The following is a 56,153-nucleotide window of genomic DNA, read 5'->3' on the forward strand; positions in this document are numbered from 1 at the left end:
CGCAGCCACCACCGGCCGCCGGGCCACACCCCCACGCCCACACCCATCACAGGACCCTGTTGACACAAACCCTCATAGGCTGCTCAGGGAGCAGGAGTAGACGCGCCCTCCGCAACTGGGTCTGGGGTTCTTTCGGTGTAGAGCGGAGGGGCCGCCGCGGCGCGCAGTCAGACGCCCAGCGCTCGCGCGAGGAGTTCCACGTACCGGTCCACATCGTTCACGACATCCGGGCTCGTGGTCACCGAGATCGCGACCCGGTCGCCGATCCCGTGTACGCCGTGAGTCAATCCCTGAGCCGGCGACAGCGCGGGAAACCCTGTGGTGAAGAGGATCTCGCCTCCATCCAGGTCGAGATCGGCGGCCCCGCGGTTCACCGACGAGACCACCGTGACGCCGGTGACCGCCGCCGGCGGGGTGTCGAGATCGAAGGATCGGATCCCCCATCGGGTCAGGATCGCCGGTGTCGACTCCGACGCCCGACGCTGCGCGGCCCGCAGCGGGTCGGCCTCGGCCGCGCGTGCGGCGGCGATCTCGGCGCCGATGAGTCGTGCGCGCTCGCCCAGATCGTCGATGTCGATGTGCAAGTCAATCCCCGCGTTGCGAAAGTGATTGCGCGCTCGACGTTCTCCGCCGCGCCCGACCGTCAGCTCCGCGCCGTATCGTCGATCCCGGTCACCCAGGTATTCCGGGAGCGCCACCGAGATCGCGGTGAGAACCGCGACCGTGACCGGCACTCCGGGTCCGCTGAGTTGGTCACGCTCGACGACCAGCACACGCAGGGTCCGTCGCGGTCCGGGAGGGACGTTCAACCGAGTCGGCGCATATCCCGCGGTTCCCGGCACGGATGCCGAGGCGAGACGCGCCGCGCGAACCCCACGCCACGCTGTCGCGACGAACTCGCCGGGAAATCGGAGCACTCCGCCGAGCACCGTACCGGCGTCGAGCAGCATCTCGTGGTTGGGCGAACGCACCTCGGACACCGGTCGTCGTGGAGTGGCGGGAGCCGTGAACCAGTCGCGCGCGATCCGCGACATCCGACGCCCGTCACCCAGGGCATGACAGACCTGGAGCACGACGACGACAACCGGACCTGTCGCTGCCGGCGCGTCGACGACCGGACCGAAGAGGTGCGCCCGCCACGCCTTCCGCGTCGGATCGAGCGGCTGGGCGATGAGCCCGGCGACCTCCGTCAGACACGACGACCACGTGCGGCTCGACACGTCCACTCGGACCCGGTCGTCGGCGGGCCGGACGGATTCCCAGTACGGGCGGTCGGCCGTGCCCGGTACATCTCGTATCCGGAGGCACAGATCCTCAATATGCGCCGCCTGCAGCCGGAGTCGTGCCGCGCAGTACTCGATCGAACTGCGCGGGACGGCAAAGCAATACACCAGGAACTCGTCGTTCGGGATGCGCTGCGACATCCAGTACGACACCGCGTCCGCCGCGGCCATCCGGTGCATGGCCGCCAGCGTAGCGGCGCGGCGTGCTATTTCTGCCCGGCGCTCCAGGCGTACGGCAGGTCGGTGCCGTTGAGCACGTGGTCGCCGACCGCCTGCAGCTTGAAGATCAGCGGGTTGTGCACCGAGATCACCCGGGCGTTGCGCCAGTGGCGATCCAGGCGCAGACGCTCGGAGGTGATCGACGCGCCGCCGACCTCGAACAGTTGAGTGGTCGCGTCCAGTACTGCGGGGATGACGGCGGCCTGGGCACGGGCGACGTCGAACTCGACGCGGTCGAGGAGTTCGGCGTCCTCCCAGCCGGCGAGCGCGAGCTCATCGAGCTCGTCGGCGATGTCGAGGACCAGCGTGCGCGCGGTGTAGGCCGCCGCCGACAACCGGCCGATCACCTGCTGCACCAACGGATCATGGCGCGACAGGTCGGCGGTCGAGTGCGTGAAGGTGCGCGTGCGGTTGCGCACCCACTCCACGACGTCGTCGGTGGCACGTGCCGCGATACCCGCGAGCACCGAGAGCTGCACGAGCTGCAGATACGACGTCGCGTAGGTGCGCCCCTCCCCGCCGTAACCCGGTCCGAGCACCCGATCGGCCGGCACCTCGACGTCGGCGAATTCGGTGGTGCCACTGGCGGTCAGGCGCTGGCCGAAGCCGTCCCAGTCGTCGTGCTGGGTGACGCCGTCGGCGTCGGCGTCGACGAGTACCGAGACCCGCTCACCGTCTTGGTCGGCGGCGACGAGGATGTGGTCGGAGTAGAGGCTGCCGGTGCTGTAGTACTTGGTGCCGTCGAGCCGGAACCCGCTGCCGCCGGCGCTCGCCGGATCCGGGGTCAGGCGCGTCTGATACCGGTCGATGGCGCCGACGCCGGGCTCGGTGATCGCGTTGCCGACCAGCGTCCCCTCGCCGACCTTGCGCAACCACTGCTGCGCAGCCTCGTCCGGGAGGGCGGCGAGCTGGTCCTCGACGAACGACCAGTGCACCCGCAGGGCCTGCGGGAGATTGGACTCCGCGGCGGCCAGATCGATGAGCAACCGGAACAGCTGACGGATCGACGCGCCATAACCGCCGAATTCCACCGGCACGCGCAACGCGCCGAACTTCGCCTCCCGTAGCCACGCGACCTCGTCGTATGCAAGCCTGCGGTCGTCCTCGCGCTGCACGGCGCCTTCGGCGATCCGGGCGAAGATCGGTGCGAACACCTCGTCGAGACGCTCGTCCGTCGTTCCGGTGGCGGGCCGGTTGATTTGCTCGGTGGACGGCACAGTGGACGTCATCGGGGGTCCTTTCGATCGCAGACTGGTCGGCGACAGTCTGGTCGGCTCGGCACCGGCCGACCACGGTTGCAACCGCGCTGACCGCAACGCTGACGTTCTGGGCGCGTGCACCGCACACTGGCGCTGCGACGCTCGTCGGCCACCTCCGATGAGACCCCGGTCACGCCATGTGTCAATGTTTGGTATGCCAACAACGCTCGTTGATATCGATCCGACCACCCCCGTCGTCGTCGGCGTGGGCCAGGCATCGGAACGCCTGACCGATCCCGGATACGAGGCGCTCGGCGAGGCCGACCTCGCCGCCCGGGCGGTGACCGCCGCATTCGCCGACTCCGGAGGCGACGTCGCCGGGTCGATCGACACGATCGCCGCGATCCGCTCGTTCGAGATCTCGAGCCCGTTGTCGTCGTCACCGCTGGGCCGACCGGACAACATGCCGCGCGCGGTCGGCAACCGGATCGGGGTGGACCCACGCCGCGCCGTGCAGGCCGTGACCGGCGGCCAGACCCCGCAGACGATGCTCACCGAACTCGCGGCGGCCATCGCCGCCGGCGACTCCGAGGGGGCCGTGGTGTTCGGCGCCGAGGTGATGTCGACGGTCCGCCACCTCATGTCACAGCCGGAGGATCAGCGCCCGAACTTCGCCGAGGAGGTCGGCGGGCAATTCGAGGACCGCGGTTTCGGGCTCAAGGGCATCATCTCGGTCGCCGAGATGCGGCACGGCCTCGCGTCGGTGTTGCCGCAGTACGCCCTGCTGGAGAACGCCCGCCGGCACGCCTCCGGCCTGGGCCGCGATGCCTACATCGCCACGATGGGTGAGTTGTTCGCACCGTTCACCGAGGTCGCCGCCGCCAACCCGCACTCGGCCGCCCCGACGGCGCGCACCGCCGACGAACTCGTCACCGTCACCCCCGAGAACCGGATCGTGTCCGATCCGTTCACCCGGTACATCGTGGCGCGCGATCAGGTCAACCAGGCCGCAGCCGTGGTCGTGATGTCGGTGCGGGCCGCGCAGGCCGCCGGCGTCGACCCTGCGAAATGGGTGTTCCTGCACGGTCATTCGTCGACGGTGGAACGCCCGGTCCTGGCTCGCCCCAAATTGTCCTCCGCTCCTGCGGCTCCCGCGGCGGTGCGGCATGCGCTGCAGGTCGCCGGGATCGGGCTCGACGACATCTCCGTCGTCGACATCTACAGCTGCTTCCCGATCGCGGTGTTCAACGTCCTCGACGGGATCGGCATGTCGCCCGACGATCCGCGCGGACTGACCCTGACGGGTGGCCTGCCGTTCTTCGGCGGGCCGGGCAACAACTACTCACTCCACGCGATCGCCGAAGTCGTCACCCGCGTCCGGCGATCGCCGGGTGACTACGGTCTCGTCGTCGCCAACGGTGGTGTGCTGAGCAAGCATGCCGCGGGTGTCTATTCGACGACGCCGGCACCGTGGCGCCCGGACACCAGCGGTCCGGTCCAGGCCGAGCTCGACGCGGTACCGACCGTTCCCACGATCGCCGACGCCGACGGCGCCGCGGTCGTCGAGACCTACACGGTCATCCCGCAGAAGAACGGCCGCCGCACCGGTGTGGTGATCGGCCGGCTGGTCGATCCGACCGTTCCGGAGGGACTCGGCGCCCGCTTCGTGGCCAATCTCGATTCCGACGACGACGAACTCTTCGACCTCCTCCTCACCGCCGAGGACCCCGTCGGCACGCCGATCGTCGTGCGGTCCTTCGACAAGGGCAATCGGGTGGCCCTGACCGCCGCGGCCATGAACTCCCGGCATCCGGTCGTCGCGCCGGCGTTCCGCGACTCCTACGAGCACGTCGAGATCCGTCGCGACGGCCGGCTGCTCGAGGTGACCATCAACCGGCTCGATGCGCGCAACGCGTTGAACCCCGCGGCGAACGCCGAACTCGACTCGATCTTCGAGGCCTACTTCGCCGATCCCGACCTGTGGGTGGCGATCCTGACGGGCAAGGGCGACAAGGCATTCTCGGCGGGCAACGATCTCGCGGCGACCGCGGGCCCCGCCGCCCTGTCGGTGCCGAAGAACGGGTTCGCCGGACTCACCTCGCGGCGCAGCCTGCCCAAACCGGTGATCGCGGCGGTCAACGGCTTCGCGCTCGGCGGCGGCTGCGAGATCGCGATGGCCTGTCACATCGTCGTGGCCGACGAGGACGCATCGTTCGGACTGCCCGAGGTGAAGGTGGGTTTGGCGGCCGCCGCGGGTGGTCTGGTCCGCCTGCCGCGGATGATCCCGCCCGCGCTCGCACGCGACATGATCCTGACCGGGCGTCGGATCTCGGCCGCCGAAGCCGCGGCCGCCGGACTGGTGAGCCGGATCGCCCCCGCCGGAAAGGTTCTCGAGACCGCACGCGGCGTGGCCGAGGAGATCCTGGCCGCCTCTCCGACGTCGGTACGGGCGTCGATCGCCACCATGGAACAGTCCGACGCCATCACCGACACGGTCGACGCCGTCCACGCCAGCACCTCGGTGCTCGACTCGCTCGTGATCAGCGGCGACACCCTCGAAGGGATCATGGCGTTCGTGATGAAGCGGACGCCGAACTGGAAAGGCCACTAGAGACTCATCGAAGACGAAAGCGCACGGAAAACGCGCGGATGGTCGTCGGATGCTGAACACTTGACGGCGGCCACTCCGCGCGCTCCCGCGTGTGGGTGGCCGCTGTTTCGACGTAACAGTCGTGTCCAGAAAGGCGGCACACCATGTCCGGTAGCAGTGAGGCGCGCGGAACCAAGTCCTCCAAACGCACACCCCCACCACCGTCGTACCGGGTCGATCCCCCCGACTGGACACTGCCGCGGGGCACCATCGTGCTCCTCACGATCGCCGGCCTCGTCGTCGCCATCGGCGGCATCAAATCGGTGGCGTCGCTGGTCGGTCCGGTCTTTCTCGCGCTGATGCTCACCGTCGCCGTCCAACCGGTCCCGAACTGGTTGCGCAAGAAGGGCTTCCCGCGGTGGGCCGCCTTCGTGACGACGGTGCTCCTCGTCTACGGAATCCTCATCGGGCTGTTCGCGGCGCTGGTGTTCTCCGTCGCACGCCTGGCATCGATCCTGCCGCAGTACGACGACAAGTTCGACGACCTCGTCACCAGCTTCCAGAACTTCCTCACCAGCCACGGCGTCAGCCACGACAAGGTGCAGGACATGATCTCCCATGTCGACACCAGCAAGGTCGTCGGTGCCGTGACCGACGTGCTGAGCAGCACGTTCAGCGTGGCCTCGGCGCTCGTGCTCGTCCTCGCCCTGCTGCTGTTCATGGCCGCGGACTCGGTCGGCTTCGACGACCGGATGAACATCCTGGACCGGATGCGCCCCGACATCGCATCGGCCTTCCGTTCGTTCTCGCAGGGGACACGTAGCTATCTGTGGGTGTCGACGGTCTTCGGCCTGATCGTCGCCGTGCTCGACAGCGTGGCCCTCGCATTGCTGTCCATCCCGCTCCCCATCCTCTGGGGCCTGCTGTCGTTCATCACCAACTACATCCCGAACGTAGGCTTCATCATCGGTCTGGTCCCACCCGCGCTGCTCGGGCTGCTCGTCGGGGGGCCCACGAAGATGATCGTCGTCATCGTCGTCTACAGCGCGATCAACGTCATCATCCAGTCGGTCATCCAACCGAAATTCGTCGGCGACGCGGTCGGATTGTCGACCACCCTGACCTTCCTGTCCCTGCTCTTCTGGGCCTGGGCGATCGGGCCGCTGGGCGCGATCCTCGCGGTGCCGCTGACCCTGCTCGCCAAGGCCTTGCTCATCGACATCGACCCCGCCACCCGCTGGGCAGACGTGCTGCTGTCGTCGGGCGGGCAGCCGAAGAGCCCGGACCCGACCGAGGCGGGGACATCCGACGACGACACGAGAGAACCCGCGAAGACCACGGGCACGAAGGGTGAAGATCCGCCACCCGGATCGGCCCCGGGCGTCACACTGGAACCGGAAACGTGAGGCGGGCTACGCACCGCGCCGATCATTGGGTAGATTCCCTTTCGACCCCAATCTGACCACAACCGTTTACAGATAGGTTGCGCACCGCTCATGGACATGAACTGGTCTCCGGACGACGCTGCGTTTCGCGACGAGGTCCGCGCGTTCCTCGACGAGAAACTGACCCCCGACCTACGCGCGGCGGGCACGCTGCGCACCAGCGTCTACTCCGACCACGAGGCCTCGATGGAGTGGCAGGCGATCCTGCACGAGCGTGGCTGGGCCGCTCCCGCGTGGCCGGTGCAGTACGGCGGATGCGACTGGTCGCAATCCCAGCACTACATCTTCAGCCGTGAGTCGATCCTCGCCGGCGCGCCGTCGCTGTCGCCGATGGGCATCCGCATGGTGTCGCACGCGATCATGGCGTTCGGCACCGACGAGCAGAAGAACTTCTTCCTGCCGGGCATCCTCGACGGCAGCGTCTTCTTCTGCCAGGGCTACTCCGAGCCGGAGTCCGGCTCCGACCTCGCGTCGCTGTCGATGGCCGCGGTCGACGACGGCGACGATCTCGTCGTCACCGGTTCCAAGATCTGGACCACCCACGCCTCCGAGGCGAACTGGATCTTCTGCCTCGTGCGGACCTCGCGCCAGGAACGCAAGCAGCAGGGCATCACGTTCGTGCTCATCGACATGAACTCGCCGGGCATCGAGGTGCAGAACCTCGTGTTCGCGTCCGGCGAGCAGGTGCAGGCGCAGGTCTTCTTCGACGGCGTGCGCGTGCCCAAGAAGAACGTCCTCGGCAAGATCGACGAGGGGTGGACCGTCGCGAAGTACCTGCTCGTCTTCGAGCGTGGCGGCGGCGCGGCCGCCCCGGCGCTGCAGGTCATGGCCGAGCAGCTCGGCCGGGACGCGGCGTCGGTGACGGCGCCGAACGGCGGCCCGCTGTCGGAGGATCCGGCCTTCGCGGCCAAGCTCACCGACCTGCAGGTGCGCGCGAAGATCCTCGAGGTCCTCGAGTACCGCGCGCTCGCCGCGATGAGTTCGGGCAAGGACCCCGGCTCCATCGCGTCGATGCTGAAGATCCTCGGCACCGAACTGAGCCAGGAGATCACGACCCTCAGCCTGGAGGCCGCGGGACCGCACGGACGGGTCTTCCAGCCGCACGCCACCAAGCCGGGCGGACCCATCTTCCAGTACACCCCGCCCACCGACGGCTACGTCAGCGGCGAACCGTGGCAGGCCGTCGCGCCGCTGCACTACTTCAACGACCGCGCGGGCTCGATCTACGCCGGCAGCAACGAAATTCAACGAAACATCCTCGCCAAAGCGGCTCTGGGTCTCTGACGGGTCACAGGAGATAACCAATGGACTTCACACTCACACCCGAACAGCAATTGCTGTCCGACGGTCTCGACAAGTTCCTCGACGCGCGGTACGACCTCCAGGTCAGCCGCGACGCCGCGAAGGTCGGCGAGGGCTGGCAGCCGAAGATCTGGAAGGCCTTCGTCGAGGACCTCGGGGTCGTCGGCGCCTGTCTGCCGGAGGACATCGGCGGATTCGGCGGCGGCCCCGAAGAACTGATGGTCGTCACCGAAGCGCTCGGGCACGCCCTCGTGGTCGAGCCGTTCGTCGACACGGTCGTGCTCGGTGCGGGCCTGCTGCACGCGACCGGTAACCCGGTCGCCCTCGAGGCCGCCGCTCGCATCGCCGAGGGCGAGGCGCTCAGCGCACTCGCCGCGCTCGAAGACGGCTCGGGCGGGGTCCTCTCCCGCATCGAGACCTCCGCCGACCGGGACGGCGACGAGTGGGTGCTCAACGGCACCAAGGCCGTCGTCACCACGGCGCCGCTCGCCGACTACCTGATCGTCAGTGCCCGCACCGCAGGCGAACCCCACGATCCCGCCGGCGTCTCGCTGTTCCTGATCGATCTCGCCGACGGCGGGCCGACGGGGCTCGAGCTGCACAAGCTGCGCACCATCGACGACCGCCAGGCCGCCGACATCACGTTCACCGACGTGCGCCTGCCCGGCGACGCGCTCATCGCCGACGAGAACGCCATCGAGATCCTGGAGAAGGCGTGGGACACCGCGACCGCCGCGGTCGTCTCCGAGGCCGTCGGCCTGATGCGCAAGGTGTTCACCGACACCGTCGAGTACTCCAAGCAGCGCGAGCAGTTCGGGGTTCCGATCGGCAGCTTCCAGGTGCTGCAGCACCGCATGGTCGACATGCATCTCGAGCTCGAACAGTCGGTCGCCGCACAGTATTTCGCGATCCTGTCCCTCGAGGGCTCCCCGGCGGAACGGGCGGCGGCGGTCTCGGCCGCCAAGGCCACGGTCAGTCGCGCCGCCCGGTTCATCGGACAGAACGCGGTGCAGTTGCACGGCGGGATGGGGATGACCGAAGAGCTGGCCATCGGCCACTACTTCAAGCGTCTCACCGCCATCGAGTACGAATTCGGCACCGCGGACGCCCATCTCGCCCGTTTCGCGACCGCCACCGCGCAGATCGACGCCTGACCGCATCGCCGAATCGCCACCTCCCGGTTCCGGAGGTGGCGATTCGGCGTTCGGGCCTGACTCAGCTGTCGGTCCAGACCGGCTTCCGCTTCTGCAGGAACGCCGACATACCCTCCTGCGCATCGCAGGTCATCGCATTGGTCGCCATCGTCTCACCCATCTCGTCATACGCCGCCGACTCGTCGAGCTCGACCTGCCGGTAGAACGCCTGCTTGCCGATCGAGACGGTCCGCGCGCTCGACCCGGCGATGTGCAGAGCCAGCTCCCGCACCGAGTTCGCGAGCTCGTCGTCGTCGACGACACCGCTGAGCAGCCCCCAGTCCGCGGCGGTCTCGGCGCCGATGGGTTCGCCGGTGAGCAGCATGTGCATGGCGCGTTTGCGTCCGATCGCGCGGGACAGCGCGACCATCGGAGTCGAGCAGAACAGCCCGATCCGCACACCCGGCGTGCTGAACCGCGCGCTGCGTCCCGCGACCGCCAAGTCGCACGTCGCGACCAGTTGACACCCCGCCGCGAAGGCCATGCCGGCGACTTCGGCGATGACGGGCTGTCGCACCTCGTGGACCGTCCGCATCAGTTCCGTGCACGTCGCGAAGACGGCCCGCTCGTCGTCGAGGGTCCGGTCGACGAGTTCACCGAGGTCGTGCCCGGCGGAGAACGCGGGTCCGAGCGCCCGGATCACGATGACCCGCACGCGCGGATCGTCGTCGAAGTCCCGAAGCGCGGCGGTGATGGCGCGCATCGTGCTCGTGGACAACGGGTTACGACGCCGCGCGTCCCCCAGTGTGATCACCCCGAGTGGTTCGGCGATCTCCGTCGACACCGCCTCGTGCAGGATTTGTTCGGTCATGCCCCGACACTATGCAGTGCCGCGGGAATACGACGTCGGATCGATCGTTGTGTCTCGTCGTGACCAGTACCGAGCTCTTCGAACCGATCACCCTCCGCGATGTCGCGATCCCCAACCGGATCTGGCTCGCCCCGATGTGCCAGTACAGCTGCTTCGCCGGCGACGGGGTGCCCACCGACTGGCACCTGACGCATCTCGGTTCCCGAGCTGCCGGCGGCTTCGGACTGATCCTCACCGAGGCGGCGGCCGTGGTGCCCGAAGGCCGGATCAGCGCACACGACGCCGGTCTGTGGAACGACGACCAGGCCGCGGCCTGGGGACGCATCGTCGACTTCGTCCACTCGCAGGGCTCGGTCATCGGCACCCAGCTCGCCCACGCCGGCCGCAAGGCCTCCACCTACGCACCGTTCGACGACCGCTCCGGCGCCATTCCGCTCGACGACGGCGGCTGGACGACATTCGGCCCGTCCGACGTCGCCTTCGAGGGACTGCCCGCCCCCACCGCCATGACGACCGAGCAGATCGCCGAGGTCGTGGACGCGTTCGCACAGGCCGCCCGTCGCGCCGACGACGCCGGGTTCGACGTCGTCGAGATCCACGCGGCGCACGGCTACCTGCTGCATCAGTTCCTCTCCCCGTTCTCGAACCGGCGCACCGACGCCTACGGTGGCGACTTCGAGGGACGTACGAGGCTGACCCTCGAGGTCGTGGACGCGGTCCGCGCGGTGTGGCCGTCGTCGAAGCCGCTGTTCGTCCGGGTGTCCGGCACCGAATGGACCGAGGGTGGGTGGGACGTGGACGACTCCGCCCGTCTCGCCGCCCTCCTCGCCGGCCGCGGTGTCGACCTCGTGGACGTCTCCTCGGGTGGCAACGTCCTCGCCGACATCCCCGTCGGACCCGGCTACCAGGTCGACCTCGCCCGGTCGATCCACCGCCAGTCGGGTGTGCCCACCGCCGCCGTCGGCCTCATCACCGAACCCGATCAGGCCGAGAAGGTCGCCGGCGACGACGACATCACCGCCGTCTTCTTCGGACGCGTCGCGCTGCGGGAGCCGTCGTGGCCGCTGCGCGCCGCACACGAGCTGGGCATCGACAAGCGCGAGGCGCCGTATCCGCCGCAGTACCAACGCGGTTCGTGGCACTGAGCCCGGTCCCCGCTCCCTGAGGAGGCCCGGAGCTTGCGGAGGGCCGTCACGAAGGGTCTGCCTCACACCGGCCGCGGCGTCACCAGCGCGAGGGACGCCGCGGTCGCCGGCTCGATGATCGATGCGAGCGGGGCGCCGGATTCGACGGCACCGGCGGTCAGCTCCCGGAAGCCACCCCACAGGAAGATCGCGCGCTGACGGTCCATCGGCACCACCCCCGCCGCGGCCATCGTCGGGGTCGAGGTGAGGCCGACGAAGAGTTCGATCCACGCTTCCAGGGCCTCGTCCTTGACCGCCTGGGCGGCGCTGCCGAGCGCGGGCAACTCGCGGATCCAGCTCAGCGTGAGACCCGGATACCGCTCACTCGCTGCAACATATGACGACACCGCTTGTCGCACCTGCTCTTCGATGGAGGCTTCCGCATCCACGCGCCGCGCGATCTCGGCGATCATGAACTCGTTGGTCACCGTCAGCAGCGCGAAAAAGCATGACTGCTTGTCGGCGAACTCTTGGTAGAACGACCGCCTCGAGGTCCGCGCGACCCGCACGATGTCGGCGACCGTGGTGTCGCGGTAACCCGCTTCGACGATGCACTCGAGCATCGCCGCGAGCAGCCGGTCCCGGCTCGATGCGCCCGCCGGCGAGGTCAACCAGGGCGCCGGGAGCGAAGCGAGCGGGCCCGACGTCGCAGGCGCCGGGAGCGAAGCGAGCGGGCCCGATCCAGTCACGCCTTCGAGCATAGGCCCTTGTCTCGACCGGTACGTGAGCGTACCGTCGGGTGGTACGTGCACGTACCACCGCTGCGGCGAGAGGACCTCACTCGTGAACACCCCGACCCTGAGCGGTGAGGCGGTTCTGCCGCCCACCACGTCGATCCCGTCCACCATCCAGGGGCTCGGCGCGGTCGTGTCGCGGCGACACTTCTTTCGATATCTCCACGACCGGCACGGCTCGGCCTTCACCGTGAACCTGCCCGTCTTCGGCCCTTCCGTCGTCATCTCCGATGCCGCGATGGCGCGCGAGCTGTTCACCGCCGGCGACCAGGTCGAGAACGTCCAGCCCAACCTCGGCCGCATACTCGGCACCGGATCGATGTTCGCGCTGGAGGGCGCCCGACACCGCGCCCGGCGCAAACTGCTCACCCCGCCGTTGCACGGCAAGCCGATTCGGTCGTACGAACAGATGGTGGTCGACGAGGTTCGCGCCGAATCAGCGTCCTGGCCCACCGGGGTCGAGTTCGCCTCCATCGAACCGATGATGCGCATCACCCTGAACGTCATCCTCCGCGCGGTTTTCGGCGCCGAGGGCAGCGAGCTGGACCGACTCCGCGACATGATCCCACCGATGGTGACCGTCGGTTCGCGCGCCGCGACGGTACCCCCACTCCCACGCCTTCTCCGGCCGATCGACCCCAATCACCGGTACGCGCGACGCAATGCCGAATACCGAGATTACGTCGGCGGGCTGATCACTAAGGCGCGCAACGATTCTCGCCTGGATGAGCGCACCGACATCCTTGCGATCATGCTGCGCAGCACCTACGACGACGGCAGTCCGATGACCGACGACGAGATCGCCGAGGAACTGGCCACGATGCTCGCCGCCGGACACGAGACCACGGCGACGACCCTTGCGTGGGCGCTCGAGCGGCTGCGCCGGCACCCCGAGGTGGTGCGCGAACTGGTGGCCGAGGTGGATGCCGGTGGCTCCGACTACCGCCACGCCACCATCCTGGAGGTCCAGCGCAGCCGACCCGTCATCGACTTCGCCGGCCGGCATGTCGTCGCCGACCATCTCGACCTCGGCGAGTGGCGGATCCCGAAGGGATACAACGTCCTCGTCTCGATCGCACTCCTCCACGACGACAGCAGCGAGTTCGCCCGGCCCGAGGTCTTCGACCCGACCCGTTTCCTGGGCACCAAGCCTCCGTCGGCCTGGCTGCCGTTCGGCGGCGGCACAAGGCGGTGCATCGGGGCGGCATTCGCGACCATGGAGATGGACGTGACCCTGCGGACACTGCTGGCGGACTTCGAACTGATGCCGACCAGCGCCAAGTCCGAACGCTGGTTCTCGCGCGGGGTGGCGTATGCCCCGTCCCGCGGTGGTCGTATCGCTGTCGTTCCGCGCTGACCCCAGCTCGACGCCCGGGCGCCGACGTGACGGGCCCCACATTCATGCTGTGACCTTCGTCATCGAACGCGGCCGAACATCGGCGACGGCGAGCCCCCGCCGAACTGCGGTATGCGCTGCGAATTCGCCGTAAAGCTAACAGCGTTATCCCGGCGTTATCCGAATCGCCCAGGTCACGGGCTCGACGTGACCAAGCCGTTACCCAACCCGTATGGTCGCCCACGGTCCGAGATCAACCGCCCTGCCAACCCCGGGGTGGTGAGGAGGAACGAAGACCATGCGAATGACCAAGACCCACATGACCAAGCTCGTCGCCCGCGCCGCCATCGTCGGCGCACTGACTGCCGCACCCTTCGGGATGCTGGCGTCCACCGCGCACGCAGCAGGCGGCAACTGGGACGCGGTCGCTCAGTGCGAGAGCGGCGGCAACTGGGCCATCAACACCGGCAACGGCTACTACGGTGGCCTCCAGTTCTCGATGAGCACCTGGCAGGCCAACGGCGGAACCGGTAATCCGGCCGACGCCTCGCGCGAGGAGCAGATCCGCATCGCGGAGAACGTGCTCGCCACCCAGGGCCCCGGCGCCTGGCCGGTGTGCGGCGCCAACCTCTGACGCAGGCACCGGCGCAGCACGTGCCGTGAGGCCGTGCAGTCGTCGACACGACGAGGCCGGCGAGTCCTTTCCAGGACTCGCCGGCCTTATTGCGTCTGCCGCTGTCTACGGCGTGGGCGCGGCGTCGTCGCCGCTGTCCCCGATCGTCGTGTCCAACGCACTCACCGCGATGCCGTACGGCAGGAACCGCACGTTGCGTCGCGGATCGGTGTTGGTCTTGTTGGCGCGTAGGGCCTCGAGTTCGGTGGCGTAGACCTGCTCGACGCGGGCACCGCCGTCGTCGTCGACGACGAACACCGCCCAGACACCCGAGCCGGCCTCACCGGTGGTCTCCTCACGGGGCTTGGTGCGAGTGCGGCCGCGGGCGGCCTCGTCGAAGAACATCGAGAAGGCTGCCGGTCCGGCCTGCCCCTCGAAGAGCTTGCCGAACACGTCGCGCAGTCCGTCACCGGCCTCGCGCGCAAATCGGTCGAAGTCCTCCGGGCCGAAATTGAACGGTCTGCCGGGGCCGCTGTTGTCGGTCATGATGTTCCTTCCTCCGGCCACCCTGAAGAGCCGCCGGTCAACGCTGTCCAGTGTCCTCAGGAATCAGCGGCTCCGCCACTCCGGTCCTCAGGAATCAGTGGCTCCGCCACTCCGGTCCTCAGGAATCAGTGGCTCCGCCACTCCGGTCCTCAGGAATCAGCGGTTCCGCCACCCGCAGTCTCCGTCTCGTCGAGCCGCTGATGGAGGCGTGCCCGGACATCGTCGGCCGAATAGGACTTCCGCTGCCGCTGGTCACGCGCGACCATCACCCCGCCGGTGGCCACCCCGACCGCGCCCGCCAATCCCAGCCATTTCCACAGGTTCCTCATGCGGGCAGGATAGGTCGCGCGGGCGTCGTGCGTGCTCCGGACGCATTAGCCTGCTCTCGTGCCCACCAGCAGAATTCTCCTCGGCCGAGACCGCGCCGACGCCGGCATCTCGTTGACCGACGCACTCGACGCCACCCGCACCGGCGACATCTGGCTCTTCCGCGGCCATTCCGGACCGGACCGGGCCATCCGCACCCTGACCAACGCTCCCGTGAACCATGTCGCGATGGCGGTCTGCATCGACGATCTGCCACCGCTGCTGTGGCACGCAGAGCTCGGCGATCGGCTGACCGACGTGTGGACCGGATCGAATCATCGCGGCGTGCAGCTACACGACGCTCGAGAAGCCGCGGAGCAGTGGATGATCCGCTACAAGCAGGCGTGCTGGTTCCGACAGCTCACGCCGGAGGTCTCCCCGGATCAGGAGAACGCTCTCCTCAAGGTGATCGCCGAACTCGACGGGACGCCGTTCCCGACCACCGCGCGCCTGGCCGGCCGGTGGTTTCGCGGCCGGGTGCCCAACTCGACCGACCTCGTCCGGGGCATCCCCTACCTCGACCGCAAGGTCCGTCAACGACGCGACGAACGGCAGCAGCGGAAAAGCCAGAACACCGAGGGCGTCGGATTAGAAGCCGCCTACTGCGCCGAGGTGGTGGCCATCACCTATCGGGAGATGGGCATCCTCGACGCGTCCAAGGACTCCAACTGGTTCGACCCCGGGCGATTCTGGAGCGGCGACAATCTCCCCCTCCACGCGCCGCACGAACTCACCCCCGAGATCGGAGTCCGGCTGGACTGACGACGGCGCGGACCGGGCCGACCCTCATCTCCCTCCGAAGGCCCGGAGCGTCGCCTCGACGAGTGCGTCGGCGTAGATGTCGGTCAGCGGGCCGCTGCGGTGCAACCACCGCTGGAACAACGGGGCGTAGAGCATCTCCAGAAACAGGTCGAGGTCGGTGTCGGGGGGCAGCTGGCCCGCCCGCTCGGCCGTGCGAAGCCGAGCCTTCTTGGCGTCGTCCAGCGGTCGCGACTGCTTCTCCCGGTACTCCGCCGCAAGGTCGGCGTCATTCGCGATCTCCGTGTTCACCGCCCGGATCAGGCGATCGAAGGACGGATCGGCGAACTCTGCCACCGTCTCCCGCATGACCTGTTTCAGGTCCGCCTCGAGATCTCCGGTGTCCGGCAGTTCGACCGACTGCCCGTCGGCCCCCTCGCTCAGTGCGAGCACCGCTGCGAAGACGACCGCGCTCTTCGACGGCCACCGTCGATAGATCGTCTGTTTGCCGACACCGGCCCGGGCCGCGATCGCCTCCACCGTGACCTTGTCGTACGACTGCTCCACGACCAGGGCTCGGGTCGCTTCGAGGATCGCCTGGCGAGACCGCTCTCTGCGGCGTGAGTGATCGGGACCTGCAGCTGTCGTCATGGGTCGAGCCTAGTTCATGAAACGAGACGTTGCGTTTGACATGCGAGGCGGACTTGGCCATAGTCATTCTGCGACGGACCGTTCCGTTTACTTAGGAGGAAATTCGATGATCGACGCACGGGTCTGGTTCATCACCGGCGCATCCCGCGGACTCGGACGCGCGTTCACCGAAGCGGCACTTGCCGCCGGCGACGAGGTCGTGGCCGTCGCCCGCAACATCGAACCGCTGGCGTCGCTGGCCACGCGACATCCCGATCAACTCCATCCCCTGTCGCTCGACGTCACGGACCGGCAGGCCGTGTTCGACGGCGTCGATGCAGCGGTCACCGCGTTCGGCCGACTCGACATCGTCGTCAACAACGCCGGCGGAATGCTCTACGGGATGGTCGAGGAAGCCACCGAGGCCCAGATCAGGGCGCACCTCGACCTGAACTTCTTCGGTGCCGTCTGGGTCGCGAAAGCCGTGCTGCCCCACCTGCGCGCCGGCGGCGGCGGACGCCTGCTGCAGGTGACGTCGATGGGCAGCGGCGGAGGAATGGCCACCGTCGGCTTCTACGGAGCGGGCAAGGCCGCGCTCGACTCGGTCAGTGAGGCGCTGGCGATGGAGGCCGAGCAATTCGGCGTCAAGGTCACCATCCTGCAGATGGGCGGTTACGACACCGGGTTGTTCACTGCCGGTACGACGAACACCGAACCGATGCCGGAGTATCGGGACCTGCGAGCCGAGATGGAATCGTCGTGGGGTGACGACGCCGGACCTCCGCCGACCACGGCCGCGCCGGTCATCCTGGAACTCGTGGCGCTCCCCGACCCGCCTCGGCGCCTGATCGTCGGCAGCCAGTCGTTCGACCACGTGCTCGAGATGGACCGCGCACGTGACCGGGACTACCACAAGTGGGAGCACCTCAGCCGGCAGGCGCCCGGCTGAGGTGGCCCGCGCGTCGTACTAGATCGTCATCGCCTCGCGCACAGCACTTTCGGCGGTCGTGCCGCCCTCACCCGACGACGTCACGCGGCCGCTCTCCAGCACGTAGTACCGCTGCGCCGCCTCGAGGGCGAACCCGATGTGCTGTTCGACGAGGAGCACGCCCAGCCCACCGCGCTGGGTGAGCGTGGTGATGGTCTGCTCGATCTCGGCGACGACCGACGGCTGGATGCCCTCGGTCGGCTCGTCGAGGATGAGCATCCGCGGCTCGGTGATGAGCGCGCGCGCGATCGCCAGCTGCTGACGCTGGCCGCCGGACAACAGGCCGGCGCGTCGACCCAGCAGCTCCTTGAGTGCCGGGAACATGTCCAGCATCTCGGCGACCAGCTCCTTGCCGCGTTTGCGGCCGTCGGCCACCACCTGCAGGTTCTCGGCAGTGGTGAGATGGCCGAAACTCTGCTGCCCCTGGGGCACGTAGGCGATGCCGTGCCCGACCCGTACGCTCGGACGCGCCCGGGTGATGTCGACGCCGTCGAACGTGATGGTGCCCTTGGTGGTCTTCACCAACCCGACGGCCGCGCGCAGCAGGGTCGTCTTCCCGGCCCCGTTGTGTCCCATCACCGCGACGACGCCGTCGGCCGGTACCTCGATGTCGACCCCGTGGATCACCTCGGTCCGACCGTAGCCCGCATGGACTCCGGAGATCTTCAGCATGGTTCAGCCCTTCTCCGTGATCGGTTGCGTTGCAGCCGCGTTCGCCGAAGTCGCAGTCGTGTCGGAGTCGACCTCGGCGGCGATCTCCTCGAGTTCTTCACCGCCGGCCGCGGTCCCGAGGTACACCTCCTGGACCTTCGGGTTCGCCTGGACCTCGGCGACCGTGCCCTCGGCGAGCACCCGACCCCGTGCGAGCACGGTGACCGATGTCGCGAAGGACCTCATGAAGTCCATGTCGTGCTCGACGACCACGACGGTGCGCTCACCGCCGATGCGGCGCAACAGGTTCCCGGTCTCCTCACGCTCTTCGTGGCTCATCCCGGCGACCGGCTCGTCCAGCAGCAGCACCGAGGCGTTCTGCACCAACAGCATCCCGATCTCGAGCCATTGCTTCTGACCATGGGCCAGTACGCCCGCGGGTGTGTCGGCCAGGTCCTGCAGGCCGATGGTTTCGAGCGCCTCGGCGATCGAGTCGGGGATCTGCGTCGGTCGACGCCGCAGCATCGTCCACACCGAACGCCCGGCGCCCGCGGCGATGTCGAGGTTCTGCAGCACACTCAGTTCCTCGAAGACGCTCGCGGTCTGGAAGGTCCGGCCCACCCCGAGCCGCGCGATCTGGTGCACCTTCTTGCCGACCAGTTCGACACCGGACTTCTGGATCGAACCGGTGGACTTCACCAGGCCGGTGATGGCGTCGATGATGGTGGTCTTGCCGGCACCGTTCGGACCGATCAGGAACCGCAGATCACCCTGCAGCAGTGTGAGATCCACGTCGGAGACGGCCTTGAAACCGTCGAACTCCACGCTGAGACCGCGCACCTGGAGGTAGTCGCTGTCCATCCCGGCGTTGCCGCCGGCGACCGGCGGGTGCCCGACGACCGTCGATTCTGCTTCGGTCATGACGACGCTCCTACCTTGCTGCTGGTGTGTTCGTCGATGTCGGCGGTCGGGGACGAATCCGGCGCCCTCTTCCGGCGCCACTTGACCAGTGCTCCCAGGCCGGCCAGCCCGGCCGGGAAGAACCCGACGACCACGATGAACAGGATTCCCTGCGCATAAGTCCAGCCGGACGGGAAGCTCTCCGACAGACTGGTCTGCGCCCAGGCCACCGCGATGGCGCCGAGGACCGGGCCGAGAAGCGTTGTGCGCCCGCCGATGGCGACGCCGATCAGGAAGGCGATCGACGGCACGATCCCGACGTCGGCGGGCGAGATGATGCCGACGATGGGAACGAACATGGCCCCCGCGATGCTCGCGAACAACGCCGCGATCGCGTAGGCGACGACCTTGGTGTTGGCCGGGTCGTAGCCGAGGAACCGAACCCGCTCCTCCTGGTCGCGGACGGCGACCAGCAGTTCGCCGTACCGGCTGTACATCAGCTGACGGGTGATCGCCACGACGGCGAGCAGGATGGCCGCGGTGATGAAGAACAGCAGCTGCCGGTTCACCGGGTCGTTCAGGGCGAGCCCGAAGAAGCTGCGAAAACGGTTGAGGCCGTTGCTGCCACCGGTGGTCTGCTGACCGATGAGCAGGATCGCGAAGGCGGCGGCCAGCGCCTGGGACAGGATGGCGAAGTAGGCACCCTTGACGCGCCGTTTGAACACGCCGAGACCCAGCAGGATCGCCAGCAACGTCGGTACCAGCAGAATGCCCAGGATCGTCACCACCGGCGAGGCGAAAGGCTTCCAGTACCCCGGCAGTTCGCTGATCCCGGCGATCTGCATGAAGTCGGGCACGTCGTCGCCGCGCAGTTCCGCGTCGGAGATCTTGAGGTGCATGGCCATGATGTACGCACCCAGCCCGAAGTACACACCCTGGCCGAGGGTGAGCATGCCACCACGACCCCAGGCCAGGCCGATGCCCACCGCGACGATGCCGAAGCAGAGGAACTTGCCGAGCAGGTTGAGACGGAAGTCCGAGAGGACGGCGGGCGCGACCGCGAACAACAGGATGGCGGCGACGCCGAAGCCCGCCCAGACCTTCCAGGAACTGCTGAAATAGTCCTTCACACAAGACTCCTCGACTGGACCGTGAACAGCCCCTGCGGCCGGATCTGCAGGAAGATCACGATGATGACGAACACGGCGACCTTCGCCACCGACGCCGTCGTGTTGTATTCGATGAACGAGTTCAGGACGCCGAGCGCGATGGCCGCGATGACCGCGCCCTTGATCTGGCCCAGCCCGCCGATCACGACGACCAGGAATGCGTCGATCAGATAGGTCATCCCGGTGTTCGAGCTGGTGGATCCGATCAACGTCAGTGCGACCCCGGCGATGCCGGCGAGTCCCGAACCGATGAAGAACGTCGTGATGTCGGTTCGGCGGCTGGAGATCCCGCTCGTCTCGGCGAGATCCCGGTGCTGGACGACGGCGCGGATGCGCCGACCCATCGGCGTGTACTTCATGGTCACCGCGATCGCGGTGACCGCGACGATGGCCAGCAGCATGATGAACAGGCGTGTCTTCGGGACGACCGCGCCGAGGATGTCGACGCCGCCGGACAACCACGACGGTGCGACGACGTCGACCGCCGGCGCGCCGAAGATGTCGCGGGCGAGCTGCTGGAGGATCAATCCGACACCGAACGTCACCAGGAGTGTGTCCAGTGGGCGGTCGTACATCCGCTTGATCAGGGTGACCTCGAGGAGAACGCCCATCAGGCCGCCGACGAGGAACCCGATGACCAGCGAGACCAGCAGGGACACGCCGGCATTGGAGATCAGGTATTCCTGCACCGTGTACGCGGTGTAGGACCCGGCCATGATGAACGACCCGTGGGCCATGTTGATCACGCCCATCTGACCGAAGGTCAGGGACAGGCCGAGAGCTGCGAGAAGCAGGATCGAACCGAGACTGAGCCCGGTGAAGAGCTGTCCGATAACGGTTTCCACGTGTCTATCCGTTCGTCGTCGGCGAGTGCCGCGTTCGCCGGGAGGGACCGTGCGCGACCCGTCCCGCGTCGCCGGAGGACGCGGGACGGGTCGTCGACGGTGTCAGTTGCTCAGGCCCTCGGCCCACGGGTACGACTTCAGGTAGGGGTCCGGCTCGATCGGCTGACCCGAATCCCACACCGTGTAGATCAGTCCGTCGCCACGGATCTCACCGATGCGCGCGGTCTTGGTGATGTGGTTGTTCTCACCGTCGATCGTGACGAGCCCCTCCGGAGCATCGAAAGTGACTCCGCCGGCCGCCTTCTGAACGTCGGCGACGGCGAACGACTGGGCCTTCTCGACGGTGTTCTTCCACAGGTAGACCGAGACGTAGGCGGCCTCCATCGGGTCGGAGGTCGGCTTGTTGGCACCGTAGGCGGCCTTGTAGTCACGGACGAACGAGGCGTTCACCGGGTTGTCGACGGTCTGGTAGTAGTCCCACGCGACCAGCTGGCCCTCGATGTTGTCCACACCGATACCGCCGACCTCTTCCTCCGCGATGGACACCGAGACGACCGGCATGGCCTGCGGGGTCAGTCCGACGTTCTTGTACTCGCGGAAGAACGCGACGTTGGAATCGCCGTTGAGAGTGTTGAACACGGCGTCGGCGTCGGCGGTACGGACCTTGTTGACGATCGTCGAGAAGTCCGTCGAACCGAGCGGGGTGTAGTCCTCGCCCTTGATCTCGATGCCGTTGGCCTCCGCGTACGCCTTGATGACACGGTTGGCCGTCTGCGGGAAGACATAGTCGCTACCGACGAGGTAGAGCGACTTCACGCCCTCCTCCTTCAGGTACTCCAGGGCCGGCACGATCTGCTGGTTCGTCGTGGCGCCGGTGTAGAAGATGTTCGGCGACGACTCCAGGCCCTCGTACTGCACCGGGTAGTACAACAGCGAGTTGTTGTCCTCGAAGACCGGCAGCATGGCCTTGCGGCTCGACGACGTCCAACCGCCGAACACCGCTGCGACGCAGTCACTCGAGATCAGCTTCTCGGCCTTCTCCGCGAAGATCGTCGGCTCGGAGGCCCCGTCCTCGCCGATGAGCTGAATCTGTTTGCCCAGCACTCCGCCGTTGTCGTTGATCTGATCGACGGCGAGCTTGATCGAGTCACGCACGGTGACCTCGGAGATCGCCATGGTGCCCGACAGCGAGTTCAGCGAGCCGACCTTGATGGTGCTCCCGGAGGTGTCGACACACGATTCGGCGCTCGATGCCGATTCCTCGCTGGCCGAACTGCCACAGGCGCTCAGGACCAGCGCCACCGCGGACAGCGCCGCGGGGACCAGGATGCCGTACCGCCGACGGCGTGACCGGGTCGGGGCGGACGGCGGGATGTCCGCCGGCGGGGGGCCGGGCGGCAACGGAACAGACGGCATCGGCGAAGCCTTTCTCATTACGTCTCAGGTCCACTCAGATGGGGGCACGACGAACACGCGGCCTGTCACCGCGTGACCCCCGATGAGATACGCGTCGCAAGCCTTGCGATCTGGCGTATGGGAGGTAAACGTAAATTGACTTTGTTACACCGGCGTGACGTGAGATGAAATCGATGTTTCCGCTTCCGGACCCGCCGTCACGATCTGATGCCGGCGAATTCCGTTGCCTTCATTGAAGTTTCGGAGCGACCCGGTTTGACACGAGCGCCCACAGCGGCTAACGGGCGAACGAGGCCTTGATTTCGGCACGGGTACGCTCGGGGTCAGATCCGAGTTCATAGCGCGGAAGCGTGTGCGGCACCGTCGTCCCGTGCGCCACGCGACGACGAGCGGCCGCGAACTCCGGCGCCTCCCCCATCGTCAGGTGGGCGGAGTTGATCAGACCCCACACCGCACTCCGGCGCGCACGCCGTTCGACCGGATTGGGCGGGCGGTACATGATTAGCTGCTGGGCCCAGCGGGGCATCGTGTCACGGATCGCCCAGTCCACGGCGCCCTGGGCCGGGTTGCGTACGTTCAACCCGGTGGCCATCGCATTGCCATGTGTCAGTGCGAGTTTCGGCAGGTACTCGGCCAAGCAGGTGAGGGTGTCGGCTTTGGTCGTGGGCAGGTCGGTCCCACCCAGCGCGTGACCGACGCGCACGAATTCCCGGTAATAGCCGTCGAGTTCGGCGCCCCGCAGCGGCTGCGGGTGGTAGATCTCGTGCGCGGTGGCGATACCCCAGACGACGGTGGCATAGTTCCAGCGAAGCCAGGCCGGATCGTCGGCGTCGTAGGCCGCACCGTCGGGCCGGACACCTTTGATGGTGTGGTGCATCGCGCGTACCGTCCGCGCCAGTCGCTCGGCGGACTCGGTCGAGCCGTACGCGGTCCCCATGAAGAAGGCCAGCGAGTGCCCGAGTCTGGTCATCGCGCCGTCGGGATCGATGGACAGGGTCGGGGTTCCGTCCTCGCGGCGCCGGACCAGCCGCGAGTGCTGCACACCCATCCAGAAGATGCTCGGGTCGAGACGCTCCAGGTACGACGCACACTGCAGACCGAAGATGAGCGCGGGCGTGTGCGAATGGACGTACCAGGTCGCGCTGCCCGGGCCGAACCAACCCGGATCGCCGGCCGGCTTCTCGAAGTCCATCCCGCGGAAGAACTTCGCTCGGACGTGGGCGTCGAACTTGCCGTTCAGCCAGGACCCGACGAACTCGTGCGGGAGGGGAACCGGAATCCAGTCGGTCGACGGCAGTCGGAGAGGAGCCATGGACACAGTCATCTACAGACCTTCCGCTCGGGTCGACCATTGGTCACGGTCGTACCCAGAGTAACTATTTGGGTACAGGCGTGACCAGATCTGTGCGGGGTACGCTGGCGGCCGACTATGGTGAGCAGATGTCCTCACCGACCCGCTGGGCGGGCGTACCGCTCGCGGACCGGCGCGCGGAGCGTAGAGCGGCCCTGATCGCGGCCGCCTTCGACATCTTCGGAGGCGTCGGCGCGGAAGCCGAGCTGTCGGTCCGCTCGGTGTGCCGGTATTGCGGCTACAACACCCGGTACTTCTACGAGAGCTTCTCCGACACCGACGATCTGCTCGGCGCGGTCTACGACACCGCGACGGCGGAACTCGGCGTGGTGGTCGAGGCCGCGATGCGCGAGGCGGGCCCCTCGGTCCGGTCACGCACCCGCGCGGGTATCCGTGCGGTCCTCGGCCACGCGTCGTCGGATCCGCGGCGCGGCCGCGTGTTGTTCACCGCCGGGGTGACCAATCCCGTTCTCGCCGAACGGCGGGCCACCACCCAGGGCATGCTCCGCGACCTCGCGTTCGCCGAGGCCGACGCCCGCGACACCGACCGGCTCACGAGCCGGGTGCGGGCCGCGATCTTCACCGGCGCGATGTCCGAACTGGTGCAACAGTTCTTGGCCGGCAGCCTGGGTGACGACCTCGACCGCGTCGTCGACGAGGCGATGGCGACCCTCCTGCCTACCCGAGACGTTTCATGAGACCGCGATCGAGGGCCCGGATCATGACCAGGCAGCCGAGGCCGGACAGGATCAGGCCGGTCGCGAAGATCGCCGGGAACCCGAACAGGTCGCCGACGATCCCGGCGGCGAACCCGGCCGCGCCCTGCACGCCGACCACCGCGCACGCGAACAAGGTGTAGTCGCTGCCCTCGTAGCCCTTCTGGCACGCATCCATCATCAGGGTGAACACCGCGACGGTCGCCGCGCCACCCAGGATGTGCTCGGCGAGGCTGGCCGTGACCACCAGCCAGAAGCCGCCGACGCCGATCGACGCGACCAGATACACTCCAAGACTGAGTGTCTGGGTGACACCGCCGACGAGCAGTGCGTGCCGCCGACCGTAGGTGTACGCGAGCCACCCGCCGAGCGCGGCTCCGCCGAGCGCTCCGGCCGACGACAACGCACCTTCGACGAGCGCGATCTGGCCCAGTGTGAGTCCGATGTCGGACATGAACGGGCCCACCAGCGCCGACGCCATCGAGTTACCGAACTTGAACGCGCCGACGACGAGGATGAACGTGATCACGCCCGGACGTCGGAGCCGCGACGACCAGCCCGTCAGCAACAACCCGGGCGACACCCGCTTCGACGGTGTCGGCTGCGCATCGCCGGTCGGTCGGCTCGGCTCACGGGCGAGAAACCACACGCCGACGGTGACCGCGAACAGGAGCACCGCCATCACGACGAACAAGGTGCGCCAGCCGGCGAACGAGAACAGCCAGAGGAGCCCGCCGCCGCCGGCGATCATGCCGATTCGGTACGCGCCCACCTGGATTCCGTTGCCCAGACCGCGCTGACGCGGCTCGAGCATCGACACCGCCAGCCCGTCGGTCGCGATGTCCTGCGTCGCCGACAGCAGGTTGATGACCGCGATGCCGATCAGGAGCCAGACCAGGGACCCGGACAGATCGAGCGTCGCCAAGACGAGTGCGACGACCGCCGACGACAACTGCAGGGACACCAGCCATCTGCGCCGGGTGCCGTAGGCGTCGACATAGGGCGCCCACAGGAATTTCAGACCCCAGGGCGCGAACAACAGTCCGTACACGCTGATCTGGGTCAGTGAGTAACCCTCCTCGCGGAGGATGACCGGCACCGCCTGGCTGAAGAAGCCGTAGGGCAGGCCCTGCGCGAAGTAGAGAACGGTGAGCAGCGACAGCGTGCCGACCGCGAGCCGGCCCGAGCGCACAGTCGACATGGGTGACATCATGCCGCACCGATGCGAGTGCGGCGGTGGGCGGCCGGTCAGCGTGCCCGGTGACGCGTCAGGGCGAGCCGGTGGCGCGCGATGCGATGCCGTCGAGAATGAGCTGCAGCCCGAATTCACGGTCGTCGGACTCCCCGCCCGCGCTCTGCATCGCCGCGAACAGGTACGGGTACTGCGCGGGATCGGCGAGACCGGTCAGCACCTGCTCGAAGTCCGACTCCACATCAGTACCCGTCGCACGCCGCATCTCGATCTCCAACCGGGTTGCCGACAGCACATACTGGGCGAGCAGGCCGAGGATCTCGAGTTTGTCGTCACCGGGCAGGTCGAAGTCCTTCAGGATCTCGAAACCCGCCTCCATCCAACGCATTCGACGCGGCCCCGGGACCGCGACCGTCAGCGGCAGTTCGAGGAACCAGGGGCGTTCGACCATGCCGTCGATCTGCGCCCGCGTCCACGCCGCCAGATCCTCGCGCCACTCCCCTCGGCGCGGCGGCAACGGGAGCTGACCCGCCACCGCGTCCACCATGAGGCTCAGCAGCTGAGCCTTGCCGGACACGTGGCGATACAGGGCCATGGCCGAACAGCCGAGCGCCTCACCCACGCGCGCCATGGAAACCGCGTCGAGGCCGTCGGTGTCGGCGATCGCGATCGCGGCGTCGACGATGCGGTCGAGATCGAGGGCCGGTTTGGGACCACGGCTGCCCGCCCTGCCACCTGTCCACAGCCGTTGCAGCGTCCCGTCCCCACCCTCTGCCATTCGCGGTCCTCTCGGTCGGCGACCCTTGCCGTCGCGCACAACTGCGTCTACTGTACGCAGTTACTGCCATAAACAGTTTTAGCCATAAACAGATTGGAGTCCGACATGACCGTCCCGGACCGTTCGTCACCCATGCCGGTCGAGGCCGTCGGCCTCACGAAATCGCTGGGCCGCGGGGACTCCCGGGTGCCCGTCCTGCGCGGGTTCGACCTCGACGTCGGCGCCGGGGAGGTCGTCGCCCTGCTCGGCCCCAACGGCGCGGGTAAGACGACCACGGTGCGCATCCTGTCCACCCTCACCCGCCCCGACGGAGGGACCGCCCGCGTCGGCGGCTTCGACGTCGTCGCCGATCGCCGCCGGGTCCGCGAGATCATCAGTCTGACCGGGCAATACGCGGCCGTCGACGACAAGCTCACCGGTCGCGAGAACCTGAGGATGATGGGTCGGCTCGCGCACCATCCCCGCCGCACCGTCGATCACCGCGTCGACGAACTCCTGCTCGCCTTCGATCTCACCGACGCCGCCGACCGACTGGTCGCGACGTACTCCGGCGGTATGCGCCGGCGTCTCGATCTCGCCGCGGGACTCCTCGACCGGCCGGTGGTCCTCTTCCTCGACGAGCCGACGACCGGCCTCGACCCGCGCAGCCGTCAGATGCTCTGGCAGGTGATCGACGACGTGGTCGCGCAGGGGACGGCAGTCCTATTGACCACGCAGTATCTGGAGGAGGCGGACCGCCTCGCCGACCGCGTGGCCCTCATCAGTGGCGGCCGGATCGGGACCGCCGGTACACCGGCCGACCTGAAACGCCGCGTCGGCGAGGCCGCGCTCGAGTTCGTCGTGCCGACCGCGGCCGACGCCACCGCCCTCGCCTCCGACCTGGCGGCTTTCGGGCCGTCGGTCCAGTCGACCATCGTCCGCGTGCCCACCGACCGGTCGGTGGCCCACACACGCGCGGTCCTCGATCTCGCCGATCGGACCGTCGCCACCGTCGATTCCTGGGAATTGCGCTCTCCCACACTGGACGACGTGTTTCTCGCGGCAACCGGACAACCCGCCGAACCGGCCACCGGGAACGAGGTCGCGGCATGAGTCTCACCACTGCCCTCGCCGAGCGCTCGTCGTCGAAGCGACTACGGCACCTGCAGATCGACGCGACCACGATGTTCGCGCGATCGCTGCGCATGATGAGCCGCGATCCGGACGAGTTGATCCTCGCGCTCGTCCTGCCGATCGCCATCATGCTGATGTTCGTCTACGTCTTCGGCGGCGCGATGTCGGTGGGTACCGACTACATCACCTACGCGACTCCTGGAGTCATCCTGCTGTGCGCGGGCTACGGCGCGTCCAATACCGCACTGGCGGTGGCGAATGACATGAACGGCGGCGTCATCGACCGCTTTCGGTCGATGCCCATCGTGGGCGCGACCATGGTGTTCGGCCATGTCGCGGCCAGCCTGGTGAAGAACTCCGTCTCCACCGCGGTCGTCCTGATCGTCGCGGTCGCCATCGGTTTCCGGCCGTCGGCGTCGCTGTTCGAATGGCTCGGGGCCGCCGGGATGGTCCTCGCCTACATCCTGGCCATCACCTGCCTCGCCGCGTTCATCGGCGTGGCGGTGCGAACGCCCGCCGCGGCAGGCGGTTTCGGCTTCGTCATGCTCTTCCTGCCGTATGTCTCGAGTGCGTTCGTGCCACCCGAGACGATGCCGGCCTGGCTGCGCGGCTTCGCCGAGGCACAACCGGTCACACCGGTCATCGAGTCCATTCGAGCCCTGCTGGTCGGCATGGGCACCGGCGGGTCACCGGTGCACGATCTGACGTCGACAGCGGTGACGGGCCTGGCCTGGTGCGCGGCGATCGCGCTGGTGTCACTCGCGGCGGCCGGCTGGGTGTTCGCACGCAAAGGGCGGTGACGCGAGGACGGCCGACTAGCCTGTCGCGCCACCGGTGAACGGTGTTGCCGCCTTCTGCGGCGAGGCGCCGGGCCGGGGGCGGTACCCGCTCACGATGGACATCCGGTTGAACGCGTTGATGGTCACCGCCGCCCAGATCAGCACCGCGGTCTGGTCGGTGTCGAGGATGTCCGTCGCCCGGTCGTAGGCGAGGTCGGCCGCGTCGTGCGCCGGCAGTTCGGTGACGAGCTCGGCGATCTCCAGAGCCGCTTGCTCGACGTCGTCGTAGAGGTCCGGCGCATCCCGCCACCCGGCCATGACGTCGATCTGCTGCGTCGTCAGACCCGCAGAGCGGCCCAGTTGCGCATGGAGATCCATGCAGAAGGCGCAACCGTTGAGCTGCGAACACCGCAGGTTCACCAATTCCACGAGGGACCGACTCAGCCCGATCGATTCGGCGGCCGCGGCGACCTCGGCCGATACCGCGATCAGCTTTCGGTAGACCTGCGGCGTGGTCTTGTCGATTCGCACCCGTTGCGCAGGCATGGCCCCACAGTAGACATCAGCCCGTCACAGTGGGAAACAGGCATCAGCCCGCCATCGCGGGAAACGCCAGCGCCACGAGCATGAGGGCGAACAGGAACCACGCCGCGCCCTGCCACATCGGCCAGGTGCCGCCCCGGCGATAGGTGCGGTAGGCGTTGACCAGCGCACCGATCCCGCCGAGAAGGAACACACCGGGGACGAGCGACGCGAGGACGATATTGGCGCGGTCGACGGCGAGGAAGACCGCGCAGGCCACCGCGCCGAGCGCGACCACGGCCACGACATACAGGGCCGCGGACCGGTAGCTTCCGGTGTCCTGCCAGCGCTTCTCGACGTCGGCGCGTCCACGGTCGGCAGCATTGTGCGGATCAGTCATGGTCCAGCGATACCCTGCCGGGCCGTCCGGCAATCACGTCGCCGCGCACCCCGTCACACGAATCCCCCACCCCTGGTGGGTAGGACTACTCATCCATGCCGGGGCGCGACCGGTCATCGTCGACACATGAACTCTCCCAGCAGCACATTCGGCGGCGATCCGAGTACTGCCACCCTGGCGCGGATCTCGACCGAGTTCGACGCGATAGCACGCCAGATGTCCACCGTGTCAGCCGAATTCGCCGAGCTGCGACGTATCGTCGCCGAGCCCGACGAGCCTGCTCGCGACGTCGCCCCCGCACCGCAATCCGCCGTGCAGCCACCCGCCGCCGGCCTCACCCCACCGACGGTGGCGGCAGCTCCTGCGCAGGCCGCGGGACCTCGGCCCACACCCCCGTCCCGGCCCTGGTTGCCGACGGCGCCGCCACCGGTCGGCCACCAACGACCCCCGATCGCTCCGCCGGGCCCGCAAGGTCCTCCGCCGATGCCCCGCCCGGCGAGTGCGCGACCGTATCCGCCGGTCGCGTCGCCTCCGCGGCCGGCCGGGCCGTCGATGTCCGAACGGATCGGCGCGGCCGCCGAACGCGGATTGATCGGCAAGATCCTCGCCACCGCCGGCGTGGGCGTGACCCTCATCGGTGTCGCACTGCTCCTCGTCCTGGCCGCACAGGCCGGATTGCTCCGCCCGGAATTCCGCGTCGCGGGTGGCGCGGTCCTCGCCGCGGCGCTCGTCGCCGGCGGGATCTGGTCGCGCGGCCGGCCCGACGGCCGGATCGGTGCCATCGCGCTGACGGCCACCGGGATCGCGGCGGGTTACCTCGACGTCCTGGCCGCGACCAAGATCTACGACTGGTTGCCCATCGTCGTGGGCCTCGGAGTCGCGGGACTCGTCGCCGCGGCTGGGCTCGCGCTTGCCCATCGGTGGCGCAGCGAACACCTGGGGCTGCTCGTCGTCGTGCCGTTGATCGCTCTGGCACCGGTGCTCACCGGCGGACTGGACACCACCCTCATCGCGTTCATGGTGGTCCTCGCCGCGGCATCGGCGTGGGTCCAGCTCGGTCGCGACTGGATCTGGCTGCATGCCGTGCGGCTCGCCGCGCCCACGATTCCGTTGACCCTGGTCGGTGTCCTCGCGCTGGCCGGCTGGACGTCGGCCGGTGCCGCCGACACCGTCTTCGCGGCCGCGGTCGTCGTGGTCGTCGTGCTGGGGGTCGCCGGCGCCCTGATCGCGATGCCCACCACGCAGTTCCGGGAGACGCTGGCCGGTCTGGCGAGTGCGACGACCATCCCCGCGTTGTTCGCCGGAGCGGTGATGAACATGCCGGGCGCGGTGATCCTGCAGACCTGCATCGCCGGCGCGCTGATCGGAACCGTGTTGATCGGATCGGGGCTTCCCGACTCGCGTACCGGCTCCACCCCGCGCGTGCCCGACGTCGTTGCGCAGATCTGGTCCGCGACCGCCCTTCTGCTGCTGTTCGTCGCCGTTCTGGTGGCCTTCGACGGCACGGTGGCGATCACCGTCCTGCTCGGCCTGGCAACGGTGACCGCGCTTGTCGCCCGGACATGGTCGACGACCTCGCGGGTACTTCTCGCCGGTGGCTCGGTCCTGTGGGCCATCGGTTTCGCGGCGCTACTCGACGCGGCGCCGCCGTATGTGCTCGCCGATGCGGACCTGATGCGACGGGACGCGTCTCTGGGGATCGTCGTGGCGAGTGTGTTCGCGGCCGCCGGCGCCCTGGTCCTGGCCGCCGGGTGGGCCCGCCTCACCGACGAGAAGGTCTCGCGCGCAGCCCATATCGCCGCCGGAGTGGTCGTCGTCTACGCACTCACCGCGATCAGTGTGACCGCAGGCGTCCTGGTCGCCGGGTCGGACGGCTTTCTCGCCGGTCACGTGCTGGCGACCACCTGCTGGATGGTCCTCGCGGGGACGGCCCTGGCCTATGCCCGGCGTCGCACCGGTGCCGCACGTACCGCCGCGGTCACCGGGGGTCTCGTCCTCGTCGCGGCCGCGATGGCGAAACTGTTCCTCTTCGACCTGGCCACCCTCGACGGGATCTTCCGCGTGATCGTGTTCATCGTGACCGGACTCATCCTGCTCGGCCTGGGCGCCTGGTACGCCCGCGCCCTCCAGGACGACCCGGCCGAGCCGGATTCGGCGACAGCCGTATGACCCTGCCGAACAGTATGACGTCGTGCCCGGAATGCGGGCACGACGTCATACGGGTCGGCGCCGGGACTAAGCGGTCGTCGTACGGACGGGCGCGGCCACGTCGACCTCGGTCGTCGCGTCGTGGGCGGGGGGTCGACGATCCGGAGCGGTCCGTACATGGGTGAAGTACAGCGTCAGACCGACGAAGGTGAGTCCGCCGACGAGATTGCCGATCACCGTGGGGATCTCGTTCCAGACGAGGTAGTCGGCGATCGAGAAGTCACCGCCGAGCATGAGACCCGAGGGGAAGAGGAACATGTTGACGATCGAGTGCTCGAAGCCCATGTAGAAGAACAGCATGATCGGCATCCACATCCCGATCACCTTGCCGGGCAGGGATGTCGACATCATCGCGGCGACGACACCGGTGGACACCATCCAGTTGCACAGCACGCCGCGGATGAACAGCGTCAGCATGCCGGCCGCCCCGTGCTCGGCGTAACCGACGGTACGGCTGTGGCCGATCTCGCCGAGCCGCTGTCCCACCTCGTCGGGTGCGACGCTGAATCCATAGGTCAGGATGACCGCCATCATCACCGCGACCAGGATGGCGCCGAGGAAGTTCCCGAGGAACACCAGACCCCAGTTGCGCAGCATCGACCGGACCGTGACTCCTCGTCGCTTGTCGAGCAGTGCGAGTGGCACCAGCGTGAACACACCGGTGAGCAGGTCGAATCCCATCAGGTAGAGCAGGATGAAGCCGACCGGGAACAACAGCGCCCCCAGCAGCGGCTGGCCGGTCTGCACGGTGACGGTCACCGCGAAGGCCGCGGCCAGAGCCAGGATCGCGCCGGCCATGAACGCCCTGATCAGGGTGTCGCGGGTGGACATGAACGCCTTGGACTCGCCGGCGTCGACCATCTTCACCGCGAATTCGGACGGTTTCACATAGGACATGTGGTTCTCCTCGAACTCCTCAGTTGATGCGCCCATGGAACCGAGGCCACATGTCCGTTCGGTGTCATCGACGAGTCTCCCTGTTACACCGCCCTCACTCGGTCCAGGTCGCGGTGTGAAGTTCTGGTGTCGCCGCGGTCGGCGGTGGGCGTGTCGATCGTGTGAACACTGCCGAAAGTCGCTGACTCGACTTGGCATCGTGCCCGCCGATGGGCAATGTGGGTGTGGTCCAACACTATCGATGGAGATGACGATGACCACCCCGATCATGCCGAAAACCGATGCCGCAGAGCTGATCAACGCCGCGCGGATTCGCCAGGGACTGACGTGGGCGACAATTGCCGAGAAGATCGACGCCCCGTTGGTCTGGACCGTCGCTGCGCTGCTGGGCAAACATCCGGTCCCGGCCACGAAGGCCACCGCCGTGGTGGAACTGCTCGGCCTCGGCGAGGGCGTCGCCGAGAGTCTGCGGCAACAGCCGACGCGTACACCCGACGAGGCGGCGACGAGCGACCCCACCATCTACCGCTTCTACGAGGCGCTCGACGTCTACGGGCCCGCGCTGAAGGCACTCATCCACGAGGAGTTCGGCGACGGCATCATGAGCGCCATCAACTTCAACATCGACATCCGACGCCGGCCCGACCCGAACGGCGACCGCGTGGTCGTGACCTTCGACGGGAAGTTCCTCGACTACAACTGGTGAGCCACCTGGTGAACCTCGCGGGTCACCGAACGCAGGGCCAGCATCGTCGACGCGTAGACGGCCGGGTCGGTGGGGTCGAAACCGAGCACAGTCCGGATCCGTTCGAGCCGCTGATAGAGGCTCTGCCTGCCGATGTGGAGCGCCGCAGCCGACCGCGTCGCGCTGCAGCCGTGCGCCAGGTGCACCGCCAGGGTCCGGACGAGGTCCGACGAGGAGCGTCCATCGGCCGCGACGAGTGGTTCCACCAGGGACCGCAGCTCCGTCCGAAGAGCGGGATCCAGCGCACCGATCGCCTCGTCGACGAGGAGTTCGCGCGAGGTGAACACCCGACGTCCCGCCTCGAGACCCGCGGCGGTGGACGCCGCGAGCCCAAGTTGTCGCCCGCATCGACGCAGTGAGGCGGAGAGGGCGGACGCCACATCGGCGCCGGGCCCGACATCGTCGATGACACAGGGGTTTCCGACGACGACCGTGGTGCGTCCGATTCGGTTGCCCTGCCGTGTCAACGAGGACGCCACCCGGTCGACCGGGTCGGTGGCGCCCTCTCCTCCCCCGGCCGGCACCGCGGCCAGTGCGTAGACCGTGGCGTCGACGATGCTGCGTGCCACCGAATCCAGCTCGGCGCCGGCGACCGCGGCATCGGCCATCCGCGGGTCGGGGGCCTCCGCCGCAAGGGGCACCACCACGGTGGGCGCCCCCACGGACACCCCCGCGGCGGCCAGGCGTGCCCGCAGATCCGCGGGTCGCATCGGTCTGGCGTCGACCAGGTCTTCGACGAGCCGCGCGGCCAGGGCCGAACCCCGGACCCCGGTCCGGGTCAGGCCGACCGCCACCGGACCGGCGGCCGCACGCAACAGACTCTGCGCGAACGGGACCGGGCCGTCGTCGGTGCGCTCGCCCACGATCAGCCGGGCGATCGGACGTCCCTTGCTGTGGACCGTGGCGTCCGATACGGCCCGGTCGACGACCCGCCACGCCGCCGAGTCGTCGTCGACGCCGTGCGCGGACAGCAGCGCCCCGGATGTGGACACGAGAACGACAGGCGCATGCAGGGTTTCGGCCACATGGCCGAGCATGGGCGCGACCCCGGCACCGGCCGCCAGGTCGTCGTGGAGTGACTCCACGAGAGTCGAGCGGACTCGTAACTCGTCGACCTCGCGGGCGGCGATCGCGGTGTTGACCGCTCGGCACACGTCGATGAAGGGGACCACCGCCCGGAGTTCGATGATCGGCAGCCGGACCGCCGATCCCGCCCGCACCATCTCCTCGGGTACCGCCTCGAACGTCCGACCCACTTCGATCGCGACCGCCGCGACCCCGCGCTGCGACAGGTCCTGCACATAGTGCTTGCGGGTGCCGGCATCGAGTCCGCGCAGACCGAGCCCCGTCGTGAGCAGCAACTCGCCGCCGGTGAGCAGCGGCCCGATCTCGTAGATCTCGCTCGAATGCACCCACCGCACGGGTGCGTCGAGACGTTCGTGGCCGCTCAGAACCCGCGGCTCGGCGACCGCCAGGTGGTCGTCGAGGATCTCCCGAAGCGTCGGGAAGGCGGTATCCGTCGGGGGTCGATCGAGCGTCATGGACGAAGACAATATGCACCGGCGGCCTCGGCCGCAGTACGACGATCTGTCAGTTGTCACCGTCGGAGCCACCCGGCACTCTCGAAGCATGACGATCTCGCTGCCCGGCCATGCCGGTCTCGACGTGTCCGGGATGCTCGACGTCGCCTACCGGGAGGCACGGACGAGCCTCGACGAGGGCGGCATCCCGATCGGCGCGGCCCTCTTCGCGGCCGACGGCACGCTGCTCGGCGCGGGCCACAATCGGCGCGTGCAGGCCGACGATCCGTCGGCGCACGGCGAGACCGAAGCATTCCGCGCCGCGGGGCGGCAACGGGATTACGGGCCGACGATCATGGTGACGACCCTGTCGCCGTGCTGGTACTGCTCCGGCCTCATCCGCCAATTCGGCATCGGCACGGTCGTCATCGGCGAAAACACCTCGTTCTACGGCGGAGAGGACTGGTTGCGTGAGCACGGTGTCGAGGTCATCGTGCTCGACGACGAGCGGTGCGCGGAGATGATGTCGTCGTACATCGCGGCCAATCCTGCGGTGTGGAACGAGGACATCGGGGTCGCCCCGGCCGACGAGAACGTGGAGATGTCATGACCGACAGCCCGGTACTCACCGTCGACCTTCGGGAGTGGCAGTCCGGAGGTGCTGCCGCGCAACGGGTCTGCGCCGCTGTCGATGAATCCCTGCAGCAGGCCGGGTTCCTGCTCGTCACGGGGCACGGACTCGATCCCGAGTTGCCGAGCTCCCTTCGCGCGGCGGCCCGTCGGTTCTTCGCGCTCCCGGCCGACGTCAAGAGCCGGTACTCCGCCGGTGTCGGCGGCCGCGGTTGGATCGGTCCCGGCAAGGAGGCCAACGGTTTCGCCGAGGGCACCGAGACCCCGCCGGACTTGAAGGAGTCGTTCACCTCCGGTGCGCAGACGCCGGTGGGCATACCCGAGATCGACGGGTACTGGTTCGCCCCCGACGTGTGGCCGGCAGAGACGCCCGAACTCCGAGAACTGTTCACGGCGTGGACGTCTCAGATGCGGCGGCTGTCCGACGACCTGCTGGCGCTGATGGCCGCCGCACTCGGCCTCGTCGGCCCGGACAATCCGTTCCGCGACCTCGCGTCGACGCCGACGTGGTCGTCCAACATCAACCACTACCCGCCGCTGCACGACGTCGGAACCCCCGAACCCGGCCAGTTCCGCATCGGACCGCACACCGACTTCGGCACCGTCACCATCCTCGACCGCGAACCCGGCGCCGGCGGATTGCAGGTCTACAGCGAGCAATCGGGGTGGGCCGACGCACCGTGGAACCCCGACGCCCTGACCGTCAACATCGGGGACATCCTCGAGTACTGGTCGGCCGGGCGCTGGCCCGCGGGCCGGCACCGCGTCCTGCCACCGCAACCCGACGCACCCGCCGAAGACCTCGTCTCGCTGATCTTCTTCTACGAACTCGATCACGACGCCCTCGTCTCACCCGTCGCCCCACCCGTGGGCCGCCGCGCCGGACTCGAACCGGTGGTGTCCGGGGACTTCATCCGACAGCGCCTCGACGCCATCACCGTCGGCTGAGACCCGCCCCTCCACTCCCGAGGCGGAAAAGCGCGAACCCCCTCCGCTCCCTGAGGAGCGCCCGGAGCTTGCGGAGGTCGCGTCACGAAGGGTCCGGCGACCGAGGGTTGCGTAACCCTTCGTGACGCTCGCAGGCTCGCTCCTCCAGGGAGCAGAGTGCTTTCGTGGTTCACGACGGGCGCCAGGCCGCAGATACTGAGGTGCTAGGTGCGCGACCCCCGCTCCCTGAGGTGCGAGGAGCGATAGCGACGAGCCTCGAAGGGTCTGGTGGGAATGTTCCTGTAGCCATTAGCCTTCGAGGCTCGCTTTACTCGCACCCTGGGGAGCGGCCGGCCGGCCCGGAAAAGCTCGTCCCCGTGAGCAGGGTCGAAGGGCAATGTGCCCTTCGATCCTGCTGAGGGGGACGCGAATTCACGCGTAGCGCCAGACCGCTGGAGCGGCCCGGCGTCGTCAACGCGGTTCCGGTCCGGTGACCAGCGGGAGCGACGGGTCGTTGGCCCACGCGGTCATCGATCCGTCGTAGACCGCGACGTCGTCGCGACCGACGAGGGCGAGCGCGTGCGCGATCCCGGTGGCCGCGATGCCGCCTCCGCAGTACGTCACGACCTTGGTGTCGTCGGCCAGCAACCCGGCCGCTTCGAATTCCCGGCGTAGCTCCTCGACCGGGCGGAGGTCGCCGGTCTCGGCGTCGTGGATCGAGAACACCGGGAGATTCACCGATCCCGGGATGTGGCCCTGACGGGCGTACGTCGTGGTCTCACCGCGATAGGTCGGCTCGTCGAGGACATTGACCAGCAGCGTCGACGGATCATCAAGCGCGGCAGCGACCTCCGTGGTCGAGCGCAACAGTTCGAAACGACGCGTCCCGCGGAAAGTACGCGGGGTGACGGTCGACTCGGCATCGGTCACCGGGGCGCCGGCCGCCTTCCAGGCCGGCAAGCCGCCGTCGAGCACGGTCACGGCGTCGAAACCCTCGAGTCGCAGGTGCCACCAGAAGCGCGTTGCCCAGAATCCCTCGAGCTGGTCGTAGACCACGACGGTCGCCCCGTCTCCGATCCCCAACGCCGATGCGGCCGTGGCGAACTGCTCGGATGACGGGACCGTCCACGGTTCGGGGCTGCCGGCGTCGGCGAAGTCGGTCAACAGATCGGCGAACACCGCACCCGGGATGTGTTCCGCGCGAAAGGACTCCGCTCCCGATTCGGGGACATAGGGCCCCTCTTTCGGAATCGGGAGATGGGTGGTCGCGTCGACGATGACCACGGTGGGGTCGTCGAGCCGCTCCCGCAACCAGGCGACGTCGACCAGCGGGGGCAGGACAGATGTACTCATCGGAACCTCTCGAGAAACGGGCAAAACACCCCCGACGTCACCGAGACTAGGTGCCCGTCGGCTTCTCGGCACCGTGCCAAATCTCACCGAGCACGACGGTTGACGTACGTACGCGACCGGTGCGTCGTGTCGCGGCGGCGCGCAGACCCGTCGCCGTCAGGCGCGCTCGCGCATCACGCCCACGTGGCGGACCGTCCCGGAGATGCCCGGGATCTGTTGCACCGGCGACCAGGTGCGCATCCCATCGGTGCTGTCGGAGTAGAGGTATCGGCCGTTCGGGTAGGCGTCGAGGTACATCCGCCAGGCGCCGTTCGGTAGCTGGACGACGGCGGGACCCTCGACGAGACGACCCCAGTTGCCCGGCGGCACGAACCGGTAGGGCCCGAACAGCGAGCCCGAGACCGCATGCTCGATGAACTTTCGCGTCTCGTTCTTGGTGAACGCATGATAAGTCGGCCCGACCTTGATGACCGTGGTGTCGACGTGGTCGGCGCCGATGCTCAACATCGGCACGGGCGGACTCCACATCCGCAGCCCGGGATCGAGCGCCGTCATCACGTAGGGGACGAAACCACCACCGGTTGACATCGACAGGATCACGTTGACCCGGCCACCCTCCACGAACCATTCGGGCGCCCAAGCCTTGGTCGTGAACGGCGACAACGACGGACCGTCACTCGAACCCGCCGACCCGGACGAGCCGGGCGAACCTGACCCGCTCGAGCCGAATCCCTTGCCGACACCGGTCCCCGGCAGGAACGCACAGCACAGCGGCACCGGCCAGTTGTACAGGAAGTTCCAGTTGACGCGGTCGCGGCTGCGCGCGAACCCGATGCTGGCCCCGTCGGCGGTCGTCTACGTCACGTAATACCAGCCGTCGGTGTGCCGGAAGATGCTCGCATCCCGGACATAGCCCGTCGGCGGCCGGTACGCGGACCTGCGCACCAGGGTGTACTCGAGGCCGTCGGAGGACTCGTACACGTCCATGTCGCGCGCACTCGCATTGCTGAACGCGACCATCGTGTACCGCCAACCCGAGGGCGCGGCGGCACTGCTCGCCGGCGTCGGGACGAGCAGCCCGGCCACCGCGAGCAGGACCACGATCGCCGCGGCGAGGACGGTTCGTCTGGAAGGAGTCACCGATGCAGAATCGACGACGAACGGCGCACGATGTGCAACTTTCACCCGGAAGGTCGTCGGTTCCGGCCGCACGGATCGCCAGGGCGAATCCGTGCGGCCGGTGACGACCACCGGGTTCGACGAATCGCCGTACCCCTAGCTGCCGTTGGCGTAGAGCGCCAGGAGCGGACCGATGAAGGCGAACAACATGGTGAGACCGAGTTCAGACGAGGACACTGGAGACCTTTCGACATGTGCCAACTGGAAGGCCGACGAGCTCGACTGCGCACATCGGCCAGGCAACACCATGTCATGCGACATGTCGTTTGTCAGGCGAATGACCATCAAAAGCTGTTCTTGCACAGGGGATTTGATGTGCCCGAGCGGCCACTCGTCTCAGTCAGCTGTCCCAGTCGTCCGTCTGCCCGACGCCCGCAACCGGCTGTCGAGTTCGGCCATCAGGCGGGCCGCCCGTGATGCCCCGGCATCCGGTTCCGGGTACCGACACAGCACATCGATGAGCTCGGGTGGTGTCCGTTGGCACACGGCCTCGACCATCTCGTTCCCCACCGCCGGGTCTCCACCGCTCTCTAGTTCGGCGATGTACGCCCGGTTCGCCGCGGCCCGCAGGATGTGACCGACCTGGTGCGCTTTCGCGATCGGATGCAGATATGCCGCCGCCGCCGAGTCGCCTGCGGCTTGGGCGGCCAGTCGGGCAGTCTCCGACGGGGCGTCCTTCGCGGCACGATGCGCCGCAAAGGCGGCCGTCCGCTGGCGCGTCGATCTGCGTGCGCCGGCGGCGAATTCCCGGGCCGCCTCGATGGCCGCGCGGGGACGCGGGTCGTCGGGCCGCGTTCGCTCGAAGACCGGCAGCACTTCCTCGGCCCACTCGGTGGCACAGCGCACGACGACCCGCAGGTCGTCGTCGGTCAACTCGAAGTCCGCCATCGGCCGAACGCTAGCAGTGTCCTCACACGGTCGCCGACAACCCGCCGCCATCCGGATCGCGGAGCATCGAATGGACGACGAGGCCCGTGTCGACCGGAGTCGTTGCGGTGACGACGAACCCGGCACGTTCGTAGATCATCACATTGCGATCGTCGGAGGTCTCGAGCGCGACGCACGCACCCCGAGGAGGAGTCCTGTCGTCGACCGCGGCGAGTCCGGCGCGGACCAGCGCGCTTCCCAGCCCCTTGCCCTGGCGGTCCGGGTGGACTCCGAGTGTCGCCAGGTTCCATGCGCCTGCCGGGTGCGCAGGGGTCTCGGCCCGGGCGACCGCGGCCAGCCGATCGCCGTGCAGGGCGGCCGCTTCGGCCTGAAACTGTCCATCCGGCTCCGGCACATCCGGGGGCGGCAGGGCGATCACGCCGCACCGGTCCGTGGTGACCAGCACGACACCGTGGTCGAAGGCGTATCCCAGATACATCCGTTGTAGTCGGTACAACCGTTCCCGATAGCCGTCCTCGGGAATGGACCATCGAGTCCAGGGATAGGCGTCGAAAGCGGCGGCGAGAGTGCCGGCGGCATCGTCGAGATCCGCGATGATCGCATGGTCGATGGAAATGTCACTGTCCTCGAGGGTTGAGTCGGATGCGGGTGGTCGGCGGGTCACATTACCGCGGAACCACATTCGGTCGACACTGATCTCTCGTGGCGCGGGAAATCCGCAGTGGACAGGTCAGAGACACCTGAGAGTCCGCGTCGAGCTTGTCAGCAAATCCGCAGGATTTCCGTAGCCCTGTTCACATGAGGCGCAGGCATCGTGGTGCCGTGAACACGCCCCAGACCCCCATTCCCGACGACGACCACGACCCGATCACCGAACCCTTTGCGCCGCCGCGCGGACCGGTGCCGCCGCCCGGGCCCTGGGCGATGAACCCGCGGGCCACCCCGCCGCCATTCGTCTCACCCCCGCCGCCTCCTCCGGTCGCGCGGCAGCGGGCCGGCGTGACGAAGCCGATCATCGTCACCGCGCTCCTCGCGGGACTGCTCGGCGGCGCCGTCGGCATGGGAGGCAGTTCGCTGCTCGGGCACGACGCCGCGTCGGTACCGATCCTCAACTCGCAACCGGCCGCCGCAGCCAACGCCGCCGACGCGCAACCCGGTTCGGTGACGTATGCCGCGAGCGTGGCGTCGAAGTCGACGGCCGACATCAAGGTCCAGACCGCGAACGGCACGGCGGTGGGCAGCGGTATCGTCCTCTCCCCCGACGGTTACGTCCTGACGAACCACCACGTCGTCGCCGGGGCCGGCTCCGGCAGCACGATCGTCGTCACCACCGGCGACGGGCATCAGCACAACGCCACCGTCACCGGCAACGCCCCGTCGTACGATCTCGCGGTCATCAAGCTCGAGGGTGCGTCGGGCCTGACCCCGGCGGCACTCGGTGACTCGGACGCATTGAAGGTCGGCCAGCAGGTGGTCGCCGTCGGCAGCCCGGACAGCCTGACCAACACGGTGACCTCCGGCATCGTCAGCGCGCTGTCGCGGACGGTGACCGCCGGCGACGCCAGTGGCTCGTCGCTCACCGTGTACAACGGTCTGCAGACCGACACCCCCATCAACCCGGGCAATTCCGGTGGGCCACTGGTGAATCTGCAGGGGCAGGTGATCGCGGTCAATTCGGCGGTGGACACCGGCCAGGCCGCGTCCGGTGGGCCGCAGTCCTTCGGGTTGGGTTTCGCGATCCCGATCAACACCGCCAAGCGCATCGCCAATCAACTGTTGCAGGACGGTCAGGCCACCAAACCCGTGATGGGAGTGTCGGGTTCACTGTCGGCGGGCGACCGGACCGAGGGCGCGACCGTCTCGTCGGTGCAGCGTGGCGGGCCCGCGGCAGATGCGGGTATCCGGCAGGGCGACGTCGTCACCAAGGTCGGGGACACCACCGTCTCCGACTACGCCGACCTCATGGCGCAGATCCTCACCCACGAGCCGGGTGAGACCGTGCCGGTGACCATCGGTTCCGGTTCGGGTGCCCGGACGGTCCAGGTGAAGCTGGGCAGTGCCGTCGACGAGCAGGAGACGACGGTGCCGGAGTCCGGCAGCGGATCAGGCGGCTCCCCGTTGCCGTTCGGCGGCAACCCCTTCGGCCAGAACCCGTGACCCGAGCTGCGTCGGATCAGCCCGGCGAGAGTCGTTCGGCGAGCATCACGAGGATGTCGCTCGGCCCGCGCACGTAGGTCAGTTTGTACACGTCCCCATAGGTGGCGACGCCGCGCACGGGATGACACCCGTGCCGTGCCGCCACCTCGAGGGCCTCGTCGATGTCGTCGACCGAGAACGCGACGCGGTGCATCCCGATGTCGTTGGGCTGCGTGGGTGGCGTCTCGATGGCCTCGGGGTGGATGTACTCGAAGAGTTCGAGCCGCCCGTGACCGTCGGGGGTCTGCAGCATCGCCATCTTCACGTGGTTGCCGTCGAGCCCGACCGCCGTGTCGGCCCACTCCCCGCGGACCGTGTCCCGGCCGATGACGTCGAGACCGAGGTCGGTGAAGAAGGCGATCGCGGCGTCGAGGTCACGCACGGCGATGGCGACGTTCTCGAGTGTGATGGGCATGGAGGTCACGCTAGCAACGATGGGCGACGGCCATGAGCGTGTCGCGAGACCGTGCACGGCCGGCCGGCCGGGGATGGTCGGGCACTCGGCGCGGAGGGTTCACCAAGAGGTATCGCTGAGGGATACCCATTGCTGAACCGTCAGCCGCGGTACTTCGTCAGCAGCTCCTGCGAAAGGTGGCACGCGCTCTCCGGAAACCGCGCGAGCCGATCCTGGTGCTCGTCGGCGCTACGGACGTAGTTCGTCAGCGGGAGCACCTCGACGGCGATGCGATCCGCATCGGCCCGCGCACCGATGAAGAGTCGCGCCTGGTCGAGGTGCTCGGGCCGGTCGGAATACACACCGGTGCGGTACTTCTCGCCGACGTCGGGCCCCTGTCGGTTCACGCTGTACGGGTCGATGATCTCGAAGAGATACGAGACCAACTGCTCGACGCTCACGACAGCCGGATCGAACCGAGTCCGCACGCATTCGGCGTAGCCGTCGTACTCACCGTCGAGGGTGTGGCTCGTGCCGTTGGCCCGGCCGGCCTCGGTGAAGGTCACCCCCGGCAGCGTCGCGACGAATGCCTGCACACCCCACAGGCAACCGCCCGCGAGGTAGAGCTCCTCGTTCGGCGGCACGGACGTCATCGCTTGTCTAGACGTTGAACCGGAACTCGACGACGTCACCGTCTTTCATGACGTAGTCCTTGCCCTCCATGCGCACCTTGCCGGCGGACTTGGCCGCGGCCATCGAGCCGGCGGCGTCGAGGTCGTCGAAGGAGACGATCTCGGCCTTGATGAAGCCCTTCTCGAAGTCGGTGTGGATGACACCGGCCGCCTTGGGCGCGGTGTCGCCCTGGTGGATGGTCCAGGCACGGGATTCCTTGGGGCCGGCCGTGAGGTAGGTCTGCAGGCCCAAGGTGTGAAAACCGGCGCGCGCCAACGAGGTCAGGCCCGGCTCGTCCTGCCCGATCGAGTCGAGCAGCTCCTGGGCGTCCTCCTCGTCGAGTTCGAGGAGTTCGCTCTCGACCTTGGCGTCGAGGAACACCGCGTCGGCGGGTGCGACGGCGGCGCGCAGCTCCGCCTTACGGGCGTCGTCGGTGAGCACACCCTCGTCGGAGTTGAAGACATAGAGGAACGGCTTCGCGGTCATCAGGTGCAGCTCGCGCACCGACGCCAGGTCGAACGAATCCTTCTGCGAGAACAGTGTTTTGCCGGTGTCGAGGATCTCCTGCGCCTTTTTGGCGGCAGCGAGGGTCTCGGCCAGGTCCTTGTTCTTGCGCGCGTCTTTCTCCAGACGCGGGATGGCCTTCTCGAGCGTCTGCATGTCGGCCAGGATCAGCTCGGTCTCGATGACCTCGATGTCGGCGAAGGGATCGACGCGACCGTCGACGTGGACGACGTCACCGTCGTCGAAGACCCGGACCACCTGGCAGATGGCGTCGGCTTCGCGGATGTTGGCGAGGAACTGGTTGCCCATGCCCTCACCTTCCGACGCACCCTTCACGATGCCGGCGATGTCGACGAAGGACACGGTGGCGGGCAGGATCCGCTCGCTGCCGAAGATCTCTGCGAGGCGGCCCAGGCGGCTGTCCGGCAGTTCGACCACGCCGACGTTCGGCTCGATCGTCGCGAACGGGTAGTTCGCCGCGAGGACGTCGTTACGGGTCAGGGCATTGAACAGGGTCGACTTACCGACGTTGGGCAGACCGACGATTCCCAGGGTGAGACTCACGGGCGCCCAGTCTATCGGCAGGCTGCGCGACGCCCGGCGGGGCGTCGGTCCAAGGAGTCAGTCTCTGTCGAGCAAACCCTTCACCGGATTCGGGGGATCCTTCGGCGGGTCATCGTTCGGAACACCGACCTGGGTCGTGACCGGTGTGTTCGCGGGTGGTAACGACTCGCCGGCCCGCTCGGCGATCTGCTCGTTCAGGTAGCGGAGCACCACGGCGAGCGAGGCCACCGCGGGAACCGCGAGGAACGCGCCGGTGATGCCGAACAACGTGCCGCCCAGGGTCACCGACAGCAGCACGATCACCGCGTGCAGATCCATCGACTTCGACTGCAGCCACGGCTGGAGCACGTTCCCCTCGAGTTGCTGCACCGCGAGGATGATGCCCAGCACGATCAGGGCCGTGGTCAGACCGTTGGACACGAGTGCGATCAACACCGCGAGGGCGCCGGCGACGAAGGCACCCACGATCGGGATGAATCCGCCGAGGAAGGTGATGACCACCAACACAGACGCCAACGGGACGCCCAGGATGAACAGACCGAGACCGATCAGCGCGGCGTCGACGAAACTCACGATCGCCTGTGTGCGGATGAAACCGCCGAGGCTGTTCCACATGCGGGTCAGCACCTCACCGAGGTGGTTGCCCGAGGGCTTTCCGACGGTGCGGTCGAGCCACGGCACGAACTTCGGACCGTCCTTGAGGAAAAAGAACACGAGCACGAGCGATGTGAACATCGTGATCAGGACGGACGTCGCCGTTCCGACGCCGCTGAACACACCCGCCGCGATGGTCGACGCGCTCGACTGCAGGCGATCGGTGATCGTGTTGACCATGTTGTCGAGTTGCTGGTCGTCGACGTTCAGCGGCGGACCCTGCACCCAGTCCTGCAAGCGCTCCACACCATCGGTGGCACGGCTCGCGAGCTCGGGCGCCTGGTCGACGACCGACGGGACGATCAGCCCGATCACACCGGCCAGCGCACCGAGCCCGATGAGCATCATCAGGAACGACGCCGCGGCGGCCGGCACGCCCTTGTTGCGCATCCACCGCACCGGCGGCCACAGGATCGTGCACGCGATGATGGCCAGGAGGACCGGCAAGAGGATCACCCAGAACTTGCCGAGCAACCAGAACAGCACCCACAGCGCGGCGGCCACCAACACGATCTGCGCGCCGACCGTCGCGCACGACCGCAGGCCGGTCATCATCACCTGGAGCCGGGTCGGATACGTCTTCTCACCGCCGCCGAGCACCGCATCGCCGCCGAGGACGGCGTCGGCACCGACCTTGGTGGTGTCTGGTCTTGCGTCGGCGGACGAGTCGTCCGCGCGCTGATCGTCCGAGCTGTCGGTCACCCGAGGATCCTCACACATCGGCATGACAATGCGACATCGACGCGGCGACGGTCGTACGAACATGTGGTCCGTCCGACGACATGATCAGCGGCGGCGGAATTTCCGTCCGAGGTAGCGAACCAGCGAGTTGATGGCCTCGAGTTCGGCGTCGACCTGGTTGAAGACGACCGGGGTGTCGTCGCGCCCGGCTGGCCCGGCGTCCGATCGCGGCGGGGGCTCGGCCGACGACGGAGCGCATTCGGCGGCCGGGGCGACCCGCTCGACCCGCGCCGTGATGCCGAGCTCGGTTTCCTCGGCGCAGGCACGCCTGATCGTCTCCGGGCCGTAGAGGCCCATCATCATCTCCAGCCCCCACGCGGGGAGTCCGGACAGGGACTGGTCGTCGTGCCGACTTCTGCGGCGGCCATCGAACCGGGTGGTCATGGCGCCATGCTGCCACAGACATGTAACCCAGATCACACTTTTCGTCCGCTCAGTGGGATGCCGTCGCGATGTCCGATTCCCGCCAGACCGGGACGTCGACGGATGACACAGTGGACGGGTGAGCACAGGCACCGCAACAGAACCCGACACCGGGGGTTTCGCGCCGGACTTCGACCGGTGTTATCGCGCAGTGCAGGCCCGCGACGCCCGCTTCGACGGTCAGTTCTTCGTCACGGTCCGCACCACCGGCATCTACTGCCGTCCGTCGTGTCCGGCACAGACCCCCCGACCCGCCAACGTGGCGTTCGTCCTCACCGCGGCGGCCGCCCAGCAGCAGGGTTTCCGTGCTTGCCGACGCTGCGCACCCGACGCCGTTCCGGGGTCCCCGCTGTGGAACATCAACGCCGACATGTCGGCTCGCGCGATGCGGCTCATCGCCGACGGCGTCGTCGAGCGCGAAGGGGTCGACGGACTCGCGGCGCGTCTGAGGTATTCACCCCGGCACCTCACCCGCGTGCTGACCCGGCATCTCGGAGCCGGGCCGCTCGCGCTCGCCCGAGCACATCGCGCCACCAACGCCCGCGTGCTCATCCAGTGCACGACGATGCCGATGACCGACGTCGCGTTCGCCGCCGGATTCGCCAGCGTGCGCCAGTTCAACGACACCGTCCGCGCCGTTTTCGGGCTCACCCCCACCGAGCTTCGACGCCTGCACAGCCGTAGGAAGGATGCGATAGGCACCGATTCCGCCCCGGGAAGCGTCACCCTGCGCCTGCCGTTCCGCGCGCCGTATCGGTGGCCGTGGATGCGCTGGTTCCTGGACGCGCACGCCGTGGCCGGGGTCGAATCCGTCGTCGACGCCCCGGACAGTCCGCACGGCTGGCGTTACCGCCGGGTCCTCGCCTTACCCCACCGAACGGCGACGGCGGAGGTGGAGCCGCACGACGACCACGCCGTCGTCGCCCTCCACGGACTGGACATGCGTGACGTGGGGGTCGCGGTCAACCGGATCCGGCGTCTGCTCGACCTCGACGCCGACATCACCGCGGCCGAGGACGCACTGGCCGCCGACGCCACGATGCAGCGGCTGCTGCGCCAGGCGCCGGGCCTCCGTGCGCCCGGCAGCCTCGACCCGGCCGAGACGATCATCCGGACCATGCTCGGTCAGCAGGTGAGTCTCGCCGCCGCGCGCAACCAGGTGAACCGGCTCGTCGAGGCCCTCGGCGAACCGGTCGGCGACGCCTTCGCCACCCCGTCCGAGACGGCGACGACAGTCGACGGTCCGGCGTCGAAGTCCTTCCCGACGCCGGGTGTCATCGCCGCCCGTGGACACGAGGTCCTCCGCGGCCCGCGGCGGCGGATCGATGCCGTGATCGGCGTCGCGGCGGCACTCACCGAAGGTCGGGTGGAACCGCATGTGGGGGTCGATGCGTCTGATCTTCGTGCCCAGCTTCTCGAGTTGCCCGGCATCGGCCCCTGGACCGCCGACATCGTCACGATGCGAGTCACCGGCGATCCCGACGTCCTGCTCACGAACGACCTCGTGGTCGTCCGGGCGGCCGCCGACCTCGGGATCGATCTGCGGGACACGCGGCACTGGGCACCGTGGCGCTCGTACGCGACCATGCACCTGTGGCGACACCGACTCGACGCCGCCGGACAGGCCGTGTGACGAGCAGTGAGCAGACTCCGACGACCGGCATCTCGTAGCGATCTCTCTTCCGATCACATCCCCAGCGATCCGCAAGGAGCGACAATGTCCGCACCGACCACCACCACCGCCACCTCCGGGTCCGACACCCCCGAACCGGGGAGTGACCGAACCATCGGCCGCACAACGACAGTCGGCAGTTATGCCACCGTCGCCACTCCCAACGGGGCGTTCACCGTCGTCGCCGATCCCGACCACCGGGTCCTGGCGTCGGGGTGGACCGACGACCCCGCTTACCTGACGGCGCTCGTGCACCGCGCGCTACGACCGGAATCGATCCAGCCATCGGCCGCGCTCGGCGCCATCACCGACGCCGTGTCGGCGTACTACGACGGCGATCTCGCCGCGCCGTCGCGGATTCCGGTCGTCCAACGTTCCGGCGGGACCTTCCTCGGTCCGGCCTGGGACGCCCTGCGCCTGGTCGAGGCCGGGAACCCCGTCACCTACACCCGCTTCGCCGAACTGGCCGGCCAGCCGGCGGCGGTCCGGGCCGCGGCAGCCGCCTGCGCGCGAAACGCAGCTGCCCTGTTCGTGCCCTGCCACCGGGTGAAGCGCAGCGACGGAAGCCTCGGCGGTTTCCGCTACGGCCTGCCCACCAAGCAGTGGCTGCTCGACTTCGAGGCCGGCGCGCGGAGCGGCCCGGACGAGCGGAGCGGTTCCGACGACCGATAGTGCCCGTCGCCCGCGGTCCGGCCGAACTTGTCGGGGGTGTCCGACACCATCGACGACATGACTGCTGCCGCCCTCTCGCTCGTCGTCGGCCTCGCCCTGGGGATCGCCCTGGGCTGGTGGGCGCACGCCGCTCGCAGTGCCGCGACCGTGGCGGCGGCTCGCGCCGAGGTGGAGATGCTGCGCGCCGCCCGCGACGACGTCGCGTCCTCGTTGTCGTGGGCCACCGAGGACGCGGCACGCCGGCAGTCGTCGGCGATCGGCAGCTCGGTTGCGCACATCGTCGAGCCGTTGCGCGCCAACCTCGCCCAGCTCGCCGACGAACTGCGCCGGGTCGAGAACAACCGGATCGGCGCGTACGCCGGACTGACCGAGCAGGTGCGCGGGATCCACTCGGCGTCGATCGCGCTCAACGACCAGACCCGCCAGCTGGCCAACGCGTTGCACAGCCCGCACGCCCGCGGCCGATGGGGTGAGGTCCAGCTCGAGCGCGTGGTCGAGCTCGCCGGCATGACCAAGCATTGCGACTTCAGCACCCAGGTGTCGGTCACCGACCCCTCCGATCCGAACGGTTCGGGAAACGGCCGGGGTGCCACGACGCTGCGGCCGGACCTCGTCGTCCACCTCGCCGGCGGCCGCGACATCGTCGTGGACGCCAAGGTGCCCCTCGACGCCTACCTGCGGGCGGCCGAGGCCACCGACACGTCCGTTCGCGACAAACTCATCCGCGAACATGCTCGCGCCCTGCGCGCGCACATCGCACGACTGTCCGCGAAGTCCTACTGGTCCGCCTTCGACAACACACCGGAGATGGTGGTGCTGTTCGTGCCCGGCGACGTCGTCCTGGAAGCCGCCGCCCGCACCGACCCCGACCTGCTCGAGTTCGGCTTCGCACGCAACGTCGTCATCGCCACCCCGACCACCCTCATCGCATTGCTACGGACCGTCGCACTGGGATGGCGTCACGATGCGATGGCTCGCGACGCCGCGGTCATCCACGACCTCGGTCTGCAGCTCCATCAGCGGCTCGCCGGGGTGCTCACTCACCTCGGCACCCTCGGCACATCGCTGCAGCGCACGGTCGACGCCTACAACTCGACGATCGGTTCGGTGGACAGTCGCCTCGGCGTCACCGCACGCCGGTTGGCCGAGCTCGACGCCCTGGGCGACGTCCCGGACGCCCCACGACCACCGGTGATCCACGACACCTGCCGCCCGGCGGGGCCGACCGCCCGGCCTGGGACGGCGCCGGAGGCGGCATCGACGCCCCGGTCCGGGGGTGAAACGATTTCTGTCGAGGACCCGGTACCGTGACCATGTGCCTTCCCCGCAACGTCTCCAAACCGCGGTACCACTGGACCGGCAGTCGGTACTGCCCGCGGTCCGCGGTGTGCCGTGGTGGGGCGCCGTTCTCCTGGCCACCGGGATCACGGGCCTCGGTGCGGCCATCGACGCCGGCAGCAACGATTCGCTGGGCTCGATCTACAAGTTCTGCTACCTCGTCGGATGTGTGATCGCCGCGCTGGCGGTGCGTCGTCGTGCCCTGTTCACCGCCGCCGCGCAGCCCCCGCTCATCGCCTTCTTCGTCAGCATCGTCACGCTGTACGGACTCAATTCCGAGCAGGCGTCGTCGGGACTGAAGAGCCTCGTCTTCAATGTCCTGCTCCCCATTGCGGCGGACTTCCCCTGGATGTTGACGACGTTCCTCGTGACCCTGGGGATCGTGCTCGCCCGGTGGTTCCTGACCCGCGAGGCCGCCGAGCCGGCGAAACGCCGGGCCGCGGGTCGCGACAAGGCGGGCCGGACGCCCCCGAGCAGGTCCGCGGCCGGGAGCGGCGATGCCGACCGGCCCTCGGGCCGCGCGGCAACGCATCGTCGCGCCAAGGGAGCCGGCTCGTCCGGAGCCGCCACCGAGGCCCCGTCGGCGTCTCCCGAGAAGAACCGATCGGCAGCGCAGTCTTCGCCGTCGACCAAGGCCGCGCCGGGATCGCGGGCGAAACCGCGTTCGACCGGCGCTCCGGACCGGCCGTCCGCGACGTCCCGCTCGGCGACGAAGGGTTCTCGTACCGCAACGGGCGCGCCGCGACCGACGGTCGCCGACCTCGCGGCCCCCGACCTCACGCCGTCGGACGCCACGCCCGCGCCGCGACGCCCGGACATCCCGACGTACGAGTCGGCAACCGACATCCCCCCGGCCGGAGTCGCCGACACGCGGTCCTGAGCCTCAGCTCGCGACGTTGCGTTCCAGCCAACGCCCCAGCCGACGCGCTGCGGCGTCGACGAGCGCGGGCCACTCGATCGCACCCTCGTCCGCGTTGTCGGTGACCGCCTTGATCAGGCGGCAGGGCACGCCGAACTCGGCACTCACGTGGGCGACCGCGCATCCCTCCATGTCGACGAGGTGGGCATGCCGGGCGAGTTCGCGCCGACGAACCGGATCCGCGACGAAGGTGTCCCCGGACGCCAGCACCGTTCCGTCGCCGCCGGGTAGCTCCCAGCGGTCGGTCATCTCATAACCCATCGCCCGTAGTTCGGCGCTGCTGATGTCGTGCTCGAGCACGGCCGACGGGAGGAACAGACCCAACTCGGCGTCGCCGCTCACACCGTCGCGCAGGGCCCCCGCGGTACCGATGTTGATGACCTCGGAGACCGGCGCCCCGCCGGCGAGTTCCCGGCTCAGCGCCATCGTCGCGCGCACCTTGCCGATGCCCGTCACGAGCACCCGCATCCCGGGCGGCACATGTCTGGCCTCGGCCCGCGTCGCCGAGACGACGAGGACACCGGGTCGGGGCAGCGCGTTGTGAGTCACGCCGACGATTATGGCGTGTGTCAGCCGCGGGCGAGCGCGGCGGACGCCCGCGCCGCGCGGCCCAGCGACGAGCCGTATCCGGGTCCGTGGCCGGCCGCGTGCACGGCGAGCGGATGCAATTGGTGGACGTCGACGCGGTCCTGCCAGCCGGGGACGAGCGGGTGCTCGTCTCGATAGCCGTCGAGGACCGCATCGAGGTGCGGGCACCCGAACAGTGCGAGCATCGCCAGATCGGTCTCCCGGTGACCGCCGTGCGCGGCCGGGTCGATCATCACGACGCCCCGCGGAGTCCACATCACATTCCCGTTCCAGAGGTCGCCGTGGATGCGTGCCGGCCCCTCGTCGTCGTCGAACACGCCGTCCGCGATCAGGGCACATGCGTCGCGGACCGCGTCCTCGTCCTCGGTCGTGAGGTTCCCGGCCGCGCGTGCCGGGGCCAGATACGGTTCCACCCGTTCCCGGACATAGAACTCACCCCACGACCGGTATTCGACCGGGCTCAACTCTCGGCGACCGATGAACAGCTGACCGGAGAACGGTGTTTCGTCCGCATCGGCAGGCGGGGAACCGAACTGCGGGGCGCCGGCGTCGTGCATCCGAGCGAGCGCGGCCCCGAACTCCCGTGCCGCTCCGGGCGATGGCCGACCGCGTTCGAGGCGTTCGAGCTCGATGGCGTCTTCGCTCACCGAGATCACTTGTACGACAGGCGCTCCCGACGCCGACAGCCAGCGCAACCCGGCGGCTTCGGCCGCGAAGAAGTCGGGATGACCGCCCCGCGGGCCGCTCTCGCGCAGCGTCTTGGTGAAGGCGGGACTCACCGGGAGGAATGCTCGTCGGTCGCCGTCGCCTCGAGACTCTTCGCACTCACTCGCGCGAGCCGGTCGAAACGATCGTTGGCGACTCGCATCGCGATCTCGTACGGCAGTGCGAACTTTCGCGCCCACCAGTACCCGAACCGGATGTCGAACGAGGTGTAGACCATGAAGCGGTTCTTGCGAATCCCGGTCAGGATCGCCGCCGCCGCCACGTCGGGCGACACCGCGACCTTGTGGAATCCGTTGATGGCGGCCTTGACCCGCGGGTTCTCGCGGTCGATGCCGACGATCTCCACGGAGTCGACCAGCGGCGTGTCCACCCCGCCGGGACATACCAGGGACACCCCGATCCCGTGACGCCGCAGATCGAATCGAAGAACCTCCGACACGCCCCGCAGCCCGAACTTGCTGGCGCTGTATGCGGCGTGCCAGGGCAGCGCCAGCAGTCCGGCGGCCGACGACACGTTCACGATGTGCCCGCCGCGCCCCCGTCGGATCATCTGCGGCACAAAGCTTTCGATGATGTGGATCGGCCCCATCAGGTTGACGTCGACCAGCTTCCGCCAGTGCCGGTGTTCGAGATTCTCCACCGTTCCCCACGCCGAGATCCCGGCGATGTTCATCACCACGTCCATGACGCCGACCTCGGCGTCGACCTGGCGGGCGAACCCGGCCACCCAGTCGAAGTCCGAGACGTCCCCGGCCACGTGGTAGAGGACCGTTCCGTCGGCCGCGGTGATGGCCGCGACGACCTCGTCGAGCTGATCCGCGTGCAGGTCGGTGAGCACCAGTTCGGCGCCCCGGGCAGCGGCGGCCTGGGCGGTGGCCCTGCCGATTCCGCTCGCCGCACCGGTGATGAGGACCTTGCGGCCACGCAGCGACGGCACCGGGGTGTCCATGAACAGCAGCTCTCTGAGACCCATGACGCGAGGTTAGCCGTCCGCCGCGGCGGACCTCAGCCGATCGACGGATCGCCCGCCGGGTCCGGCCGCGCAGGCGACGTCAACCGATCGGCAGCTTCCCGTCGAAGAGTCCGTACACGATGGTGAGCATCGCCTTGAGTACCTGTGCGGACACGTCCTGGCCCTGGGTCATCAGCAGCCGCGCCACGGCTTCGGGGTCCTCGGTGGCGAGGAGCTGCTCGACGAAGGGGATGACCGAGGACAGTCCGCTGGCGTCGTCCGTCGGCACCGACGGCGCCGGGCCCGCTCCGGTCGCGGCGTTCCCGTTGACGTAGTTCAGGATTCCGTCGGTGATCGCCATGGCGTACTTGACCTGACCGTCCCGGCCGGCAAGCGCCTGGGCCTCACCGGGGTTGGCGAGGTTGCCCATCTCGATGAACACCGCCGGGACCTTGGTCAGGTTCACCGCGGCGATGTCGGGACGGGTCTGGATCCCGTCGCGGACGCCGGCGTAGTTCGCCGAGGGGAACCCGGCCTTGACGAAGGCGTCGCGCATCGTGGTCGAGGCCTTGCGTCCCTCGCCGGACTGCACGCGGTCGACGGTGGCATCCGGGACCGGCAGCGACGGCACGATCATGTGGAAGCCCTTCTTGGACTCGTCGGCTCCCCGCGCCGTCGAGTCGGCATGCAGGCTGACCGCGACCGCGGCTCCGGAGCGACTGGCCGCGGCGGCGCGTTCGTCCACACAACCGCCCCACCCGGTGTCGTCCGGCCTGCTCAGGACCACACGAGCCCCCTGGCTCTCGAGGCCGGCCTTCACGAGTTGCCCGATCTGCCAGTTGACCGTGTGCTCCTTGGCGCCGTTCACACCGGACGCGCCGCTGGTCTGGCAGTCCTTCTTGCCACCGCGCCCGTCCGGCACCTGTGCCCTGAGGTCGTGACCGGCGGCCGAGGCCTGGTGACCGGGGTCGAGGAAGATCGTCTTCCCCGCCAGTGCCGTCCCGCGGGCGGGGGCCGCTTCGGCGGGTGCCGCGACCACGTTCGAGGCGACCGCCATCGACGTGGCGGCCACCATGGCGAAGCCGATCGTGGCAAGGCGTTGGGCTGTCGTCTTTCGGAACATTGCGCTGTCGAGGCCGCGACGCGCCGAGGCGCTGGTCACTTGCCTCACTCCCTCCCGTTGAGTACCACTGGTCACACTGGTCACAGACATAACAGTGAAACAAACGAATGCGGGATTCCGAAATGGTCGTCCTGGGAGAACGGCATTTCGTTAGGGAGCTGTGACCTCTCCGATCGGCGTGTCGAGCGTGTCGCGGGTCAGTCCGTCAGGTGCCGCAGGATTCCGAGGATGCCGTTCTCGTCCGCAGCGTCCTCCGGTCGGGCGACGGCGGCCTCCAGCTCGGCGCGCACGGCCGCCTCGTCGAGACCGCGCCCGATCGCCACGAGTTCGGTGGCCGGACGCCGCCCTTCCCAGGATTCGCGCATCACGCGCACGAAGCCGCCGACTCCGTGCACGACGAACCGCTGCCGATGCCTCGGTACGTCGAAATGGACGATTCCCTTGATCCGGAAACACCCATTGGGCGGACGTTCGAGAAATCGCGCCAGGCGCCGCGGATCCATCGGCCGGTCACTGGAGAACGACACCGACTCGTATTCAGCGTGCAGATGCTCGTGGTCAGCGTGACCCGCGTCGTCGAGCAGCAACTCGTCGAAAGCCATCTGGCCGGACCGAGCCTGCGCGACGTCGCGCTGAACGACATCGAACAGGAGCGCCGGATCGATCGCGGCATTCCGGGTCGCCACCCGCGGTGCGGTCGCATTGAGTTGTGCGACAAGCTCTTCGACGACGCGCCGGGACTCATCCGGGATCAGGTCGACCTTGTTGACGAGCACGAGGTCGGCGATCGCGACGTGCGAGTCCAGCTCCGGATGCGTACCGCGCACCTCCTCGACGTGCGCGGCGTCGACCACATAGACCAGTCCGCCGTAGCGGAGTCGGGCGTCCGCCACCGACGTCACCATCCGGATGAGCGCTTTGGGTTCGGCGATCCCGCTCGCCTCGATCACGATGGCGTCGATCCCAGCGCTCGGACGAACCAGCGAGGTGAGCGCGTTCGCGAGGCCGTCGGCGTCGACGGTGCAGCACATGCACCCGTTCCCGAGGCTCACCGTGCCGTCCGCCTGCGCCGAGACGAGCAGCGCGTCGATGTTCACCTTGCCGAAGTCGTTGACCAGCACGCCCAGACGGGTGCCGGTGCGCCCGGCAGACCGCAACAGATGATTGAGCAGTGTCGTCTTTCCCGAACCCAGATACCCGGCCACCACGACGACCGGAACCGGACCGCGGCGATCGGGGGTCTTCGCAGCGCTCATCACCGGCGGTCGGGTTCCAGACAGTCCGCACAGATCACGGCGAGGTCGCGGCCGTCCCGATCGGGGTGATTGGCGACATTGCTCGTCGGACGACGGCATTCGACGCAGCGGCCGAGCACCTCCGCGTGGTCGGAGAACTCCATGCCCATGCGGTCGTCGAAGACGTAGAGCGAACCCTGCCAGAGCCCGTCGTCGCCGTACCGCTCGCCGTAACGCACGATGCCACCGTCGAGTTGGTAGACCTCGGCGAACCCGCGGTTCCGCATCACCGTGCTGAGGACCTCGCAGCGCACGCCGCCCGTGCAGTACGTGACGATCGGCCGGTCCTTGAGATGATCGAACGCGCCGCTCTCGATCAACGGCACGAAGTCCCGGGTGGTCCGCACCTTGGTCGTGACCGCGCCGGCGAATCGCCCGACCTCTGCCTCGATCTCGTTGCGCCCGTCGAAGAAGACCACGTCGTCGCCGCGGGCGTCCACGAGCTCGTGCACCTGCTCCGGACTCAGCCGGGTTCCGGTGCCGACGACCCCGTTCTCGTCGACCTCGATCTCGTCCGGAACCCCGAAGGTCACGATCTCGGGCCGGACGCGCACGCTCAACCGCGGGAAGTCCCGGCCCGTGCCGTCGGACCATTTGATGTCCGCCCCCGCGAACCCGGGGTACGCGCGGGTCGTCCTGACGTAGCGTTTGACCGCGGCGATGTCGCCACCGACGGTGCTGTTGATCCCGTGGCGTGACACGATGATCCTGCCCCGGACCCCGAGCGACTCGCACACCGCCAGCTGCCACAACCGGATGGCCTCGGGATCGGGCAGCGGAACGAAGACGTAGAACAGGACGATCTTGGGGGTCGGCACAGTGCAAGGGTACGGAAATCGGCGACCCCGCCCCGAATCCACATCACGGTCCCGCGACCGCCGATTCCTGCGCGTGATCTGCGCAACCGCGGCAATCGGGACTCTGACCGTTTCGGTCGCACTCGCCGGATGCTCCCTGCCGTCGGACTCCGGCCCGTCCCGAATCGTCATTCCGCCCACCGACGAGTTGTCGACGGTGACCGAAATCGAGTCCTCGTCGACGACATCGACCACCGGCGAGGACTCGGCGCGGAATCTGCCCGACTGGACAATCGGGCGAGTCGTCGCAATGGCACCACGCGTCGACAACTCGCGTTTCCACCAGGGCTCGGTGACGGAGGATTCGCCGCTGCAGGACTCGTCCGGTTTCCATTTCTCGACGCCGGATCGGGCGGTGAATTGCTCGACCGGTACCAACGGTTCGTCGGCCCTCGCCTGTCGGATCGATGAGGATGCGGACGACGATTCCTCGGCGGAACGCCCGTCGTCCGACTCGGGCGCCTGCGACTGGGCCCGCGATTACGCCGTCCTGGGACCGGATGGACC

At 68.4% G+C, this 56,153-nt stretch carries 55 protein-coding genes and 1 pseudogene (1 of these 56 running past the window's edge); 22 read left to right on the plus strand and 34 right to left on the minus strand.

Annotation, left to right across the window (positions count from 1 at the left end):
• Positions 1–167: 167 nt before the first annotated feature.
• Both ACFUEJ_RS13190 and ACFUEJ_RS13195 read right to left on the minus strand, forming a co-directional pair.
• On the minus strand, positions 168–1,463 hold the full coding sequence (locus ACFUEJ_RS13190; protein WP_388029831.1) for a WS/DGAT domain-containing protein: 1,296 nt from the start codon (positions 1,461–1,463) through the stop codon (positions 168–170).
• A 26-nt stretch (positions 1,464–1,489) separates the two neighbouring features.
• Positions 1,490–2,731: an acyl-CoA dehydrogenase family protein gene (locus ACFUEJ_RS13195; RefSeq protein ID WP_388029834.1), complete on the minus strand. Its 1,242-nt coding sequence runs from the start codon at positions 2,729–2,731 to the stop codon at positions 1,490–1,492.
• A gap of 175 nt (positions 2,732–2,906) precedes the next feature.
• On the opposite strand from ACFUEJ_RS13195, the gene ACFUEJ_RS13200 reads away from it, so the two are divergent.
• The 4 genes from ACFUEJ_RS13200 (at position 2,907) to ACFUEJ_RS13215 (ending at position 9,192) form a co-directional block, all read left to right on the plus strand.
• Positions 2,907–5,312 carry an acetyl-CoA acetyltransferase gene (locus tag ACFUEJ_RS13200; RefSeq protein ID WP_388029836.1) on the plus strand — a complete coding sequence of 802 codons (2,406 nt, stop codon included), beginning with the start codon at positions 2,907–2,909 and terminating at the stop codon, positions 5,310–5,312.
• A gap of 143 nt (positions 5,313–5,455) precedes the next feature.
• Positions 5,456–6,697, plus strand: a complete 1,242-nt coding sequence (locus tag ACFUEJ_RS13205; RefSeq protein ID WP_259937080.1) for an AI-2E family transporter — start codon at positions 5,456–5,458, stop codon at positions 6,695–6,697.
• 90 nt (positions 6,698–6,787) lie between these two features.
• Positions 6,788–8,020: an acyl-CoA dehydrogenase family protein gene (locus tag ACFUEJ_RS13210; RefSeq protein ID WP_259937079.1), complete on the plus strand. Its 1,233-nt coding sequence runs from the start codon at positions 6,788–6,790 to the stop codon at positions 8,018–8,020.
• A gap of 20 nt (positions 8,021–8,040) precedes the next feature.
• The gene (locus ACFUEJ_RS13215; protein WP_277244512.1) at positions 8,041–9,192 is read left to right on the plus strand and encodes an acyl-CoA dehydrogenase family protein; all 1,152 of its coding nucleotides are present in this window, start codon (positions 8,041–8,043) and stop codon (positions 9,190–9,192) included.
• A 61-nt stretch (positions 9,193–9,253) separates the two neighbouring features.
• On the opposite strand, the gene ACFUEJ_RS13220 is transcribed toward ACFUEJ_RS13215, so the two are convergent.
• Positions 9,254–10,042, minus strand: a complete 789-nt coding sequence (locus ACFUEJ_RS13220; protein WP_165629790.1) for an enoyl-CoA hydratase — start codon at positions 10,040–10,042, stop codon at positions 9,254–9,256.
• A 59-nt stretch (positions 10,043–10,101) separates the two neighbouring features.
• Here ACFUEJ_RS13220 and ACFUEJ_RS13225 point away from each other — a divergent pair, with 59 nt between their 5' ends.
• The gene (locus ACFUEJ_RS13225; RefSeq protein ID WP_388029841.1) at positions 10,102–11,187 is read left to right on the plus strand and encodes an NADH:flavin oxidoreductase/NADH oxidase; all 1,086 of its coding nucleotides are present in this window, start codon (positions 10,102–10,104) and stop codon (positions 11,185–11,187) included.
• Between the two features lie 62 nt (positions 11,188–11,249).
• Here ACFUEJ_RS13225 and ACFUEJ_RS13230 read toward each other — a convergent pair whose 3' ends face one another.
• Entirely contained in the window at positions 11,250–11,927 is a 678-nt protein-coding gene (locus tag ACFUEJ_RS13230) for a TetR/AcrR family transcriptional regulator (protein ID WP_388029843.1), read from the minus strand.
• Between the two features lie 82 nt (positions 11,928–12,009).
• Between ACFUEJ_RS13230 and ACFUEJ_RS13235 the strand changes: the two genes are divergently transcribed.
• Positions 12,010–13,317 (plus strand): cytochrome P450, encoded by a 1,308-nt coding sequence (locus ACFUEJ_RS13235; RefSeq protein ID WP_277244509.1) that lies wholly within the window; start codon positions 12,010–12,012, stop codon positions 13,315–13,317.
• Positions 13,318–13,594: 277 nt separating this feature from the next.
• Positions 13,595–13,930: a transglycosylase family protein gene (locus ACFUEJ_RS13240; RefSeq protein ID WP_277244508.1), complete on the plus strand. Its 336-nt coding sequence runs from the start codon at positions 13,595–13,597 to the stop codon at positions 13,928–13,930.
• A gap of 105 nt (positions 13,931–14,035) precedes the next feature.
• Here ACFUEJ_RS13240 and ACFUEJ_RS13245 read toward each other — a convergent pair whose 3' ends face one another.
• Both ACFUEJ_RS13245 and ACFUEJ_RS13250 read right to left on the minus strand, forming a co-directional pair.
• On the minus strand, positions 14,036–14,455 hold the full coding sequence (locus ACFUEJ_RS13245) for a hypothetical protein (RefSeq protein WP_265965957.1): 420 nt from the start codon (positions 14,453–14,455) through the stop codon (positions 14,036–14,038).
• Between the two features lie 149 nt (positions 14,456–14,604).
• Positions 14,605–14,784, minus strand: a complete 180-nt coding sequence (locus tag ACFUEJ_RS13250) for a hypothetical protein (protein ID WP_065631044.1) — start codon at positions 14,782–14,784, stop codon at positions 14,605–14,607.
• A gap of 58 nt (positions 14,785–14,842) precedes the next feature.
• Between ACFUEJ_RS13250 and ACFUEJ_RS13255 the strand changes: the two genes are divergently transcribed.
• Positions 14,843–15,583, plus strand: a complete 741-nt coding sequence (locus tag ACFUEJ_RS13255) for a guanylate cyclase (RefSeq protein ID WP_065631045.1) — start codon at positions 14,843–14,845, stop codon at positions 15,581–15,583.
• Positions 15,584–15,607: 24 nt separating this feature from the next.
• Here ACFUEJ_RS13255 and ACFUEJ_RS13260 read toward each other — a convergent pair whose 3' ends face one another.
• Positions 15,608–16,210 (minus strand): TetR/AcrR family transcriptional regulator, encoded by a 603-nt coding sequence (locus ACFUEJ_RS13260; protein ID WP_388029849.1) that lies wholly within the window; start codon positions 16,208–16,210, stop codon positions 15,608–15,610.
• A 106-nt stretch (positions 16,211–16,316) separates the two neighbouring features.
• Here ACFUEJ_RS13260 and ACFUEJ_RS13265 point away from each other — a divergent pair, with 106 nt between their 5' ends.
• Complete coding sequence (locus ACFUEJ_RS13265; RefSeq protein WP_388029852.1) at positions 16,317–17,138, plus strand: SDR family NAD(P)-dependent oxidoreductase; 822 nt, start codon at positions 16,317–16,319, stop codon at positions 17,136–17,138.
• Between the two features lie 18 nt (positions 17,139–17,156).
• Here the strand turns inward: ACFUEJ_RS13265 and urtE are convergent, their stop codons facing one another.
• The 6 genes from urtE to ACFUEJ_RS13295 form a co-directional block, all read right to left on the minus strand.
• Entirely contained in the window at positions 17,157–17,849 is a 693-nt protein-coding gene (gene urtE / locus ACFUEJ_RS13270) for an urea ABC transporter ATP-binding subunit UrtE (protein ID WP_065631048.1), read from the minus strand.
• Between the two features lie 3 nt (positions 17,850–17,852).
• Positions 17,853–18,749 (minus strand): urea ABC transporter ATP-binding protein UrtD, encoded by an 897-nt coding sequence (gene urtD / locus ACFUEJ_RS13275; RefSeq protein ID WP_065631049.1) that lies wholly within the window; start codon positions 18,747–18,749, stop codon positions 17,853–17,855.
• On the minus strand, positions 18,746–19,858 hold the full coding sequence (gene urtC, locus ACFUEJ_RS13280) for an urea ABC transporter permease subunit UrtC (protein WP_065631050.1): 1,113 nt from the start codon (positions 19,856–19,858) through the stop codon (positions 18,746–18,748). Before urtC ends, urtD begins: the two co-directional genes overlap by 4 nt.
• Positions 19,855–20,742, minus strand: coding sequence for an urea ABC transporter permease subunit UrtB (gene urtB, locus ACFUEJ_RS13285; protein WP_058252491.1), 888 nt, complete (start codon positions 20,740–20,742; stop codon positions 19,855–19,857). Before urtB ends, urtC begins: the two co-directional genes overlap by 4 nt.
• Before the next feature lie 102 nt (positions 20,743–20,844).
• Positions 20,845–22,158, minus strand: coding sequence for an urea ABC transporter substrate-binding protein (urtA, locus tag ACFUEJ_RS13290; RefSeq protein ID WP_091344393.1), 1,314 nt, complete (start codon positions 22,156–22,158; stop codon positions 20,845–20,847).
• Positions 22,159–22,435: 277 nt separating this feature from the next.
• The gene (locus tag ACFUEJ_RS13295) at positions 22,436–23,482 is read right to left on the minus strand and encodes an oxygenase MpaB family protein (RefSeq protein ID WP_388029858.1); all 1,047 of its coding nucleotides are present in this window, start codon (positions 23,480–23,482) and stop codon (positions 22,436–22,438) included.
• Between the two features lie 116 nt (positions 23,483–23,598).
• Between ACFUEJ_RS13295 and ACFUEJ_RS13300 the strand changes: the two genes are divergently transcribed.
• A complete protein-coding gene (locus ACFUEJ_RS13300) occupies positions 23,599–24,207 on the plus strand; it encodes a TetR/AcrR family transcriptional regulator (protein ID WP_065631052.1) in 609 nt (202 codons plus the stop codon).
• Here the strand turns inward: ACFUEJ_RS13300 and ACFUEJ_RS13305 are convergent.
• Positions 24,188–25,426 carry an MFS transporter gene (locus ACFUEJ_RS13305; RefSeq protein ID WP_065631084.1) on the minus strand — a complete coding sequence of 413 codons (1,239 nt, stop codon included), beginning with the start codon at positions 25,424–25,426 and terminating at the stop codon, positions 24,188–24,190. The genes ACFUEJ_RS13300 and ACFUEJ_RS13305 overlap by 20 nt on opposite strands.
• A 67-nt stretch (positions 25,427–25,493) precedes the next feature.
• Positions 25,494–26,195, minus strand: a complete 702-nt coding sequence (locus tag ACFUEJ_RS13310) for a TetR/AcrR family transcriptional regulator (RefSeq protein WP_159371207.1) — start codon at positions 26,193–26,195, stop codon at positions 25,494–25,496.
• 105 nt (positions 26,196–26,300) lie between these two features.
• On the opposite strand from ACFUEJ_RS13310, the gene ACFUEJ_RS13315 reads away from it, so the two are divergent.
• Positions 26,301–27,287 carry an ATP-binding cassette domain-containing protein gene (locus tag ACFUEJ_RS13315; RefSeq protein WP_388029863.1) on the plus strand — a complete coding sequence of 329 codons (987 nt, stop codon included), beginning with the start codon at positions 26,301–26,303 and terminating at the stop codon, positions 27,285–27,287.
• Positions 27,284–28,108: an ABC transporter permease gene (locus tag ACFUEJ_RS13320; RefSeq protein ID WP_083207371.1), complete on the plus strand. Its 825-nt coding sequence runs from the start codon at positions 27,284–27,286 to the stop codon at positions 28,106–28,108. The genes ACFUEJ_RS13315 and ACFUEJ_RS13320 overlap by 4 nt, the downstream gene beginning before the upstream one ends.
• Positions 28,109–28,123: 15 nt before the next feature.
• Here ACFUEJ_RS13320 and ACFUEJ_RS13325 read toward each other — a convergent pair whose 3' ends face one another.
• Positions 28,124–28,633 (minus strand): carboxymuconolactone decarboxylase family protein, encoded by a 510-nt coding sequence (locus ACFUEJ_RS13325; protein ID WP_065631055.1) that lies wholly within the window; start codon positions 28,631–28,633, stop codon positions 28,124–28,126.
• A gap of 43 nt (positions 28,634–28,676) precedes the next feature.
• Positions 28,677–29,009 carry a hypothetical protein gene (locus tag ACFUEJ_RS13330; RefSeq protein ID WP_064571124.1) on the minus strand — a complete coding sequence of 111 codons (333 nt, stop codon included), beginning with the start codon at positions 29,007–29,009 and terminating at the stop codon, positions 28,677–28,679.
• A 126-nt stretch (positions 29,010–29,135) separates the two neighbouring features.
• Between ACFUEJ_RS13330 and ACFUEJ_RS13335 the strand changes: the two genes are divergently transcribed.
• Positions 29,136–31,178, plus strand: a complete 2,043-nt coding sequence (locus ACFUEJ_RS13335) for a DUF2339 domain-containing protein (protein ID WP_065631056.1) — start codon at positions 29,136–29,138, stop codon at positions 31,176–31,178.
• A gap of 66 nt (positions 31,179–31,244) precedes the next feature.
• On the opposite strand, the gene ACFUEJ_RS13340 is transcribed toward ACFUEJ_RS13335, so the two are convergent.
• Positions 31,245–32,114 carry a formate/nitrite transporter family protein gene (locus tag ACFUEJ_RS13340; protein WP_065631086.1) on the minus strand — a complete coding sequence of 290 codons (870 nt, stop codon included), beginning with the start codon at positions 32,112–32,114 and terminating at the stop codon, positions 31,245–31,247.
• A gap of 253 nt (positions 32,115–32,367) precedes the next feature.
• Here ACFUEJ_RS13340 and cynS point away from each other — a divergent pair, with 253 nt between their 5' ends.
• Positions 32,368–32,820, plus strand: coding sequence for a cyanase (gene cynS / locus ACFUEJ_RS13345; protein WP_058252560.1), 453 nt, complete (start codon positions 32,368–32,370; stop codon positions 32,818–32,820).
• Here cynS and ACFUEJ_RS13350 read toward each other — a convergent pair.
• The gene (locus tag ACFUEJ_RS13350) at positions 32,808–34,400 is read right to left on the minus strand and encodes a PucR family transcriptional regulator (RefSeq protein ID WP_388029870.1); all 1,593 of its coding nucleotides are present in this window, start codon (positions 34,398–34,400) and stop codon (positions 32,808–32,810) included. The genes cynS and ACFUEJ_RS13350 overlap by 13 nt on opposite strands.
• 88 nt (positions 34,401–34,488) lie before the next feature.
• Between ACFUEJ_RS13350 and ACFUEJ_RS13355 the strand changes: the two genes are divergently transcribed.
• Together ACFUEJ_RS13355 and ACFUEJ_RS13360 are read left to right on the plus strand one after the other, a co-directional pair.
• On the plus strand, positions 34,489–34,989 hold the full coding sequence (locus ACFUEJ_RS13355; protein WP_165629779.1) for a nucleoside deaminase: 501 nt from the start codon (positions 34,489–34,491) through the stop codon (positions 34,987–34,989).
• The gene (locus ACFUEJ_RS13360) at positions 34,986–35,957 is read left to right on the plus strand and encodes an isopenicillin N synthase family dioxygenase (protein ID WP_388029873.1); all 972 of its coding nucleotides are present in this window, start codon (positions 34,986–34,988) and stop codon (positions 35,955–35,957) included. Before ACFUEJ_RS13355 ends, ACFUEJ_RS13360 begins: the two co-directional genes overlap by 4 nt.
• A gap of 450 nt (positions 35,958–36,407) precedes the next feature.
• Here ACFUEJ_RS13360 and ACFUEJ_RS13365 read toward each other — a convergent pair whose 3' ends face one another.
• From ACFUEJ_RS13365 to ACFUEJ_RS13380, 4 genes and pseudogenes are all read right to left on the minus strand, one after another.
• The gene (locus ACFUEJ_RS13365) at positions 36,408–37,289 is read right to left on the minus strand and encodes a sulfurtransferase (RefSeq protein WP_388029875.1); all 882 of its coding nucleotides are present in this window, start codon (positions 37,287–37,289) and stop codon (positions 36,408–36,410) included.
• Positions 37,290–37,445: 156 nt separating this feature from the next.
• A pseudogene (locus ACFUEJ_RS13370) lies at positions 37,446–38,429 on the minus strand (arabinofuranosidase).
• A 375-nt stretch (positions 38,430–38,804) separates the two neighbouring features.
• Complete coding sequence (locus ACFUEJ_RS13375; RefSeq protein WP_137810918.1) at positions 38,805–39,356, minus strand: putative immunity protein; 552 nt, start codon at positions 39,354–39,356, stop codon at positions 38,805–38,807.
• Positions 39,357–39,378: 22 nt separating this feature from the next.
• Positions 39,379–40,020, minus strand: a complete 642-nt coding sequence (locus tag ACFUEJ_RS13380) for a GNAT family N-acetyltransferase (protein WP_388029878.1) — start codon at positions 40,018–40,020, stop codon at positions 39,379–39,381.
• A gap of 134 nt (positions 40,021–40,154) precedes the next feature.
• Here ACFUEJ_RS13380 and ACFUEJ_RS13385 point away from each other — a divergent pair, with 134 nt between their 5' ends.
• The gene (locus tag ACFUEJ_RS13385; protein WP_388029881.1) at positions 40,155–41,513 is read left to right on the plus strand and encodes a S1C family serine protease; all 1,359 of its coding nucleotides are present in this window, start codon (positions 40,155–40,157) and stop codon (positions 41,511–41,513) included.
• Between the two features lie 16 nt (positions 41,514–41,529).
• Here ACFUEJ_RS13385 and ACFUEJ_RS13390 read toward each other — a convergent pair whose 3' ends face one another.
• The 5 genes from ACFUEJ_RS13390 to ACFUEJ_RS13410 all read right to left on the minus strand — a co-directional run bounded on the left by ACFUEJ_RS13390 (position 41,530) and on the right by ACFUEJ_RS13410 (position 45,465).
• Positions 41,530–41,967 carry a VOC family protein gene (locus ACFUEJ_RS13390; RefSeq protein WP_388029883.1) on the minus strand — a complete coding sequence of 146 codons (438 nt, stop codon included), beginning with the start codon at positions 41,965–41,967 and terminating at the stop codon, positions 41,530–41,532.
• 140 nt (positions 41,968–42,107) lie between these two features.
• Positions 42,108–42,599 carry a peptide-methionine (S)-S-oxide reductase gene (locus tag ACFUEJ_RS13395; RefSeq protein WP_388029885.1) on the minus strand — a complete coding sequence of 164 codons (492 nt, stop codon included), beginning with the start codon at positions 42,597–42,599 and terminating at the stop codon, positions 42,108–42,110.
• Positions 42,600–42,606: 7 nt separating this feature from the next.
• On the minus strand, positions 42,607–43,686 hold the full coding sequence (ychF, locus tag ACFUEJ_RS13400; RefSeq protein ID WP_065631064.1) for a redox-regulated ATPase YchF: 1,080 nt from the start codon (positions 43,684–43,686) through the stop codon (positions 42,607–42,609).
• A gap of 57 nt (positions 43,687–43,743) precedes the next feature.
• Positions 43,744–45,042, minus strand: a complete 1,299-nt coding sequence (locus ACFUEJ_RS13405; RefSeq protein ID WP_247449780.1) for an AI-2E family transporter — start codon at positions 45,040–45,042, stop codon at positions 43,744–43,746.
• A gap of 84 nt (positions 45,043–45,126) precedes the next feature.
• Entirely contained in the window at positions 45,127–45,465 is a 339-nt protein-coding gene (locus ACFUEJ_RS13410; RefSeq protein ID WP_388029889.1) for a hypothetical protein, read from the minus strand.
• Between the two features lie 118 nt (positions 45,466–45,583).
• On the opposite strand from ACFUEJ_RS13410, the gene ACFUEJ_RS13415 reads away from it, so the two are divergent.
• The 4 genes from ACFUEJ_RS13415 to ACFUEJ_RS13430 all read left to right on the plus strand — a co-directional run bounded on the left by ACFUEJ_RS13415 (position 45,584) and on the right by ACFUEJ_RS13430 (position 50,066).
• Positions 45,584–47,137, plus strand: a complete 1,554-nt coding sequence (locus ACFUEJ_RS13415) for a DNA-3-methyladenine glycosylase 2 family protein (RefSeq protein ID WP_388029892.1) — start codon at positions 45,584–45,586, stop codon at positions 47,135–47,137.
• An 84-nt stretch (positions 47,138–47,221) separates the two neighbouring features.
• Positions 47,222–47,848 carry a methylated-DNA--[protein]-cysteine S-methyltransferase gene (locus tag ACFUEJ_RS13420; protein WP_068971855.1) on the plus strand — a complete coding sequence of 209 codons (627 nt, stop codon included), beginning with the start codon at positions 47,222–47,224 and terminating at the stop codon, positions 47,846–47,848.
• Positions 47,849–47,905: 57 nt separating this feature from the next.
• A complete protein-coding gene (locus ACFUEJ_RS13425; protein WP_058252555.1) occupies positions 47,906–49,159 on the plus strand; it encodes a DNA recombination protein RmuC in 1,254 nt (417 codons plus the stop codon).
• Between the two features lie 4 nt (positions 49,160–49,163).
• On the plus strand, positions 49,164–50,066 hold the full coding sequence (locus ACFUEJ_RS13430) for a DUF6542 domain-containing protein (RefSeq protein ID WP_058252472.1): 903 nt from the start codon (positions 49,164–49,166) through the stop codon (positions 50,064–50,066).
• A gap of 3 nt (positions 50,067–50,069) precedes the next feature.
• Here the strand turns inward: ACFUEJ_RS13430 and ACFUEJ_RS13435 are convergent, their stop codons facing one another.
• The 6 genes from ACFUEJ_RS13435 to ACFUEJ_RS13460 all read right to left on the minus strand — a co-directional run bounded on the left by ACFUEJ_RS13435 (position 50,070) and on the right by ACFUEJ_RS13460 (position 55,607).
• Complete coding sequence (locus tag ACFUEJ_RS13435; RefSeq protein ID WP_388029896.1) at positions 50,070–50,654, minus strand: nucleosidase; 585 nt, start codon at positions 50,652–50,654, stop codon at positions 50,070–50,072.
• 20 nt (positions 50,655–50,674) lie between these two features.
• On the minus strand, positions 50,675–51,472 hold the full coding sequence (locus ACFUEJ_RS13440; protein ID WP_388029899.1) for a fructosamine kinase family protein: 798 nt from the start codon (positions 51,470–51,472) through the stop codon (positions 50,675–50,677).
• Positions 51,469–52,392 (minus strand): SDR family oxidoreductase, encoded by a 924-nt coding sequence (locus ACFUEJ_RS13445; RefSeq protein ID WP_068971852.1) that lies wholly within the window; start codon positions 52,390–52,392, stop codon positions 51,469–51,471. The genes ACFUEJ_RS13440 and ACFUEJ_RS13445 overlap by 4 nt, the downstream gene beginning before the upstream one ends.
• A gap of 79 nt (positions 52,393–52,471) precedes the next feature.
• Positions 52,472–53,494, minus strand: coding sequence for an N-acetylmuramoyl-L-alanine amidase (locus ACFUEJ_RS13450; RefSeq protein ID WP_388029980.1), 1,023 nt, complete (start codon positions 53,492–53,494; stop codon positions 52,472–52,474).
• Positions 53,495–53,691: 197 nt separating this feature from the next.
• Complete coding sequence (locus ACFUEJ_RS13455; protein ID WP_065631072.1) at positions 53,692–54,750, minus strand: GTP-binding protein; 1,059 nt, start codon at positions 54,748–54,750, stop codon at positions 53,692–53,694.
• Positions 54,750–55,607 (minus strand): rhodanese-related sulfurtransferase, encoded by an 858-nt coding sequence (locus ACFUEJ_RS13460; RefSeq protein ID WP_388029904.1) that lies wholly within the window; start codon positions 55,605–55,607, stop codon positions 54,750–54,752. The genes ACFUEJ_RS13455 and ACFUEJ_RS13460 overlap by 1 nt, the downstream gene beginning before the upstream one ends.
• 1 nt (position 55,608) lies before the next feature.
• Here ACFUEJ_RS13460 and ACFUEJ_RS13465 point away from each other — a divergent pair, with 1 nt between their 5' ends.
• A protein-coding gene (locus ACFUEJ_RS13465; RefSeq protein ID WP_374193920.1) for a hypothetical protein crosses the window boundary here: on the plus strand, positions 55,609–56,153 show its 5' portion. 277 nt of this gene lie beyond the right edge of the window; only the first 545 of its 822 coding nucleotides appear in the window; its start codon is at positions 55,609–55,611; its stop codon lies off the right edge, out of view.

Source organism: Gordonia sp. NPDC057258, assembly GCF_042668985.1.
GTDB lineage: Bacteria > Actinomycetota > Actinomycetes > Mycobacteriales > Mycobacteriaceae > Gordonia > Gordonia hongkongensis.

Coding starts and splice junctions, on each gene's coding strand:
- ACFUEJ_RS13190 (WP_388029831.1), bottom strand. CDS start 1,463: ATGCACCGGATGGCCGCGGCGGACGCGGTGTCGTACTGGATGTCGCAG.
- ACFUEJ_RS13195 (WP_388029834.1), bottom strand. CDS start 2,731: ATGACGTCCACTGTGCCGTCCACCGAGCAAATCAACCGGCCCGCCACC.
- ACFUEJ_RS13200 (WP_388029836.1), top strand. CDS start 2,907: ATGTTTGGTATGCCAACAACGCTCGTTGATATCGATCCGACCACCCCC.
- ACFUEJ_RS13205 (WP_259937080.1), top strand. CDS start 5,456: ATGTCCGGTAGCAGTGAGGCGCGCGGAACCAAGTCCTCCAAACGCACA.
- ACFUEJ_RS13210 (WP_259937079.1), top strand. CDS start 6,788: ATGGACATGAACTGGTCTCCGGACGACGCTGCGTTTCGCGACGAGGTC.
- ACFUEJ_RS13215 (WP_277244512.1), top strand. CDS start 8,041: ATGGACTTCACACTCACACCCGAACAGCAATTGCTGTCCGACGGTCTC.
- ACFUEJ_RS13220 (WP_165629790.1), bottom strand. CDS start 10,042: ATGACCGAACAAATCCTGCACGAGGCGGTGTCGACGGAGATCGCCGAA.
- ACFUEJ_RS13230 (WP_388029843.1), bottom strand. CDS start 11,927: ATGCTCGAAGGCGTGACTGGATCGGGCCCGCTCGCTTCGCTCCCGGCG.
- ACFUEJ_RS13240 (WP_277244508.1), top strand. CDS start 13,595: ATGCGAATGACCAAGACCCACATGACCAAGCTCGTCGCCCGCGCCGCC.
- ACFUEJ_RS13245 (WP_265965957.1), bottom strand. CDS start 14,455: ATGACCGACAACAGCGGCCCCGGCAGACCGTTCAATTTCGGCCCGGAG.
- ACFUEJ_RS13250 (WP_065631044.1), bottom strand. CDS start 14,784: ATGAGGAACCTGTGGAAATGGCTGGGATTGGCGGGCGCGGTCGGGGTG.
- ACFUEJ_RS13260 (WP_388029849.1), bottom strand. CDS start 16,210: ATGACGACAGCTGCAGGTCCCGATCACTCACGCCGCAGAGAGCGGTCT.
- ACFUEJ_RS13265 (WP_388029852.1), top strand. CDS start 16,317: ATGATCGACGCACGGGTCTGGTTCATCACCGGCGCATCCCGCGGACTC.
- urtE (WP_065631048.1), bottom strand. CDS start 17,849: ATGCTGAAGATCTCCGGAGTCCATGCGGGCTACGGTCGGACCGAGGTG.
- urtD (WP_065631049.1), bottom strand. CDS start 18,749: ATGACCGAAGCAGAATCGACGGTCGTCGGGCACCCGCCGGTCGCCGGC.
- urtA (WP_091344393.1), bottom strand. CDS start 22,158: ATGCCGTCTGTTCCGTTGCCGCCCGGCCCCCCGCCGGCGGACATCCCG.
- ACFUEJ_RS13295 (WP_388029858.1), bottom strand. CDS start 23,482: ATGACTGTGTCCATGGCTCCTCTCCGACTGCCGTCGACCGACTGGATT.
- ACFUEJ_RS13300 (WP_065631052.1), top strand. CDS start 23,599: ATGTCCTCACCGACCCGCTGGGCGGGCGTACCGCTCGCGGACCGGCGC.
- ACFUEJ_RS13305 (WP_065631084.1), bottom strand. CDS start 25,426: ATGTCGACTGTGCGCTCGGGCCGGCTCGCGGTCGGCACGCTGTCGCTG.
- ACFUEJ_RS13310 (WP_159371207.1), bottom strand. CDS start 26,195: ATGGCAGAGGGTGGGGACGGGACGCTGCAACGGCTGTGGACAGGTGGC.
- ACFUEJ_RS13315 (WP_388029863.1), top strand. CDS start 26,301: ATGACCGTCCCGGACCGTTCGTCACCCATGCCGGTCGAGGCCGTCGGC.
- ACFUEJ_RS13320 (WP_083207371.1), top strand. CDS start 27,284: ATGAGTCTCACCACTGCCCTCGCCGAGCGCTCGTCGTCGAAGCGACTA.
- ACFUEJ_RS13325 (WP_065631055.1), bottom strand. CDS start 28,633: ATGCCTGCGCAACGGGTGCGAATCGACAAGACCACGCCGCAGGTCTAC.
- ACFUEJ_RS13330 (WP_064571124.1), bottom strand. CDS start 29,009: ATGACTGATCCGCACAATGCTGCCGACCGTGGACGCGCCGACGTCGAG.
- ACFUEJ_RS13335 (WP_065631056.1), top strand. CDS start 29,136: ATGAACTCTCCCAGCAGCACATTCGGCGGCGATCCGAGTACTGCCACC.
- ACFUEJ_RS13340 (WP_065631086.1), bottom strand. CDS start 32,114: ATGTCCTATGTGAAACCGTCCGAATTCGCGGTGAAGATGGTCGACGCC.
- cynS (WP_058252560.1), top strand. CDS start 32,368: ATGACCACCCCGATCATGCCGAAAACCGATGCCGCAGAGCTGATCAAC.
- ACFUEJ_RS13350 (WP_388029870.1), bottom strand. CDS start 34,400: ATGACGCTCGATCGACCCCCGACGGATACCGCCTTCCCGACGCTTCGG.
- ACFUEJ_RS13355 (WP_165629779.1), top strand. CDS start 34,489: ATGACGATCTCGCTGCCCGGCCATGCCGGTCTCGACGTGTCCGGGATG.
- ACFUEJ_RS13360 (WP_388029873.1), top strand. CDS start 34,986: ATGACCGACAGCCCGGTACTCACCGTCGACCTTCGGGAGTGGCAGTCC.
- ACFUEJ_RS13365 (WP_388029875.1), bottom strand. CDS start 37,289: ATGAGTACATCTGTCCTGCCCCCGCTGGTCGACGTCGCCTGGTTGCGG.
- ACFUEJ_RS13375 (WP_137810918.1), bottom strand. CDS start 39,356: ATGGCGGACTTCGAGTTGACCGACGACGACCTGCGGGTCGTCGTGCGC.
- ACFUEJ_RS13385 (WP_388029881.1), top strand. CDS start 40,155: ATGAGGCGCAGGCATCGTGGTGCCGTGAACACGCCCCAGACCCCCATT.
- ACFUEJ_RS13390 (WP_388029883.1), bottom strand. CDS start 41,967: ATGCCCATCACACTCGAGAACGTCGCCATCGCCGTGCGTGACCTCGAC.
- ACFUEJ_RS13395 (WP_388029885.1), bottom strand. CDS start 42,599: ATGACGTCCGTGCCGCCGAACGAGGAGCTCTACCTCGCGGGCGGTTGC.
- ACFUEJ_RS13410 (WP_388029889.1), bottom strand. CDS start 45,465: ATGACCACCCGGTTCGATGGCCGCCGCAGAAGTCGGCACGACGACCAG.
- ACFUEJ_RS13420 (WP_068971855.1), top strand. CDS start 47,222: ATGTCCGCACCGACCACCACCACCGCCACCTCCGGGTCCGACACCCCC.
- ACFUEJ_RS13425 (WP_058252555.1), top strand. CDS start 47,906: ATGACTGCTGCCGCCCTCTCGCTCGTCGTCGGCCTCGCCCTGGGGATC.
- ACFUEJ_RS13445 (WP_068971852.1), bottom strand. CDS start 52,392: ATGGGTCTCAGAGAGCTGCTGTTCATGGACACCCCGGTGCCGTCGCTG.
- ACFUEJ_RS13450 (WP_388029980.1), bottom strand. CDS start 53,494: ATGTTCCGAAAGACGACAGCCCAACGCCTTGCCACGATCGGCTTCGCC.
- ACFUEJ_RS13455 (WP_065631072.1), bottom strand. CDS start 54,750: ATGAGCGCTGCGAAGACCCCCGATCGCCGCGGTCCGGTTCCGGTCGTC.